This is a genomic window from Armatimonadota bacterium (assembly GCA_023511795.1).
In the GTDB taxonomy this organism is placed as follows: Bacteria; Armatimonadota; UBA5829; order DTJY01; family DTJY01; genus JAIMAU01.
This window is the reverse complement of the sequence record JAIMAU010000014.1, coordinates 1-55,404: the sequence shown is the minus strand read 5'-3', so window position 1 is coordinate 55,404 and position 55,404 is coordinate 1. Positions and strand designations below refer to the sequence as shown.

The 55,404-nt window shown below is 45.8% G+C and carries 48 protein-coding genes, 1 tRNA gene, 1 pseudogene and 1 riboswitch; of the genes and pseudogenes, 22 read left to right on the top strand and 28 right to left on the bottom strand.

Annotation, left to right across the window (positions count from 1 at the left end):
• Positions 1–85 precede the first annotated feature (85 nt).
• Positions 86–361: an HU family DNA-binding protein gene (locus tag K6T99_10705; protein ID MCL6520291.1), complete on the top strand. Its 276-nt coding sequence runs from the start codon at positions 86–88 to the stop codon at positions 359–361.
• A gap of 72 nt (positions 362–433) precedes the next feature.
• On the opposite strand, the gene K6T99_10700 is transcribed toward K6T99_10705, so the two are convergent.
• On the bottom strand, positions 434–619 hold the full coding sequence (locus tag K6T99_10700) for a hypothetical protein (GenBank protein MCL6520290.1): 186 nt from the start codon (positions 617–619) through the stop codon (positions 434–436).
• Positions 620–1,068: 449 nt separating this feature from the next.
• On the opposite strand from K6T99_10700, the gene K6T99_10695 reads away from it, so the two are divergent.
• The 4 genes from K6T99_10695 to K6T99_10680 all read left to right on the top strand — a co-directional run bounded on the left by K6T99_10695 (position 1,069) and on the right by K6T99_10680 (position 4,421).
• Positions 1,069–2,013, top strand: a complete 945-nt coding sequence (locus K6T99_10695; protein MCL6520289.1) for an ABC transporter permease — start codon at positions 1,069–1,071, stop codon at positions 2,011–2,013.
• Positions 2,010–2,984, top strand: a complete 975-nt coding sequence (locus tag K6T99_10690; protein ID MCL6520288.1) for an ABC transporter permease — start codon at positions 2,010–2,012, stop codon at positions 2,982–2,984. Before K6T99_10695 ends, K6T99_10690 begins: the two co-directional genes overlap by 4 nt.
• Positions 2,985–3,014: 30 nt before the next feature.
• Complete coding sequence (locus K6T99_10685) at positions 3,015–4,055, top strand: autoinducer 2 ABC transporter substrate-binding protein (protein MCL6520287.1); 1,041 nt, start codon at positions 3,015–3,017, stop codon at positions 4,053–4,055.
• Positions 4,056–4,124: 69 nt separating this feature from the next.
• Complete coding sequence (locus K6T99_10680) at positions 4,125–4,421, top strand: hypothetical protein (protein MCL6520286.1); 297 nt, start codon at positions 4,125–4,127, stop codon at positions 4,419–4,421.
• Positions 4,422–4,474: 53 nt separating this feature from the next.
• On the opposite strand, the gene K6T99_10675 is transcribed toward K6T99_10680, so the two are convergent.
• Positions 4,475–5,107, bottom strand: a complete 633-nt coding sequence (locus tag K6T99_10675) for a hypothetical protein (GenBank protein MCL6520285.1) — start codon at positions 5,105–5,107, stop codon at positions 4,475–4,477.
• Between the two features lie 178 nt (positions 5,108–5,285).
• A riboswitch (cyclic di-GMP riboswitch) is annotated at positions 5,286–5,439 on the top strand.
• Between the two features lie 129 nt (positions 5,440–5,568).
• On the opposite strand from K6T99_10675, the gene K6T99_10670 reads away from it, so the two are divergent.
• Entirely contained in the window at positions 5,569–5,763 is a 195-nt protein-coding gene (locus K6T99_10670) for a hypothetical protein (protein ID MCL6520284.1), read from the top strand.
• 403 nt (positions 5,764–6,166) lie between these two features.
• Here the strand turns inward: K6T99_10670 and pyrF are convergent, their stop codons facing one another.
• The 16 genes from pyrF to K6T99_10590 form a co-directional block, all read right to left on the bottom strand.
• Positions 6,167–6,889 (bottom strand): orotidine-5'-phosphate decarboxylase, encoded by a 723-nt coding sequence (gene pyrF / locus K6T99_10665; GenBank protein MCL6520283.1) that lies wholly within the window; start codon positions 6,887–6,889, stop codon positions 6,167–6,169.
• A 65-nt stretch (positions 6,890–6,954) separates the two neighbouring features.
• Positions 6,955–7,884: a dihydroorotate dehydrogenase gene (locus K6T99_10660; GenBank protein ID MCL6520282.1), complete on the bottom strand. Its 930-nt coding sequence runs from the start codon at positions 7,882–7,884 to the stop codon at positions 6,955–6,957.
• A gap of 5 nt (positions 7,885–7,889) precedes the next feature.
• Positions 7,890–8,762 (bottom strand): dihydroorotate dehydrogenase electron transfer subunit, encoded by an 873-nt coding sequence (locus K6T99_10655; GenBank protein ID MCL6520281.1) that lies wholly within the window; start codon positions 8,760–8,762, stop codon positions 7,890–7,892.
• Between the two features lie 134 nt (positions 8,763–8,896).
• A complete protein-coding gene (gene carB, locus K6T99_10650) occupies positions 8,897–12,265 on the bottom strand; it encodes a carbamoyl-phosphate synthase large subunit (protein ID MCL6520280.1) in 3,369 nt (1,122 codons plus the stop codon).
• 25 nt (positions 12,266–12,290) lie between these two features.
• Positions 12,291–13,382, bottom strand: a complete 1,092-nt coding sequence (gene carA / locus K6T99_10645; protein MCL6520279.1) for a glutamine-hydrolyzing carbamoyl-phosphate synthase small subunit — start codon at positions 13,380–13,382, stop codon at positions 12,291–12,293.
• Positions 13,383–13,412: 30 nt separating this feature from the next.
• Positions 13,413–14,393, bottom strand: coding sequence for a Gfo/Idh/MocA family oxidoreductase (locus K6T99_10640; protein ID MCL6520278.1), 981 nt, complete (start codon positions 14,391–14,393; stop codon positions 13,413–13,415).
• Positions 14,390–15,685 carry a dihydroorotase gene (locus K6T99_10635; GenBank protein ID MCL6520277.1) on the bottom strand — a complete coding sequence of 432 codons (1,296 nt, stop codon included), beginning with the start codon at positions 15,683–15,685 and terminating at the stop codon, positions 14,390–14,392. Before K6T99_10635 ends, K6T99_10640 begins: the two co-directional genes overlap by 4 nt.
• A complete protein-coding gene (locus K6T99_10630; protein MCL6520276.1) occupies positions 15,669–16,607 on the bottom strand; it encodes an aspartate carbamoyltransferase catalytic subunit in 939 nt (312 codons plus the stop codon). Before K6T99_10630 ends, K6T99_10635 begins: the two co-directional genes overlap by 17 nt.
• Positions 16,608–16,667: 60 nt before the next feature.
• Positions 16,668–17,207, bottom strand: coding sequence for a bifunctional pyr operon transcriptional regulator/uracil phosphoribosyltransferase PyrR (gene pyrR / locus K6T99_10625; protein ID MCL6520275.1), 540 nt, complete (start codon positions 17,205–17,207; stop codon positions 16,668–16,670).
• 376 nt (positions 17,208–17,583) lie between these two features.
• Positions 17,584–17,680: transfer RNA gene (locus K6T99_10620), tRNA-Sec, on the bottom strand.
• 39 nt (positions 17,681–17,719) lie between these two features.
• Positions 17,720–18,403, bottom strand: coding sequence for an HD domain-containing protein (locus K6T99_10615; GenBank protein MCL6520274.1), 684 nt, complete (start codon positions 18,401–18,403; stop codon positions 17,720–17,722).
• 102 nt (positions 18,404–18,505) lie between these two features.
• Positions 18,506–19,909: an L-seryl-tRNA(Sec) selenium transferase gene (gene selA / locus K6T99_10610; protein MCL6520273.1), complete on the bottom strand. Its 1,404-nt coding sequence runs from the start codon at positions 19,907–19,909 to the stop codon at positions 18,506–18,508.
• Positions 19,910–19,951: 42 nt separating this feature from the next.
• On the bottom strand, positions 19,952–21,604 hold the full coding sequence (locus K6T99_10605; GenBank protein ID MCL6520272.1) for an AarF/ABC1/UbiB kinase family protein: 1,653 nt from the start codon (positions 21,602–21,604) through the stop codon (positions 19,952–19,954).
• 33 nt (positions 21,605–21,637) lie between these two features.
• Entirely contained in the window at positions 21,638–21,970 is a 333-nt protein-coding gene (locus K6T99_10600) for a phasin family protein (GenBank protein ID MCL6520271.1), read from the bottom strand.
• Between the two features lie 72 nt (positions 21,971–22,042).
• Entirely contained in the window at positions 22,043–22,552 is a 510-nt protein-coding gene (locus K6T99_10595; protein MCL6520270.1) for an ATPase, read from the bottom strand.
• A gap of 359 nt (positions 22,553–22,911) precedes the next feature.
• A complete protein-coding gene (locus tag K6T99_10590) occupies positions 22,912–23,790 on the bottom strand; it encodes a hypothetical protein (protein MCL6520269.1) in 879 nt (292 codons plus the stop codon).
• Between the two features lie 109 nt (positions 23,791–23,899).
• On the opposite strand from K6T99_10590, the gene K6T99_10585 reads away from it, so the two are divergent.
• Complete coding sequence (locus tag K6T99_10585) at positions 23,900–24,325, top strand: hypothetical protein (GenBank protein ID MCL6520268.1); 426 nt, start codon at positions 23,900–23,902, stop codon at positions 24,323–24,325.
• Positions 24,326–24,350: 25 nt separating this feature from the next.
• On the opposite strand, the gene K6T99_10580 is transcribed toward K6T99_10585, so the two are convergent.
• The 6 genes from K6T99_10580 to miaB all read right to left on the bottom strand — a co-directional run bounded on the left by K6T99_10580 (position 24,351) and on the right by miaB (position 34,728).
• Positions 24,351–25,787, bottom strand: coding sequence for a hypothetical protein (locus K6T99_10580; GenBank protein MCL6520267.1), 1,437 nt, complete (start codon positions 25,785–25,787; stop codon positions 24,351–24,353).
• Positions 25,753–26,973, bottom strand: coding sequence for a family 10 glycosylhydrolase (locus K6T99_10575; GenBank protein ID MCL6520266.1), 1,221 nt, complete (start codon positions 26,971–26,973; stop codon positions 25,753–25,755). Before K6T99_10575 ends, K6T99_10580 begins: the two co-directional genes overlap by 35 nt.
• A 63-nt stretch (positions 26,974–27,036) precedes the next feature.
• Positions 27,037–28,899 carry a pilus assembly protein N-terminal domain-containing protein gene (locus tag K6T99_10570; GenBank protein ID MCL6520265.1) on the bottom strand — a complete coding sequence of 621 codons (1,863 nt, stop codon included), beginning with the start codon at positions 28,897–28,899 and terminating at the stop codon, positions 27,037–27,039.
• A gap of 8 nt (positions 28,900–28,907) precedes the next feature.
• On the bottom strand, positions 28,908–30,713 hold the full coding sequence (gene mutL, locus K6T99_10565) for a DNA mismatch repair endonuclease MutL (GenBank protein ID MCL6520264.1): 1,806 nt from the start codon (positions 30,711–30,713) through the stop codon (positions 28,908–28,910).
• 5 nt (positions 30,714–30,718) lie between these two features.
• On the bottom strand, positions 30,719–33,316 hold the full coding sequence (gene mutS, locus K6T99_10560) for a DNA mismatch repair protein MutS (GenBank protein ID MCL6520263.1): 2,598 nt from the start codon (positions 33,314–33,316) through the stop codon (positions 30,719–30,721).
• A gap of 29 nt (positions 33,317–33,345) precedes the next feature.
• Positions 33,346–34,728: a tRNA (N6-isopentenyl adenosine(37)-C2)-methylthiotransferase MiaB gene (miaB, locus tag K6T99_10555; GenBank protein MCL6520262.1), complete on the bottom strand. Its 1,383-nt coding sequence runs from the start codon at positions 34,726–34,728 to the stop codon at positions 33,346–33,348.
• Positions 34,729–35,101: 373 nt separating this feature from the next.
• Here miaB and K6T99_10550 point away from each other — a divergent pair, with 373 nt between their 5' ends.
• The 15 genes from K6T99_10550 (at position 35,102) to K6T99_10480 (ending at position 52,508) form a co-directional block, all read left to right on the top strand.
• A complete protein-coding gene (locus tag K6T99_10550; GenBank protein MCL6520261.1) occupies positions 35,102–35,554 on the top strand; it encodes a hydrogenase iron-sulfur subunit in 453 nt (150 codons plus the stop codon).
• 56 nt (positions 35,555–35,610) lie between these two features.
• A complete protein-coding gene (locus K6T99_10545; protein ID MCL6520260.1) occupies positions 35,611–36,498 on the top strand; it encodes a methylenetetrahydrofolate reductase in 888 nt (295 codons plus the stop codon).
• Between the two features lie 6 nt (positions 36,499–36,504).
• Entirely contained in the window at positions 36,505–37,872 is a 1,368-nt protein-coding gene (locus K6T99_10540; protein ID MCL6520259.1) for a hypothetical protein, read from the top strand.
• A gap of 88 nt (positions 37,873–37,960) precedes the next feature.
• Positions 37,961–39,445: an alpha-hydroxy-acid oxidizing protein gene (locus K6T99_10535; GenBank protein ID MCL6520258.1), complete on the top strand. Its 1,485-nt coding sequence runs from the start codon at positions 37,961–37,963 to the stop codon at positions 39,443–39,445.
• 32 nt (positions 39,446–39,477) lie between these two features.
• Positions 39,478–42,099: a glutamate synthase gene (locus K6T99_10530; protein ID MCL6520257.1), complete on the top strand. Its 2,622-nt coding sequence runs from the start codon at positions 39,478–39,480 to the stop codon at positions 42,097–42,099.
• The gene (locus K6T99_10525) at positions 42,092–42,652 is read left to right on the top strand and encodes a 4Fe-4S dicluster domain-containing protein (protein MCL6520256.1); all 561 of its coding nucleotides are present in this window, start codon (positions 42,092–42,094) and stop codon (positions 42,650–42,652) included. Before K6T99_10530 ends, K6T99_10525 begins: the two co-directional genes overlap by 8 nt.
• Positions 42,649–43,497, top strand: coding sequence for a CoB--CoM heterodisulfide reductase iron-sulfur subunit B family protein (locus tag K6T99_10520; GenBank protein ID MCL6520255.1), 849 nt, complete (start codon positions 42,649–42,651; stop codon positions 43,495–43,497). Before K6T99_10525 ends, K6T99_10520 begins: the two co-directional genes overlap by 4 nt.
• A gap of 40 nt (positions 43,498–43,537) precedes the next feature.
• A complete protein-coding gene (locus K6T99_10515) occupies positions 43,538–47,962 on the top strand; it encodes an FAD-dependent oxidoreductase (protein ID MCL6520254.1) in 4,425 nt (1,474 codons plus the stop codon).
• Positions 47,962–48,387 carry a hydrogenase iron-sulfur subunit gene (locus K6T99_10510; protein ID MCL6520253.1) on the top strand — a complete coding sequence of 142 codons (426 nt, stop codon included), beginning with the start codon at positions 47,962–47,964 and terminating at the stop codon, positions 48,385–48,387. The genes K6T99_10515 and K6T99_10510 overlap by 1 nt, the downstream gene beginning before the upstream one ends.
• 39 nt (positions 48,388–48,426) lie before the next feature.
• Positions 48,427–49,116, top strand: coding sequence for a methylenetetrahydrofolate reductase C-terminal domain-containing protein (locus tag K6T99_10505; protein ID MCL6520252.1), 690 nt, complete (start codon positions 48,427–48,429; stop codon positions 49,114–49,116).
• A complete protein-coding gene (locus K6T99_10500) occupies positions 49,059–49,445 on the top strand; it encodes a hypothetical protein (GenBank protein MCL6520251.1) in 387 nt (128 codons plus the stop codon). The genes K6T99_10505 and K6T99_10500 overlap by 58 nt, the downstream gene beginning before the upstream one ends.
• Before the next feature lie 2 nt (positions 49,446–49,447).
• Positions 49,448–49,636 (top strand): hypothetical protein, encoded by a 189-nt coding sequence (locus K6T99_10495; GenBank protein MCL6520250.1) that lies wholly within the window; start codon positions 49,448–49,450, stop codon positions 49,634–49,636.
• Between the two features lie 198 nt (positions 49,637–49,834).
• Positions 49,835–50,479, top strand: coding sequence for a GNAT family N-acetyltransferase (locus K6T99_10490; protein ID MCL6520249.1), 645 nt, complete (start codon positions 49,835–49,837; stop codon positions 50,477–50,479).
• Positions 50,430–51,932 carry a PIG-L family deacetylase gene (locus tag K6T99_10485; protein ID MCL6520248.1) on the top strand — a complete coding sequence of 501 codons (1,503 nt, stop codon included), beginning with the start codon at positions 50,430–50,432 and terminating at the stop codon, positions 51,930–51,932. The genes K6T99_10490 and K6T99_10485 overlap by 50 nt, the downstream gene beginning before the upstream one ends.
• Positions 51,933–52,130: 198 nt before the next feature.
• On the top strand, positions 52,131–52,508 hold the full coding sequence (locus K6T99_10480; GenBank protein ID MCL6520247.1) for a hypothetical protein: 378 nt from the start codon (positions 52,131–52,133) through the stop codon (positions 52,506–52,508).
• Positions 52,509–52,623: 115 nt separating this feature from the next.
• On the opposite strand, the gene K6T99_10475 is transcribed toward K6T99_10480, so the two are convergent.
• The 4 genes and pseudogenes from K6T99_10475 to K6T99_10460 form a co-directional block, all read right to left on the bottom strand.
• The gene (locus K6T99_10475; GenBank protein MCL6520246.1) at positions 52,624–53,376 is read right to left on the bottom strand and encodes a phage Gp37/Gp68 family protein; all 753 of its coding nucleotides are present in this window, start codon (positions 53,374–53,376) and stop codon (positions 52,624–52,626) included.
• A gap of 2 nt (positions 53,377–53,378) precedes the next feature.
• A pseudogene (locus K6T99_10470) lies at positions 53,379–54,519 on the bottom strand (three-Cys-motif partner protein TcmP).
• Positions 54,520–54,649: 130 nt separating this feature from the next.
• A complete protein-coding gene (locus K6T99_10465) occupies positions 54,650–54,796 on the bottom strand; it encodes a hypothetical protein (protein ID MCL6520245.1) in 147 nt (48 codons plus the stop codon).
• Between the two features lie 90 nt (positions 54,797–54,886).
• Positions 54,887–55,404: hypothetical protein (locus K6T99_10460; GenBank protein ID MCL6520244.1), on the bottom strand; the 518-nt coding region annotated here is incomplete at its 5' end.

The window sequence follows — 55,404 nt, the reverse complement described above, 5'->3', positions numbered from 1 at the left end:
AACCTATCGTTTCTGCAGGCAAACCAAATCTCACAAGGCGGCTTTCGATTCAAGGCAACTCTTGGTATGAAAGGGGGTGACTTACTTGAATAAACCTGATTTAATAAACGCGGTTGCTGAAAAAACCGGCATGAAGAAAGTTGATGTTGAAAAGGTAGTGAATGCTACCCTCGACGCCATCACCGAAGCGTTGAGTAAAAAGGAAGAGGTTTCGCTTGTTGGGTTCGGCACATTTGATGTGCGTACGCGTGGAGAAAGGATTGGGCGCAATCCAAGAACAGGCGAACAAATTAAAATCCCACCTAGCTCTAGCCCTGTTTTCAGACCAGGAAAAAAGCTTCGGGACGCCGTGTCACCTTAATATTTAGCAGGCTTGCACGGCATGTGGCAAAGGCAATATTTGGGAGGCAGAACAGCCTCCCTTTTCTGTTGCCTATTCTCGGAAGATTATTCCATGCTTGCTGCAGATTAGGGCTGTACCTGTTTTAAGGCTTGGCTGAGATATTTCAAGTTGCTTATCACAGTTTTCGTGAGGACATGGTATGATTTTTTGGCCCTGATGAAACGCCTCGACGACTTTCCATACCTCCCTTGCGTAAGCATCTCTGGTCATTCTCATTTAGGTATACCCCTCCTCTAATGCTTTTACCGAAGGCAACGTAATCGAAGATTAACTAGAATCCTTGGCAATTTTCAGGGCCAAGGCGATTTTTATATTTTATGCTATAAATTGACTATTGGATGTGCAAGTTATAGTAGACTTTGGGTAATTACTAAGTTTATTTACCCAAAAGAGGCACCAGGTAATAGTAAAATTTGAATTTGAAAAGCAATGCGTTCGCAAGTTGCAAAATTAGTGCAATAAGCCGTCACTTGGTGCAAAACACCTAATCAAAGTAGTACTGAATTTGAATTCCCTTTGTACGTTAGCTACCCACTAGTACTCGCTGGATAAGACAAGAGGTTTGTATAACAGTGCCATGAAGTTCTTGCGCTTTGGCAGTGAACCTGATAAGATTTTTCTTGTCTTACCTAAATATAAGCCTGATTTTAAAACGTTTATCTTTTATGAAAAAGCCATTCCGTTGCAATCTTGGGCGAATAATGCAGATTAGGGAGCTACCTGCCCTAGTTTTCTTGTTCTTGGCGGTTGTATTCCTTTGGAACAAGGCTCCGAACTTTGGTGAGCATGCGAATCTACTCAGTATCGCTAGGGAAACAAGCATAGTAGGGATTATGGCAGTTGGAATGACGGCAGTCATTCTCACGGGCGGAATTGATTTGTCGGTTGCTTCAGTGCTAGCGCTCTCAGCTTCTGTAATTGCAACCCTTGCGGTTAATGGGTCTAATCTACTGATAGCAATATTGGCTGGGTTAGGGATAGGAACCGCGTGCGGTGCGTTGAATGGCTTACTCATTACTTTTCTGCGAATACCACCAATCATAACGACCCTTGGTACTATGGCAATATACCGAGCTGCTGTAACTTTATTCACCCAGGCAAAATGGATTGGCCCGCTGCCAGCTGGAATGGCTTTTATAGGTAGCAAGATAATGCCTGCTTTTATTCTATTCTTAATTGCTGCTATTACGTCACTTTTTTTGTGGAAATGTAGGTTAGGCAGGTATATCCAAGCCATCGGCGGCAATGAGAGTGCTGTGCATCTGTCGGGAATAAGCGTGCGTAAAGTAAAGCTACTGGTTTATATGTTGAACGGCTTTCTTGCGACGGTTGCAGGTTTAGTAATGGCGTCTTCAGTAAATTCATCTCAAGCGAATATGGCATTGGGATATGAGTTAAATGTAATTGCTGCCGTAGTTATTGGTGGAACAAGCATATCGGGCGGCCAAGGTTCAGTCATCGGCTCGGTCCTTGGTGCTGCCATCATGTCTGTTTTATACAGTGCGCTTATCTTGTTAGACGCCTCAATCTATTGGCATAAGTTAATCCTGGGCGGAGTAATTTTGGCAGCTGTGTTGCTCGATAAATTACGATACCTGACAAAACAATGAGTTCAATCCTTAGGTCGAAGGAATTAGCAGTTTTTATCCTTTTTGTGGTTGTATTTGCATTTTTCACAATGCAAACCGAACGTTTTGCAGCTCCGGACAACCTTTTCAACGTTGCACGCCAATATTCAGAGTTGGCAGTGGTATCCGTCGGGTTAACGATGGTCATAATAACCGGCGGAATTGATATATCTGTTGGTTCAGTAGTTGGATTGTCTTCTGTGCTGGTTGGTGTTCTTAGTTCAATTTTAGGCTTGAACATTTGGGTTTCATGTGTTATAGCCGTTTTTGCTGGGTTGGGATGCGGATTAATCAACGGCCTTTTCATTACGAAAGCAAAATTACAGCCAATTGTTGTCACACTTGCGATGATGAGCGCGGCGCGAGGGCTTGCATATGTTCTGACTAGGGGAAGTTCAATTTCGGGGTTTCCGGATGCTTTTGCTGCGCTAGGACAGAAGACGATTGGTCCAATTCCATGGATAGGATATATTCCACTGCCCGTGTTTATTGCTCTTGTATTAGTAATTCTTGGCGTACTCTTGCTAAGAAGAACAGCTTTAGGAAGAGGAATATATGCAGTTGGTGCAAGCGAGGAGGCGTCGAGACTTTCTGGAATAAATGTTTTTAGAATAAAATTATTCGCCTACTCATTTACCGGTTTGCTGTGTGGATTGGGAGGCGTAATGATGGCTGCAAGGCTGGTATCCTCGGTGCCTGACGCTGGCGCCAATTTTGAATTTGAAGCAATCACTGCAGTTGTAATGGGAGGAAGTAGCCTCAGGGGCGGCGAAGGAAACATAACAGGTACAATAATAGGTGTTGGGGTAATGGCAATCTTAAGAAATGGCTTGAATCTTATAGGGGTTCCAGATATTTGGCAGGGATTATTTCTTGGTGTAGTTCTAATACTAGCGGTTCTTGCTGATAATCTAAGAAATGCATTGCGTGAAAAGCTAAAGCTGCAATTTTGAGAGGAGGAACAACCAACGTTGGACATGAAAATGAAAAATCGACTTTTTTGCTGGGTCGCATCGATACTGCTAACAGCAACAATAATTTTGTACGCAACAAGTTGTTCACAAAAATCCACTGCACCTATAAAACCGAAGAAACCGCAAGCGGCTAAACAAGAGACACGCAAGCGTAAGATTGTGTTCGTAATGAAGCTCGTTGGTATACCTTATACAAATGCCTGTGAGCGGGGAATGAAAAAAGCTGCGGAAGAACTTGGCATAGAGGCAAGTTTTCTTGGGCCCCCGGGAGCTGCTGACATAATAAAGCAAATTAATATCATTGAAGACCAAATCTCAGCTGGCGTAGATGCAATTGTCGTTTCACCTAATGATGACAAAGCGATAATTCCTGTTATTGAAAAAGCTACGAAAATGGGAATCAAGATGTTTACTTGGGATTCAGATGCGCCCGCGAGCAAGCGCATTTTTTATGTTGCAGCAGCCGACGATGTTGGCATCGGGCGCGATATTATAGATCGAATTGCAAAAGACATTGACGGGAAGGGTAAAGTTGCTATAATGTCTGGCGGTCCCAATGCGCTCAACCTAAATTTGCATATCAAAGGTGTTGAAGAAGGTGCAAAAAAGTACCCGGGTATTAAAATTGTTACACCCTACTTATACAACAATGACGACCAACAGCAAGCTATTACGGCGGCGGTAACCATGCTCCAACGGCATCCAGATCTTGCGGCATTTGCATGTGTGAATTCCCCTGGTGTGCCCGGTGTGGCACGTGCGCTTATCCAAACTGGAAAAGAAGGTAAGGTCAAAGTATGGGGGCTTTCTTTGCCAAGCGAGAATCGCGATTACATTAAGAAGGGCATTGTTAATGGTTTGATACTTTGGGACCCTGCAAAGCTTACATATCTCACTACTAAGCTTGTCAACGACTATCTAGACGGGAAGAAACCAGTTGATGGGATGACTGTACCGGGCATCGGCAAGCTAAAAGTAAGCAAAGACGGCGTTATTATAATGCCCGGTGTTGTCATTACTAAAGAGAATGTGGACCAATTTGATTTCTAAGTTTACATACTTTGATAGTTTGGAAAATCATACTAGCTTATTTCTGTTTTGCGCGAAAGGAACAAACTTGTGGAACGACACGTTCTTGAATGGGACCCATCGTGGGATGACGATTGGCAGGCGGCTCAACCTGATTTGGAAAGGTTGATAGAAGAAGGGCATCCGCCTGAACCTACAAAGGCGGTTGAGTACTACAAATATGGGTTCATGATGCGCAAGAAACACCCTGTTCATCCATGGCCTGAGATTGAAAGAGAGATTTATCAGGATTATATGACAGGCCAATTTGAATTTAGCGAAGAAGATTGGGAAGAAGCCCGAAGGTATATTCATGCAGGTTGGTTGGGTGCAGAAAGGCACAAGTAATCATAAATATACCAATATACCTTCGGGCATTATCACTAGAAGCAATTTGATTGTTAGGCCATTTTTTCAATCTCTTCCTCCCGCATAGAAGCTCCGAGTATTCCACCGCCCGCTGCCGCGGCCCATGCTAAAATTGAGCTAATGACAAAATAAATGGCCCCATTTCTGGCGGTACTGAGCGCAGTTCTAGCTTCGGCGACATTTAGTTGCGAAAGAGCTGTTAACATATTCTGGGTTGCTCCCAGCAGCCAGCTAATACCAAATGCACTAAGTACTGTTCCGCCCATAAGCGCCAGCGCCCAGACCATGGTTCCCTGCGTGAGGCCGTTTTTCATGCCTGCCACCGCTGCCATTCGTCCGGCAATATATCCGCCAACAAATAGCACAACCAACATACTGATACCCGACCATATCCCTATGAAATTACTGACGCGGGCTGTGAAATCCGGAACAGCGGGGTTGTATAGACTAAGGGCAACAGCAAGACCGCATGCGCCAAGAACAACCTGGGCTCCAAGCGCTACGAGAAATCCCGCCCAAACTGGGCCCCAGCGCACTCGGTCACGAGTCCATGCGATTGCTTCAGCGCGTGTTCCTATTGTAGGAACGCCAGCTGCCATGGCAGCTGCTCCCCCTTTTCTTCCTGCTTCTTCGCTAGGCAGGTTTTCCTGCTTTTGTTCTTCCATGGCAAGTACCTCCTTTATGATGAAGCAAATAGCTCGGTTTCCTTCATCTGTTGTTTTTTGCCCACATTTGCTTTGGTTTAAAACATTACCATCTCGAATAAAACTAGCAATCCTTACAGCACGAGTTTTTGAGTGGCATGGCATAATCTCAGTGTAAGCAAAAAGTGAATAGCGTCGCGGACGACAAAGGCAAATCACTCGAAAGGGTGAGACGCAAAGCCATGGATCTAACCCAGTAGGCAGCGGTAGATAGCCGAAGGTCTCCCGAAAGAAGTTGATAGCGGGGGTGCGGCAGGGAAGCTGAATGCTGGTATGACAGCCAGGCTGCCGAAACGACAGTCGCATTATAGGCGCGCTGAGCCACTACCAAAAAAAGTGTATTCGAATATAGCAGTGCGCGCGACTGAGGTTTCAGCAGCCTGGTTTTCTTTTTAGCTGGTTGCAAGGAGGAGGGACCGAAAATGACGATACCTGAAGCCAAACAATACATCGGAAAGAACTGTTGGATAAGCTGGACCGACCGTCTAGGCCAAGAACATAGCAAAGTCTTGCAGGTTGAGGACCTGCAGTTCATTCCGCTCTATGGAGCGTATATAATCGGCGACACTGAGGAAGTTCGACTGGACAGAGTTACTCAGATCCGTGCTTTGGACTGAATAGTTGACTGGCAAATTTACTAATGCGTCTAGCATTTCCGGGCAAGCAGCATCGTGAGGTATTGAAAGGAGGTTGTGTTAAGCGTTACCAAAGTGCAGGTCTGAGGCCATCCCCTCCTGTCCCTAAGCAACCGTCGGTCTCAGATCTGTGTAGTAGGGATGGGTAGCCGTGCCCCCTACCCATCCCTTTCCCTTTTTAATATTTTTATTCGGCTGAGAATAGCATACAAAAAGGGCGTGAGTCTCGCGTTTCCCCGAACCCATCAAAACTGAGCTACGAGAACTCCCGCCCTGCTTTTTAGACGAAGACTTTTCTATGTTTGTTCGCTCTAAATGATTGGGGAGAAAAAAGCCAAAGGGTTAATAATACTAGTGTTTGCTAGTTGATATCGTTGAGCAAGGCTTATTGTTGCGAAATCTCACTGAGTATAAGTTCCGCTGCTTTTTGTCTATCTTTTGCCGCGGTAATTGCTCGGCCGATGACAAGATAGTCAGCCCCGTTTTTTAAAGCTTCCCCAGGGGTCATTATTCGAACTTGATCATTAGCTGCCGTCCATTTTGGTCTTACGCCAGGCGTCACGACGATGAATTCGGGCCCACATGCAGCTTTTACGGGTATGATTTCGTGAGGTGATGCAACAACCCCTGCCAAGCCCGAGCTTTGGGCCAAAACTGCTAGATGCGTAACATGGTTTTCAAGAAGCATTGGAATGGATAATTCTTCATGGAGGACTTGAGCGCTGATGCTTGTAAGTACTGTTACGCCAATAATCAGTGGAGCTTCGATTCCAAGGCGATGTGCTTCGTCTTTTGCTGCTTCGACTGCTGCACGCATCATTGCCGATCCACCGGAAGCATGGACGTTGAGCATCCAAATGCCCATTCGAACTGCAGCTCTTGTTGCGCTCGCGACTGTATTTGGGATGTCGTGAAACTTGCAATCGTAAAATATTTTCTCTGCTCCGGCCTTCCTAAGTGAGTCAAAAATCTGCGGTCCCGTTGAGTTGAAAAGTTCGAGGCCAACTTTAAATGCGCCAATATAATCGTTTAATTCTCGAACAAGGTTTACGGCCTCGCTCTCGCTGCTTACATCCAGCGCAAGAATTATTTTGTTTTTCACGGACATATGATTTCTACCAGCCTTTTGATTATCTTTTATTCGCGTTGGTTTGACTTGATTGGACAGTCACATTAGCATTGTGGCGATTGCACAATCCCTACAATTTCAGAAATGTGCCCAAAACCATGGCGACTGAGATATGCCTCGAGACCTTCGATAATCTCAATCATTGCATTTGGATATACAAAGTTGGCTGTTCCTACTTGTATTGCGCTTGCACCAGCAAGCATGAATTCCACAGCATCCTCGGCAGTCATTATGCCTCCGACTCCGATTACAGGAACATCAACAGCCTTTGCTACTTCCCAAACCATTCTTAATGCAATTGGCTTTATTGCAGGACCCGAGAGCCCGCCAGTAATGTTTGCTAATCGAAACGTACGCGTTTCTGCATTTATTGATGTACCTATTAAGGTATTTATGAGTGAAATTGCATCTGCTCCTGCATCAACTGCCGCATGTGCAATGGCAACAATGTCGGCTACGTTTGGGGAAAGTTTTGGAATTATTGGGAGATGAGTTGCTTTTCGGACAGCATTCACTACTTCAAACGTCATGCGAGGCTCAACACCGAATGCTATGCATCCGTGTTTTACGTTAGGACACGAGATGTTAATTTCCAAGCCAGCAACACTGTCGGTTTCACTCAGTCGTTGTGCAACCTTAGCGTATTCCTCTATCGTATGTCCAACGATGTTAACGATAACAGGAACATCGAATTGGCTGAGCCAAGGCAGCTTCTCGTTTATTAAATTTTCAATTCCATCATTTTGGAGACCAATAGAATTGAGCATTCCTGCAGCTGTTTCAGCGATTCGTTCTGGAGGGTTTCCTACCCAAGGTTCGAGTGATGTGCCTTTTGTGATTATCGCACCAATTTTGTTAAGGTCAACCAAGCTGCTGTATTCTTTCCCAAATCCGAAGGTACCGGAAGCAGCTATAACTGGATTTTTCATATGGATTCCAGCAATAGTTATCGCTAGTGAACTTGCTGTAGACATGGGAGCTACTCCCATTTTATTTTATTTGAGTCGAAGACTGGGCCTTCTACGCATGCCCGAGCATATCTGTATTCTAAATTGGTGTCATGAACTTTTATCACACAGCTCATGCAAGCGCCAACGCCGCATGCCATTTTTGTCTCGACGGAAATTTGACAGTTAAGGTTGTGATGGTGGCAAATTTTTGCAACTTCTTTGAGCATCTGCATTGGGCCACATGCGTATACTAGACAACCAAGCTTATTATCAAGAGTTTCAACGCGTTCTTTCAGAAGGTCGGTAACCATGCCTTGGTAGCCATACGAGCCATCTTCTGTTGAGACGAGATATTCTGAACAGCATTTTTCAAATTGATCTCGATATAGGATCATATTTGATGTTTTTACACCTAGAAGGAATTTAATTTTTTCTTTGCCAAATCGCTTTTCCAATGTCCTGAGGAGAAAATAAAGTGGTGCTATTCCCATACCGCCGCCGACTAAGAGAAAACTTCCGCTCCAAGAATCTGGTATTGCAAACCCATGTCCAAGGGGGCCGATTAAATCAATCATATCCCCTATTGTTTTATCTGCAAGCATTTTGGTGCCTCGTCCGCGAATGTCAAAAAGTATTGAAACGTGGCCAGCTTCGGGGTCGGCAAAGTGTATGCTAAATGGACGGCGTAGAAGTGGATCATAAAATTGTCGGAATTTGTTGCATAGGACGTGCACAAACTGCCCAGGAATGCATTTCTGCGCTAGTTCCTGGGCATCTAAGATAAGTCTTCGTATATGTGGCAAAACCATTTCTTGGTCAATTATACGGCATTCGAATAGTTTGCCCTTTGGAATATCGGCCTCTTGTTTATTTGGCAAATGGTGTACAAATTGTTCTGCCATCAAGATTCTTCTCAATGAAAGTTTATAAAAGCGTTGACTGATTTAGATGTTTATCCAGCTCATCCATTTTTCTTGCTTTGTTTCTAAAATTCCCCTCTTGGTTGCTTTTTATGCACGATTTTCCAACCAAAGTGTTAATTGAGTATTTCGACTTCTTTATGGTACTCTTGAAGTGATTTGACTGCGTTTGTTCGTTCTCTTGCTGCTTGAATTCCTTCAGCTGCTGCCACTGCCGCTGCAGCTGTGGTAACATAAGGTACTTTAAGCTTGATAGCTGCTTTTCGGATATAGCTATCGTCATGAAAGCTTTCCTTGCCTGCAGGCGTGTTTATTAATAGGCGTATTTGACCATTATGCATAACGTCGACGATATTAGGCCGTCCTTCATGAAGTTTCTTTATTTCCGTTACGTTAATACCATTTTGTGAGAGGAATTTTGCTGTCCCGCTAGTTGCTATTATGGAAAATCCCATTTCAAAAAGCTTCTTAACAGCTGGTAAAACTGCTTGCTTGTCGCGATTGGCGACAGTAACTAATACAGTGCCTTCTTTTGGAAGCTCATAGCCGGCCGCTGCCTGGGCTTTGTAAAAGGCAAGGCCAAAACAATCTGCCATGCCTAATACTTCACCTGTTGACCGCATCTCGGGGCCAAGAAGCGGATCAACTTCGGGGAACATATTAAATGGAAAGACTGATTCTTTTACTCCATAGTGAGGATACCGTCTCGGTTTCATATCTAGTTCGCTCAGTTTAGCACCTAGAATTACTTGAGTGGCTAATCGTGCCATAGAAACGCCGGTTACTTTGGAGACTAGCGGCACCGTTCTCGATGCACGAGGGTTTGCTTCTAGAACGTAAACCCTGTCGTTTGCTATGGCATATTGAATATTCATTAAACCAACAACATTTAGCTCAATAGCTATTCGTTTTGTGTATTCTATGATGGTGTCAATATGGTGTTGTGGGATTGTTAGCGGAGGTAGGACGCAGGCACTGTCGCCTGAGTGAATGCCTGCAAGTTCTATATGTTCCATAATTGACGGCACAAACGCATCTTTGCCGTCTGAAATAGCATCAGCTTCGGCCTCAATAGCGTCTTCTAGAAATTTATCTAGAAGAATTGGGCGTTCTGGAGACACCTCTACGGCTGCTTTAACGTATTTCACGAGAGTTTCTTCCTCGTATACAATTTCCATTCCTCTGCCTCCGAGAACGTAAGAGGGGCGCACCATTAGCGGATAGCCAATTCTTTTAGCAATTGCTAAAGCCTCATCTAACGAGCTTGCCATGCCATGCTCTGGCATTGGAATTGATAGTTTTTGCATTATTTCTGCAAATCGCTCTCGGTCCTCTGCTAAATCTATGCTTTCGTGCGAGGTACCTAGGATTTTTACTCCTGCTTCGGCCAAATCCGATGCTATGTTTAGAGGAGTCTGACCCCCAAATTGAGCAATAATTCCTTCAGGTTTCTCTATGTCTATTACATTTAAAACATCCTCGACTGTGAGTGGTTCGAAGTAAAGTTTGTCTGATGTGTCAAAATCAGTTGAGACTGTTTCTGGATTGTTGTTGATAATAATGGATTCATATCCAGCATCTCTTAGTGCCCATACGGAGTGGACGCTACAATAGTCAAATTCAATCCCCTGCCCAATTCTGATTGGGCCACTGCCAAGAACGATAACCTTTTTCTTATTTGATTGATTTGAGATTTGAGAAGAAAGCGACGAATCTTCTTCCAGTGTTAACTTGTTTTCACAGCACTCCTGAGATTCTTTATCTTTTGTTTTGGGCTTTGGTACAAAGCTTTCAGTCTCGTCTTCTGCGTCGTAGGATGAATAGAAATATGGGGTCTGGGCTTCGAACTCAGCTGCACAAGTATCTACCATTTTGTAAACTGGCTTTATTCCAAGTGACTTTCGGAGTTCACGCACAGCCGTTTCTTTCATTCCAACAATTGTACCTATTTCTTTGTCGGAAAAACCCATTTGTTTGGCTTTTCGCAGAAGTTGAGTTGCTTGCAAACCTTCACACGAGTTTATTGCAGCTTTGGATGCTAAATTATGGAAGGCTGAACTTGCCTTTTGTATTTGACTTTCCATCTCGACCAGCCGGTTAATACCTTCAAGGAACCAGATGTCAATTGCTGAAAGTTCTGCTATCTTTTCAGTCGACATGCCTCTTCGAAGCGCTTCTGCAATGGCGAATAATCGTTCGTCGTTTGGCGTCTTTATTTTTGCTTCAAGTTCTTTGTCGGACCATTGACTTGCTTTCTTGTGTCTAAGGCCATGTACTCCGACCTCCATTGAGCGAATTGCTTTCATCAATGCTGCTTCGAACGAGCGATCTATTGCCATAACTTCGCCGGTTGCTTTCATTTGCGTGCCGATAGTTCGATTTTCAATTTTGAATTTGTCAAAAGGCCATCTTGGAATCTTAACCACGCAATAGTCAAGCGCTGGTTCAAAGCACGCGGTTGTTTTTTGAGTTACAGCATTGGTGATTTCATCAAGTCTCAAGCCGATGGCAATTTTGGCTGACACGCGAGCAATGGGGTAACCTGTTGCTTTCGATGCTAGAGCTGATGAACGGCTAACTCTCGGATTGACTTCAATCACATAGTAGTTGAAGCTTTTTGGGTCGAGAGCAAATTGTACGTTGCAGCCGCCTTCTATGCCTAACGCCCTGATAATCTTTAGAGAAGCATTTCGAAGGAGCTGGTACTCTTTATCAGAAAGAGTTTGGCTGGGGGCTATAACAATTGAGTCGCCGGTGTGGATGCCCATTGGGTCCAGGTTTTCTATGTTGCATATTGTGATGCAATTGTCCCCACCATCGCGCATTACCTCGTACTCGATTTCTTTCCATCCTAAAAGGCATCGCTCAACTAGGATTTGGTGCCGCAGAGAAAGGCTCATGCCGCGCTCGCCAATCTCCATTAGTTCGCTTCGATTGTAAGCTACTCCGCCACCTGTGCCACCAAGCGTATAAGCTGGACGAATAATCAAGGGATAGGAAGCGGTAGCGGCGATCTCTTCTAACTCTTCTTTAGTTTCGATAATCCAGCTTTCTGGAACTGGCTCACCAATGCTTCGCATTAATTCCCGAAAACATTCGCGGTCTTCTGCTTTTTTGATAGCGTCAAGTGGTGTTCCAAGGAGTTCTACGCCATATTTATCTAGGATACCGCTTGAGGAAAGTTGTGTAGCAAGGTTTAGACCTGTCTGGCCTCCGAGTGTTGGAAGTAAGCCATCAGGCCGCTCCTGGGCAATTACACGCGCAGCAAACTCAACATTCAGAGGTTCGACATAAACTTTATCTGCGATTGTGGTATCGGTCATAATCGTGGCTGGATTAGAATTCATTAGCACAACTTCGCATCCTTCTTCGCGAAGGGCTTTACATGCTTGCGTGCCTGCGTAGTCGAACTCTGCTGCTTGCCCAATGGTGATTGGTCCGCTGCCAATCACCATAACCTTTTTGATATTGCTTTTTCGTGGCATTCTGTTTCCTTCTACTCCCTTGCATTCATTTATTATTTCTTAGCATTTCCACAAAACGCTGGAATAGGTATTTGCTGTCCATTGGCCCCGGAGAAGCCTCCGGATGGTATTGAATCGAAAATATTGGAAGTTCTTTGTGGCATAAACCTTCAACTGTTCCGTCGTTTATGTTAATGTGCGAGACTTCCATTCCAGAGTTTTTTAAGCCATCTGGGTCTACCGCATAGCCGTGGTTTTGTGAGGTGATGAATACTTTGCCAGTAGCAAGTTCTTTTACAGGATGGTTTCCGCCTCGATGACCAAATTTAAGCTTGTAAGTAGTGCTTCCGAAGGCCCAACCAAGAAGCTGGTTGCCAAGACAGACGCCCATTATCGGCTTCTTTCCAATAAGTTTCTTTACATTCTCAATCGCTTCGGAAAGAAGCGCTGGGTCGCCAGGACCTGGCGACAGAATGATGCCATCGGGATTGGCATCTAGTATTTGTTCAGCGGGAGTATTACACGGATACACTGTAACACGGCAATTGAGTGCACATAAGCTTCTTAATATGTTTCGTTTTACGCCGAAGTCCAGAAGCGCAACATCAAACTCAGGCTTGGCAGAATTGACAGAGTTTTTCCAAACATAAGGTGATTTGGTTGTAACACGCTTAGTAAAGTCTATTCCGCCGTAGTCAGGGGCATTTGCAATTTTATTTAGCATTTCTTCCCGAGTATAGTCGGTTGTTATTCCGCCAAGCATAACTCCTTGAATCCTGAGATGCCTAGTTAGGGCACGAGTATCAACTCCTTGAATGCCTACTACATTTTGTTCTTTAAGGAAGTCATTGAGGGTGCTGATGGCGCGCCAATTGCTGGGAACTTCGCATAAATGTTTAACAACAAAACCTTCAACTTGAATAGTTGAAGATTCGAAATCATCGTGATTTACGCCATAGTTGCCTATAAGAGGATAAGTGAGTGTAAGTATTTGACCAGCGTATGATGGGTCGGTAAGCATTTCCTGATACCCAGTCATGCACGTGCTGAATACTACCTCGCCTATCGTTGTTCCTTTGGCGCCGATTGATTCTCCTTCGTATGTGGTACCATCCTCAAGAACTAGAATTGCTTTCATTTGATTTTCCTCACAGTGAATATGAAATGTCTAGAGTTTGACCATCTTCCCAGTGCGTGCTGATTCTAGCGCCGCCTGCATGACGGCAACGGCAGCACGTGCTTCCGGGCCGCCTGTCTCTGGTTTTCTTCCAGTTTGAATGCACTCGCCGAACTCTTTAAACTCGTCAGCAATTAGGTTTATTCGCTCAATCATCATCGTTTCCGGTTTGCCATCTATGTCGTAATACGTAAGCTTATAGGGCCAGAAATCAAACTCGAACCAACCCTTTGTGCCATAGACGGCGGTAAGGGTTTTAGGAGGCGTGACGTAAGTGTCTCCAATCTGACCAAGAATGCCGCTTCTAAAGCGAAGAATAACTTGTGTGAGCTCTTCAGTTTCGCATTCAAGAAACTTTTTAGCTGTCATTGCCATAACTTCTGAAATTGGCCCAGCCAAGTAATGGAAAATATCTATTTGGTGTATGCCAAGGAGGTTCAGAGGGCCTCCTGGGCATTTGTCTACATACCATCGCCATGCGCCGGGGACTAAAGACCATCCGCCTCGATGCGATTGGTGGGCTTCAATCATTGCTAGGTCGCCAATTTTTCCATCTTCGATGGCGCTCTTTATTATGCGGATGCCTGGTGCTCTGCGAAGACTGTGCCCAACTTGGAGGACTACGCCAGCATCTTCGCATGCTTTAATCATGGCGTCGGCTTCTTCTACTGTATTTGCGATTGGTTTTTCAACCCAGACATGTTTTCCATGTCTTGCCGCTTGAATGGCAAGCGTTGGGTGGACATGATTTGGCACTATAAGGATTATCCCTTCGACTTCAGGGTTGTCTAGAATTTCTTCAAACGACCGAGCAGGAGGAACTGGAATATCATTAGTGTACTTTGCTATTACTTCGGGGTTTGCGTCAAACCAGGTAACTAGTTCGAGATTGCCAGCTTCACTAATGGCAGGCAGGCTTTGAGTCCCACCCCAACTGCCTACTCCAACTAACGCAACCTTTACTTTTCTCATGCTATCACCTCTTGGTTTCTGGCAATTATTTTACCATCCACGATTGTTAGAACTGGTAAACCTACAAGTTTCTTGCCCTTGAGCGGGGTGTTTTTAGATCTTGAGTGGAATTTCGAAGGATCAACAATCCATTCTGCCTCAGGGTCTATGACTGTTATATTTGCCGGTTTTCCGATTTCTAGCGTTCCCGCGTCTAATCCCAGTATTCTTGCGGGTGCAGCAGTCATTTTCATAAACGCATTGGCAAGCGAAAGTTCCCCGGGTTTGACTAGTTCGGTTATTACTAAGCCAACTGCTGTTTCGAGTCCGACCATCCCGCTTGGTGCGATTGCAAATTCGGTTTCCTTCTCCTCAATTGCATGTGGAGCGTGGTCAGTGGCAATGACATCGATTGTGCCATCGGCGAGTCCTTCTTTAATGGCAGCAACATCATCTGCTGTTCTAAGTGGCGGATTGATTTTTGCATTGGTGTCATATCTTCGAACTGCTTCTTCGGTCAAACTAAAGTATTGCGGGCACGTCTCGCAAGTTATGTTTATGCCAGTCTCTTTTGCATGACGAATTAGCTCGACGGATCCTCTGGTGCTTACGTGGGCTATATGAAGTTTGCAGTTAGTTAGACGAGCGAGCATAATGTTTCGAGCAACCATTATTTCTTCCGCTTCTCTGGGAATACCCTTGAGACCTAGTATTGTTGACGTAATTCCTTCGTTCATTAGACCTTCGTCGCTCAAGGAGAGATCTTCACAGTGAGTAATCACTGGAGTGTTAAGCATTGCACAGTAGTCCATCACTCGTCTCATGAGGCCAGAGTTTTGCAGCGGGAAAGCGTCGTCGGAAAAGGCGACAGCACCGCCCTCGAGCATATCGCCGATCTCTGCCATTTCTTCGCCTTTCATTTCTTTGGTTAGTGCGCCGATGGGATAAACTTTTACTAAACCAACCTCATCAGCTCTACACAGTATAAACTCAATTACCGAGCGAGTATCTGCGACGGGATTAGTATTTGGCATGCAAGCAACTGCTGTAAAACCGCCTGCTGCTGCTGCGTAAGAGCCGGTGGTAATATCTTCTTTGTATTCAAAGCCTGGCTCGCGAAAGTGGACATGCATGTCAATTAGCCCTGGAACAACAACCTTGCTTGTTACATCCTCTACTTGCTCAGGCTTGAGGTCACCTGACTCAACTTGACCTATTCCTGCGATTTTTCCATTTTTAATTAAAAGATTTCCAATTGTATCTAAATTTTGCGAAGGATCGACAATCCTTCCGCCCTTAAGAAGCAAGCGCATCGCCTGTGCCTCCTAAAAGTAAGTAGAGCAGAGCCATTCTAACTGCTACCCCATTGGTTACTTGCGTTGTAACCATTGAGATTTCGCAATCTGCCACATCTGGCATGATTTCGACGCCACGATTCATGGGGCCTGGGTGAAGTACAATAACATCGTCCTTCGCTAGCTTGAGTCTCTTTTTCGTAATTCCGAAAAAGTGGGTATATTCGCGAAGGCTTGGGAATAGGCCTTTCTTCATGCGCTCAAGTTGGATGCGCAGGACATTAATCACGTCAACATCTTTAAGACCTTCTTCAATGTTGGTGTAGACTTCTACTGGCAGGCGGTTTGCTTCGGGTGGGATAAGCGTTTTAGGCCCTACGAAACGAACTTTTGCTCCCATTTTGGTAAGACCCCACATGTTCGACCTAGCAACCCTGCTATGGAGAATATCGCCTACTATTGCCACAGTTAGCCCTTCAAGCTTTCCTTTTTTCTCAAGTATTGTCATCATATCGAGGAGTCCCTGAGTTGGATGCTCATGCATGCCGTCGCCGGCGTTAATTACTGATTCTGGAATCAGGCTTGCGACGAAGTGGGGCGCTCCCGATGCTTGGTGCCTGATGACAAATACGTCGGGTCTCATTGCTCGAAGTGTAAGAATTGTATCCTTAAGTGATTCACCTTTTACGACGCTACTTGTGGATGGAGCGATGCTTGAGGTGTCCGCGCTCATAATTTTTGCTGCAATTTCGAACGAAGTCCGAGTACGCGTGCTTGGTTCATAGAAAAGAGTTACGATTGACCTTCCGCGCAGAGCGGGTACTTTTTTAATCGGTCGGCTTAAAATTTCTTTCATTGAGAGCGCCGTTTGAAGAATTAGTTCTATCTCCTCACGGGTGATTTCTTCTAAACCAAGGATGTCTTTTCTCTTTAGAGCCATTCCAGCACCTCTTGATGCTAGTTTTTGTGCATTGATACTCGCACAATCATAAACTAGCGTTTATTCATCAAGTTTGCGAATGTAGACTTTATCTTCACCTTCAATTTCTTTTAGCTGGACGTCTACTAGTTCTTTACGCGACGTAGGTATGTTTTTTCCGACGTAATCAGGGCGAATTGGCAACTCTCGGTGGCCCCGGTCGATTAGCACTGCCAATTGAATTGCTGCTGGGCGGCCAATATCCATCAAGGCATCCAATGCACATCTAACTGTCCGGCCGGTGTAAATAACTTCATCCACCAGGATAATAGTACGGTCGTTGACGTCAAACGGTATATCAGTTTGCCCCACCGTTGGCTGGTGTGTGAGAATATCATCCCGGTAAAGGCCGATATCGAGTATGCCAACCGGTACTCTGACGTGCTCAATTTCGTTCAAGAGTTTGGCTAATCGTTTTGCAAGCGGTACGCCTTTGCGTCTGATTCCAATTATTCCAAGCTTTTCTGCTCCTTTATTTCTCTCGATTATTTCGTGAGCAATACGAGTTAGAGCGCGTCTGATTTCTTCTGCATCCATTACTTGAGGCGTTTGGGTTGCCATTTGAATACTCCATAAATCAATGGTGATTTAGTATTTAAAGCGCAAAATTGCACATTTTCCAGGCACAAAAAACGCCCCCCTGCTGAGGTTAGCAAGGAGGCGTGATCTTGCTATTACAAGCTTTGTGCATACACGCACACCCTTGTTGGCCTCACAGGACCAACTTAAAGGCGTTCAATCAAGTTTTGCTAAGTGTACCAGATGGAAACCTACCTGTCAACAGGTTTTTTGTTTTTTTGATTTACTTTGCTGAATATAGAAAAAGCGGAGTATTAGAAATGTCATTTCTTTGCATATTTAAACCAATTTAGGCTTGCTGAAAGGGCTAAAATTATTCCCCTGTGCTTGTTTACTGGAAGTTTTGTAATAAATAGCCTGGCGGGGATGTGTGCGAATCGAACGCACCCGAGACCTTCTTCAGGCCTCACACAGGTTTTGAAGACCAGGAGGGCCACCAGGCCCCATCCACCCCCATATTGGTAGAATAAGTATAAATTTGCGGGGGTGGCATGTCAAGAATCGAGAATTCGCTCAGGTGAGGGTTGGATCATTTGCTCTTTAAGCTCATCACTTAGAGGGACTTCACCGCTTGCAAGGGCTTCAAGGAAAGCTTCTACAACCATGGGGTCAAACTGTGTTCCTGAACAATTTTTAAGCTCTTCTATTGCTACTTGTAAGGGCAAGGCATCTCGCCAAGGGACATCTGAAACTAAAATATCAAAGCTTTCCGCAACGGCAATTATTCGTGCACCAAGAGGTATGTCATGGCCCGATAGCCCATCTGGATATCCTTTGCCATCAAATCTTTCGTGGTGGTGTTTTATCATCGGGATAGAATCATGGAGTTCTGGCACACGCTCTAGCATTCGTATTGCAATTGTGGAGTGTAGCCTCATTATTTCAAATTCACGTTCGCTAAGGCGGCCTAATTTCTCAACAATCTGGGGAGAAATTCCAACTTTTCCAACGTCATGTAGGATTGCTGCGTTTTTGAGGTCCGTCATCACTTTGCGGGGAAGGTCCAATCGCCTGCCAATCGCCAGCGCATAAGCTGCTACACGGTCACTGTGGCCATCAGGCGCGCCTAGACTTGAGGAGCGAACGTTCAACATACCAAGGAGAGCTTCTGACTCGGATTTAAGATTAGGTTCTTTTATTTTTTCAGGTTGCTCGTTTGGTATTTCCTTAGATAACATGCTATCAGGCCCCCAACTCCAAATTGCGAGAATTCGGTCTTTATTATTATCGGCCTGAAAAGAGATTAACAGCAGGTTTGTTTTGTCTTAATTTAGAATTCGTCAGTGGGAAAGTATTTGGGAAGCAACTTGGGCAATGGCCTCAATTTCGGAATCTTCAACCGTTCTAATATCGAGAAGGAATTTATCGTCGCCTACCCTGCCAAAAATCGGTGGATTTGCTTCTCTGAATTTTTGGGCAAGGTCAATTGGGGAGATGTCTGCACTATAAATGGCAACCAGTTTTGTAGGAAGTTGCTGTCCTGGGAGTGAGCCGCCCCCAACTTCCGAAAAACCATCGATAATTTCAATTTTCGCATTATCGCTAATAGAAGTTATTAGTTTTGCTTTTAGCTGATTTGCAGCATGAGTGATTTCTGACAGCGGTCTGCTTATATAACGAAGCGTCGGGATGTTCCGACTGACAGTATCAGAATCTACATAGAGTTTAAGAGTTGCTTCCAGGGCGGCTATTGTTAGTTTATCTATACGAAATGTTCGCGATAGCGGATTTCGTGCCATCGCTTCCACAAATTCCTTTCGCCCAACTATTATCCCTGATTGTGGTCCTCCCAAGAGTTTATCACCGCTAAATGTAACGATATCAGCACCAGCACGAATGCTTTCCTGCACCGTAGGTTCGGACTTAAGTCCAAAGCGGGACATGTCCATAAGTGCTCCACTTCCTATGTCTTCCATTACGGGGATGCCTTTCTTCTTGCCTAGCTCGGCAAGTTCGCTGAGCGCTGGTGATTTTGCAAAACCGACGATGCAAAAATTGCTTGTATGTACTTTTAGTATTAGTCCAGTTTCCTCAGATATTGCATTTTCATAGTCAGAAACATAGGTGCGGTTTGTTGTTCCTACTTCTATTAGTTTGACGCCCGCACTAGCCATTATATCGGGCATCCGGAAAGAGCCGCCAATTTCGACCAGCTCTCCTCGTGAAACTATGACCTCCTTACTACACGCTAGAGTGTTGAGCGCAAGAAATACTGCAGCGGCGTTATTGTTCACAACGAGAGCCGATTCCACTCCCGTTAAATTTTTGAGCAACTCTTGGTAGTGTTCCGACCGCTTTCCTCTGCCACCCGTCTTAAGATCTATTTCGAGATTACAATGTCCAGAAACGACATCAATGAGGGCTTTCTGCGCAGCTACCGGGAGCACTGAGCGACCTAAACCTGTGTGAAGCACAATGCCTGTAGCATTTATAGCTCGTCTGATGGAGGTATTTGCAAGGGCTTCGGCGCGAAGGCGAATGTATTGGGTAAGTCTTTCGAACGAGATGTCTTCCTCTTTTATGGCAAAACCTTCACGAATACGGCTACGTATTTCGTCAAGGGTCTTCCTTGCTGCTTCAACTACGTATGGCCTTGGAATTTCACCAATGAGTTCTTTTAACGAAGGTTCACCGAGCAATCTGTCAATTGACGGCAGTGATCGTAAAAGATTTTTGTTTGTCATGGAAAAGCTCTCAAAATAGACTTTGGCTTATTATATATTATTTTAAAGCTTACCTGCACGAAGTATTGCAATCATCAGCCAAAAGCCAAAAATTATAGAAATGCCAAATCCGATGAGTGCAATGATTGGATATCCGTGCCATAAAGGGCCTATTTTCGCGGCAACAATGAGAGCGGAGGCGACAATTGTAGCACTCGCTACTAGTGCAAATGAAAGGCGGTTGGCTGCTCTTTCGAGGGAACGCATAAGACCTTCCAATCCTTCGTGCTTAAAATTGATGCGGAACGAACCTTCAACCATTCGTCCTAGGAGATCTTGTGCTATGTCAGGAAGCGAGAAAAGGAAATTCTTAAATAAGACTAAGCTTTTATACGCTTGATTTGCTAGAATGTGGATGGAAAACTCTTCGCGCATAGCGCGTCTGACATAAGGGCGGGCTTCACCTGCAAAATCAAAATCAGGGTATAGTTGACGTGCTATTCCATCGATGTTTACTAGCACCTTGACCAATAAGAACATATTTGACGGCAATCGCACGTGGTTCTTTGCGCTGATTTGGAAGGCCCTCCGTAGAAGCTCTCCCATCCTGATTTCTTTTAGAGGAGCACCGTAGAATTGTCTAAGTGCCCTATCAATTTCAAGCTCGAAGGCTCTGCGATTTAGGTCTTGGGGATAGCTGCCTATTCGTAAAATTTCTTCTGCGAAGCCTGCAGAGTTTTCTTGAATGTATTCTGCTAACAAAATTGTGACAGCAGTTTTTAGGCGGTGATCTAGTCTACCCGCAATGCCGAAATCAAGAAGGCCAATTGCACAATCGTCAAGCACAACTAAATTGCCTGGGTGGGGGTCACCATGGAAAAACCCGTGTATAAAGATCATTTCCATAAAAGCCTTAGCTAGGTTCTTAGCCACATTTTTTCTATCAAGACCGCGCTCATCAAGTTCGCTGATGTCGGTGATTTTTATACCTGTGATTTGTTCAATTGTGAGCACTTTGGGGGTTGTATATTCCCAATACACCGTCGGAACGCGAACAAATTTCAACTCTTTCAAATTTTCCTTGATTCGGTCGGTGTTCCGTCCTTCATGAGTATAATCGAGTTCTTGGCGAATTGTGATGGCAAACTCTTCAACTAAGTCAGATATGCCTAATGTGCGCATGCGTTCAGAGTGTTGTTCCACAAAATGAGCAAGCCCCTGAAGTATTTCGAGGTCTGTTTCAATTATGCGGTGTATATCAGGACGCTGGACTTTTACTACAACTTTAGTGCCGTTTTTCAGTGTTGCAAGATGGGTTTGTCCAAGAGATGCAGCAGCAAGTGGGGTTTCATCGAAATGTTCAAAAATAGAATCTGGCGCCATGCCGAATTCCTCTTCGATGACCTTAAGAATCTTGTTAATTGGTACAGTCGGAGCGGTATCTTGAAGCTTCTCAAGTTCAGCGACGTATTGTGAGGGAATGATATCTGGGCGTGTGCTCAAAAGTTGTCCAAGTTTGATGAAAGTCGGCCCTAGTTCCTCTAGAGATTCCCTGACATCAGTTGGGTCGGGGAGAATTCCTTTGCCATGTGGTCGCAAATGAAAAAGTTCTGAGAGACCCAATTGGGCAAGAAGATGTTCCCATTGATGGCGTGCTAATACGCGCCCCATTTCTATGAATCGTGCTAGGTGTCGTCTTCTTTTTTCGAATACCACTGTACTTATCCGCTGCTCTATTGTGAGGGCTGACTATTCTGAGCCCTCCGACTTTTGCAGTTTTGAAGCAAGTTCTTCTAAGCGTTTTTCCAATTCGTCTATCTTTTTCTCTAGTGTTCCAATCTGTCGTCGGTCGGCTATATCTAGCTCTCTGAGCATTTGTCTAATCTGGTTGCGGATTTTTTCATTAAGATTTTTGCCTTGTTCTTCCGCTTTAGATATCCATTCCTCGAAGAGCTTCTTGCCTTCTTCGCTTGTTAGTTCGCCGCGTTCAACGAACTCATCAATCAGTTGCTTGGTTTTTTCTTTTGATAGAGCGGCTACTCCTAGCCCTATAAACATGAATCTGCGAAGGGTTTCAAACATGTGTACCGCACCTCCTCACTTAAGTAATTATAGTTTTTACCTTTAAGCTGCTAGAAGGGCTTTGGAGGTCCGCTAATCTCGGCGCCAGTATACCCTTGCTAGCTTTGTATCTTCTGACCAGTGGTACTCTACTTCGCCACGGTATGCTTTGTAAAGCTGCCGACCAATTCTTTGGGCAAGTTTTTCGTTGGTTGTCCAGACAACCAGTCCATCGTTGGAATGCTCAATATCTATGATGCGTTCAATTGGATTTATGGTCATTGCGCGTTCGTTTTCGTTGTTTAACAAGTTTACTATATCTTGTTCATGATTTTTTGCAAAATTGCCACTAATGTTAACTATTCCGCCGGGCATTCTATCGTGTATTTTTTGGCAGGCGGGACATAAAGTGTAAATAATCTTCTTCGCGTTTTTTAATAGTTTTGCCGCTTGGCTCTCCAACTGCCAGCGGTCTCCGGCGTATACACACTTGCATTCGCGGCAAACGGATATTTCTTCTGGCTTTTCGCGGTTCAGATATGGATCACCATAATCCTGGACATTCCTTCTGATGTGGACAACTTTTTGCTCAGATGACGCCATAATTGGTTCCTCCTGCAGATGAGTAATTAGAAAGCGTAAGTGCAAGGTCTTTTAGGTGAATTGGTGGAGTTGTTTGGTAGATGTATGCCATGTGGTTAGTTTTGCCTCGTTTCATAATCTTTAGAGGTCAATTATTGTTTACCCAGGTTTTTTTAATATAAAACAAGCTGAGCAAAATGCTACTTGGGCAGAGAAATTATAGCAAGGTTTTTTATCGGTGATTATCAAAAGTCTAAACAATGCATCGCCAGACAATTGTTTTTGTAGAAAGTCTTGGTAGACCTTTGGTTAGTATCTTACTTTTTGCAAAAATTGTGAAAATCTTTAGAAGCATAAATTGCTTCTATTTGAAATCCAATTTACTGTGCCTTATTTTGCTCTGGTAGTAGCTCAATAGTGTATTTGCTTGTCACGTCTACTATTTGGATAGAACGGCTGTGTGTAGAGCCCGGAACAGGAGGAACAGAAATTGGCGTCTCGATTTTCGTATGAATACTTCCATTGGCTGATATAAGTCTTCCGTTGCTTATATCGAAAGTTAACGTACTCTCGCCAGCTTGGCTTCCTCTGGTTCCTTCTTCTTGGCTTTGATTGGTTTCATTTATAGGTGTAGTCAACTTTTGTTTTATAATTGCCACTTGCCCATCTGATGAAGTTTTAATTTCTTCAAGCTGAAAATCAAGTTTTAGCTTTGATTTTGTATCAATCGGTAGCGGCATCTCGGCGGACCAAACATCTCCTGGGGCAATAGGCTTATCGGGTAGAATAGCCAATAGCAAAATCGATTCCACAGCTCCAAAATCAAGTGCATGGCGTCGCTTTGATTCTTTCTGATTTGAAATTGAAGAGCCAGAAATACTTCCATTGGGGTTCAATTGGATAGTTCTTACATCTTTTGATGGTTTGTATCCATAAATTGCCTTCCCAGAAATCTTCATGTACTCATCTTCGGTATCTATTGCAATCTCAACCTTGCCGTTCTCAAGAGTTTTTATGCAGCGCATTCGGATTATAGAAGTAAGTTGCATATCCAAGTCGCTTGTGGCCGAACCCGTTATTGTTCGCGTGCCTGTCATTTTTTGCACGATTTTATACCGATTAATCTTGCCAGGGGAAAAGGAGTACGCCAGCTTAATTCCTTGTTGTGGTGTGTTTGTTTGCTCTTCGGCTTTTATTGTTTCTGCCGCCAATGCTCCAAGTATGTACGCAGCAATTGTTAAGAACCATAAATGCTTCATGGCAACCCTATTATATTTTTCCTTGCCCATTCCGTCAATTGCGCAATTACAAAGTTTTATTAAGCCAATTTGCGCGGTATATAAATATTGAAATTGGTTGGTGATTGCAATGGGGGCTTGGAGAATTCCGCTTGCTATTTTAATGATTGCCTTTTTAGCAGGATTCTTTACCCAACGTGCTGTGATGGATACACAGGTGCGGACAATAGCGGATGTGAAGGCTGGAAACACCTGGGGTGGAACGGCTGTAATAAAGGGCAAGATAATTTATGCTTCTGATAATCATTTTATCTTGCAAGATTCCACTGGAAAAGCCGAGCTTGCCACTTGCCCTACATGGTACAAGCAAATTCCTCTTATAAAAGGAGAGGAAGCAATTGTTGTTGGCGAGGTTCTGAAGAATCCTTCGCTCCTTGGAAATTGTGAAATAATCCTAAGCGTTTATAAGATATTTACAGACCATGGAACAATTGTTGTGCGAGGTAGACCAGGCAAGCCTCCCTGGATGATGGCGTCTAGGCCTGCCTCCGATTAGCCTTAATTATTGATTGAGCTTTGCCTTACGGCTCGCCACAGAAAAACCTCTTTGTTACAGTCTTAAGAGGCTTTCCTGAGTTGTCTAAAGCTTTGATTTCTACGATATGCTCGCCATAATCAAGCTTTGAAGTGTCAATTTCAAAAGTAAAAGGCGGAACACTGCTTATTGCTTTACATTGACCATCGACCCACAAAGCGACAAATTGGAGTCCTGGAAGCCCCGAAGCATCGAGAGATAAGGTTATTTTCCCCGTTAACGTTGGCACAATTCTTTCCGTCATCTTTTTATATGCAAGGAAAGATTGGTGAAGCTGCTGTTTAATCCACTCTTTGTCGTAGCGCGGTAGCTTTATTCTAATGTGTGTAACTGGGAGGCCCAAACCGGGAAGATTGTCTAAAGCATGGTCTTGCTTTCCGATTAGCGGGGGCAGAGAGCGCCATATTTCATCACCACATTGAATATCCACCGAAAATGAGTTTTCTTTTGATTGGGGGTCATAGGCTAAACCTAAATAACCTGAGAAGAGCGGCGGTGTTCCTTCGAGCCATTGGCTGTCTTTTGAAACTGGTCCAACAACGCAAACTTGTGGTGAGTCACCTGATTCTATTGCGTGCTTAGAAGGTTGAATCATGAAACCGCCTCGCGTTTCAAAGTTAGAACCGTCTTTTTGCCCATTAGCAATAGGTGCTGTTGAGATTGTAATTACGCCAGTATGGTTAGTGTTGATTTGTCCTACGCCGGTGTACCCAGTGGCGTCGAAGCGCCCCACCCCATGAACTGGTCGCTTAACGACTGCTATTGTTTCTGTGCCATCTTCATAGATGGCGTCAACTTTTCCGCCTGTTTTATTTTCAAAAATAATCTCTTTTGCATAGCGTTTTGGAAGATGCACGAGGATTACAAGCACATCTCCAACGCAAGGTGAATACCCGGATGGCAGCGGAGCCAGCACACCTCTTTGCTCAAGAAAGACTTGATTGCCGACAAAAGGAGCGAGGTTTCGGAATATCGCGGTACCGGTTGGAATGTTGGTTACAATACCTGAGCTACCGGCGATGTGACCTCCAAAACCTCTTGGGGCTTGGGCAAATTCTCGAGGCAGAATGCTTATAATTAACGGTGTATCCCCTTGTTTTTCCGGAATGGCACCAACTTTAATGCGAATACCATGCACTGCAATTGCGGCAACTTTTCCCTCTTGTGCGTATTTGCTAGCCGAATAACCGCGTGATACTTTGGTTGCAGGTCTAGTCACTCGGCCAACAATTGTATACGAAGTTCCTTTATTAAGGCTGACTTCGACAGCGCCATCAGTACGATTGGCAATTCGTATTCTGTAAAGTTCTTGGCAGTCCTGTGAAAAGGCAAAGTTGTTATTAAGCAGTGCTCCACAAAGGGCGATGAGTAACGCTACCGTTACGTTATTAATCATTTGCATCATGTGGTGCAATCGCATCATTTGTAAATACTTCTTCCAAAATCTGCCACCATCCATAGTCTTCAAGATACACTAGATCAAAGAACATTATTCCTTGTGTATTGCGAAGGACCATATCAACCGCACTGCGGAACTTATCCGGTCTTTGCTTGTAGTCGAGCAAGTATAGACTGCCGTACACATTGCTGGCACCGCTAATTGCCTTCATTGAAAGTTGACATGCTGCCTCAACGCTGAGGTTTTCATTGCCTTTGGCTGAGCGTGCTTCTTCTTGTGTTACATCGGGGTAGTAGCAACCTGTGCAAATGTAATCGAAGAGCTCTGCAAAGCCTGTTTTATTGTAATCTGCCGTCATCCATTCATAGCCTGGGTGGAAATTCTCACTTCCCCAATTGACTCCGACATCAAAATAGGTATCGTACCAGGAGCCAACATAAACTCCGATTTTAATTTTGGGATTAATGGAACGCACAAGATGCACAGCATCCCCTGCGAAGTTTTTGATTTGCCAAGCCCGCCACTCGAGCCATTCTTTGTAATAGCGTCCGCGGATAATTTTTTCATCATTGCTTAAAATGAGTATGTCATCTGGCCAGCGAAGGTTTGAAATGCCAATCCATTTTTCAAAAGCCATCTTGCTTATGGGGCTAAAATCAGCATAAAGATTTGGATAGCGCATCCTATCGAATACTATGCCATCAATGTTGTAGCGATGGGCGATTTCCCTGATAATTCTAAGCTCATATTCTCTTGCTGGGCCGATAGGGTTAACAAACACGCCGAATGTTTCATGCCGTGAGTCTTGCATGAGCGAGAACTTAGGAGGATTTCCGCCTTCATATGTTATTGCTTGCCACTCGGGTTGAGAATATGCAGGACCTCGATTCCATTTGCGGTGGCCTTCAGAAAAAACATTAATGCAGGCGTGTACTGGAATCCCTGATGAGTGTCCTTCCTCAACCATTGTTTGCAGAAGGTCGAACGACTGAGGATAAAAATGTCCCTTGACCTCTTTGAGTCTTGGGGCAATTTCACTAAGATAAAGTACTTCACCGCTGAGAGGTTTGACATCCACTATAATTGTGTTAATTCCTGCCCGGGAGGCTTTTCTTACTACTTCAGCGACGCCCTTTCGGGTTGATAGCTGTATGCTGTTTGCCTCGGCATCACACCACAGTAACCTTGCTTGCTGCTTTAAGTTGCTCATTGTATTTTTTAGCCTCCGTTCGCAAAAACTTTAAGTTATCAAAGGATTAGACTATTGACGTCTTTAGTTGGACTTTGCTGCCGATGCGGAAGCAGTTGTACCTGCAGGCCGAATTATCAAAGTGGCAGGGTATGCCGAACCCGAGAGGGGCATCGTTCGAATCGAGACTGTTCTAGTTTTTCCTGCTGGAATAGTAATCTTATCGAGACAAATTTCTTGAGGAGGTTGAAGTGATTTTATGCGCACCGGCCGCCCATCTACGAAAAATACCCCGCTCGCAATACCGGCTGTCGCTTCGAAAGCGATTTCTACAGTGTGGGATGTCATCAAAGGATTTTCAAGCGTAGCTTTTATATCATAAATAACTCCGTAGTTTCCAAAAAGCCATCTATCCTTTTCGGAATTCTTCAGGGCGTCTTTGCCAATCCTAAAGAAAACCCATGGCTTTCCTGCTAAATAAGTTAGCTCCAATTTTTGCATAGGGTTTGGATATATATGGTCGGATATTTGAAATTTAGCAAGGTCTATTCCGTCTAAAGACAATGGGATGTTACGCTTATCCTCAATTTGGCGCTGATCTTCGGGTTTGGCAATAACACGAACAATAAGTGGATCACCAGATAGTTGCCTAAACTCGATAATTCCGCTGGCGGTATATGGATGATCAAGAGGTTGGCTTACAATCACGCGCCTTGATTCTTTTCGCAGTTCGATAATTCGGCCTACCATTGTCCGGTGGTTTTCAAGAAATTCATTGCCCGCTTTATACCCAACAAGCACCGTATCTAGCATGGGAGGCGAGACTCCCTCAATTAGGTGGAGGCTCGCTGAATTTGTTGAAGGATTCAATATATCTACTACAAAACCAATGCGTCTGCCCATCATATTCTGGTGGTGGTATAACAGGCGAGTTGCTTCTTGGTTTTGGAGTATTTTGCCAGTATAAAGCACTTGGTACTTCCAAATTCGCTCTGGGTCATTGCTATACATTATTGAGGATGCGTTTACATAGGACAAGGGTCTGTTTTCGATGTGCACCTGCGTTGTACCTTTAATGGGGATGTGATTGCCTCCTCTTGCTTCTATTTCAACGGGAATTTGAATTCTCTGTCCTGGCAAAGGACTTGAGGAGATTTTAGGCATGCTTAGCGAACTGACAAACGCACCAGGTTCCAAAATCACTGCTGAGCGAGCAGCATCTTCTGCAGCTTGTTTGGTCAAAGAAATTGGAACATTTGAGCCGGTAACAACTGTTGTTGCACTGCTCATTATTTGGGCGGCATATTTCTTTACATACGCCTTAATTATTACGCTAAACTCAGCACATCTTAGGGTAATTTCAGTTTCACCAAGTTGAAGCCCTTTAATCACCAATGAGCCTGGTTTTAAGGCATCTACAGATACAATTGCTCCATTGGATACTTGAGCCGTAACGGGTTCGGGAAGAAGAGATTCCACGTTTACAATGCGCGTTTCGCCTATCGGTATTAGAAGCTCAGTAGGCGATGCGCTTAGAGGCGGCAGACTCAATGCTTCGCGAATATTACGCACCCAGGCGCTAGCAAGTTTGGCTGGCGTTGTACCTTGTGCTTTTGCTTCGCTAGGGGTGGCAATAGCAATCATAATGTCACCGGCCATAAGCCTGGCGGATTGCCCGGTTAACTTGTAGGAAAGAGCCATTGGGTTTAGTCCCTTTTGAACTAGTCCGGCAAGTCTTTCAGTGGCTAGCGAAGCTCTTTGGACTGGTGAAAGATTGCCGTTAGAGGTTCTCAGTCGAATGACAATTCGCTTATTAACTATTATGCAGGCTCCATTTGGTTCTGGCTGAAATGTTACACGGGGAGTGAAGCCGGCGAATACAGTTATACATGGAGTATTTAAAGCCAGGACACATATGGCAATCCAGGTGCGTTTAGCAAAAATCATTTACTCTGTTACCTCCCAAACATTTTGTCTAAATCATGATTGGAGAGACAAACTACAATAGGGCGTCCATGTGGACATAGGTATGGATTACTTGTGTGTTTTAAATCGCTTATTAACCTAGCCATTTCCTCATGTGAAAGTTTGTCCCCTGCCTTTATTGCCATTTTGCACGCCGATGTTGTTATTAAGGCTTCTCGGCGCACTAAAAGACGGCGGGTAATTGTTAGCTCGGTTAGCTCCTCAATCATGTCTTTTAATACCCGCTCATAATTTTTATCCACAATTATCACAGGTATTGACCGTACAATAAATGAATCTTTTCCAAAAGATTCGATCTCGAAGCCAAGAGCACGAAAATCATCAAGCTTGTGTTCTATTACAAGTGCTTCTCTATGGCCCAAGTTAAGTGTCAATGGAACAATTAGGCGCTGAGCATGGACCTTGCTATACATATTTGAAAGCTGGTCATAAAGGATGCGTTCGTGAGCAACATGTTGGTCTATTAATAATATTCCGGCTGGGGATTGTGCAATAATGTATAAGTTTCTTGCTTGAGCTAATACTTCAGCGCTTTCCAAAGGGTCTATTTTCGCTGCTGTTTCTTTCTCTTCTGTAAACCCTTCCTGCGTGATTTGTGGGACAAACAATTCTTTTTTCTGCTGCTCAAGCTTGCTTGCAAGAGACATTCGGAACTCTTCTAGTTCATCCGTGGTTGATCGTGAAAGCTTCTTTTGATACGTTGGCGTGAATGTCGGTCTCCGAATGTTTAAAGCTGAGGGGAGAAGATCCTCTGCATTTGGAATAATATTGCTTGAAGAAAGTGCGTCGCGAATGCATGAAATTACGATATTATGAACTTCCCATTCTCGAGCGAATTTAACTTCAATTTTTGTTGGATGAACATTTACATCCACAAATTCAGGCGGGACGTCAATGAAGCAAATTAAAAGTGGGAATCGCCCTTGCGGGAGGATGCCTCGATATGCTTCGTCAAGTGCATGGATAAGATTTCGATTTCGCACAAAGCGCCGATTAACGAAAAACAGCTGTCCGGACCGGTTTGCCTTTGAGTATGATGGCTTTGAAATAACCCCGTAAATCTTGTAAGGTCCTGCTTGGCTGTTAATTTCAACCACTGCCTCTGCTGCGTCTCTTCCAAAAACCGTAAGGACTGCGTCAGTTAGGAGATTCGAGCTTGGCGAGCGAAAAATAACTCGGTCATTATGCGAGAGAGTTATATCTACTTCACCGTGAGAAATGGCGAACCGGTTTACAAGCTCGGTTATATGTCCTAGTTCTGTTTGGGCTGTTTTGAGAAATTTCTGACGCGCTGGAAGATTGAAAAACAAATCTTTGACAAGCACAGATGTACCGGGTGGAGCGCCAATATCGGTGACCTCCTCAATCTTGCCAGCAACGCATGTGATTTTTGTGCCTAAATCTTCTTCTGATTTTCTCGTAACGATTTCTGTGTGTGAAACTGAGGCAATGCTTGGGAGGGCTTCACCGCGGAATCCAAGAGTACGAATTGAAAAAAGGTCGTCAGCTGATTTGATTTTCGATGTTGCATGCCTTTTAAGGCTTAGCACAGAATCTTCTCGTGACATGCCGATACCATTGTCGGTTACTCGAATCAGTCGCTTGCCTCCGTCTATCAGGTCAATTCTAATCTCGGTAGCGCCTGCATCCAAGGAGTTTTCTATAAGCTCTTTAACAACAGAGGCTGGTCGCTCTATTACCTCGCCTGCTGCGATCTTATTTGCAGTGTTGTCATCGAGAATGTTTATTATGCTACGCTGTGCTCTTGTCTCCATGCGGCTTACTTCTTTAGTCGTTGTTGCATTTCGTAAAGTTTTGTGAGTGCTTCGATGGGCGACATCGTGCTAATGTCAAGCTCCTTAATTTCTTGAATGACCGGATGGTCCTCAACTTCGAAGAGTGTCAGCTGTAGTTTCTCGGTTCGAGTTGGAATCTTCAAGTTTTTGTCCAATATTCCTTTGGTCGTGCCGTTATTTTCCAGACTCCAAAGTACCTCTTTTGCCTTTTCAATTACTGACTGGGGAAGCCCGGCGAGACGTGCAACTTGAATGCCATAGCTTCGATCTGTACCCCCAGGCATGATTTTTCTAAGCCACACAATCCTATCGCCCTCCTCTTTTACAGCTATACGGTAATTTTTGATACCTGAATATGCATTCGCGAGGTCGTTCAGATGGTGGTAGTGTGTGGCAAAAAGCGTCTTTGCGCCTATGCTTATTATGTATTCGGCAACTGCCCATGCTATCGAGAGTCCATCAAAAGTGCTTGTCCCCCGCCCTATTTCATCGAGAATGATTAAGCTTCGGTCAGTTGCGTTGTTAAGTATGTTGGCGGTTTCGGTCATCTCGACCATAAATGTGCTTTGGCCCGAGTAAAGTTCGTCGTGTGCTCCGACCCTTGTGAATATTCGATCAACAATGCCGATGTGTGCAGATTCAGCGGGGACAAAGCTTCCCATTTGCGCCATCAATACAATTAAAGCCGTTTGCCGGAGATATGTGGACTTTCCTGCCATATTGGGACCTGTTATTATTAAGAGTTGGTTTTCTTTGCAGTCCAGGTGGCAGTCGTTTGGTACGAAAAGCTCATCTGTTTGCATCCGTTCAACTACGGGATGTCTTCCATTCTTAATGTGAATTTCTGTGCCATAGTCGACCTTTGGCTTGCAGTACCGGTTCTCAGCTGCAACCTCAGCTAGTGAGCATAAGACGTCGATTTGGGCAATTGCTCGTGCAGTTTTGAAGAGACTTTCAGAATTCTTTGCAATTTGGTCCCTAATGGTGCAGAAGAGGTCGTATTCAAGTTGAACGGCTTTTTCTTCTGCTCCTAGCACCATCGCTTCATATTCTTTTAGCTCTGGAGTTATAAACCTCTCTGCACCCACCATTGTTTGCTTTCGGATGTAATTTTGGGGCACGAATTTGAGGTTTGCCTTGCTAACTTCGATGTAATAGCCGAATACCGAGTTGTATCCAACTTTGAGTGATTTAATCCCTGTCCGTTCGCGTTCCTTTGCTTCTAGTCCAGCAATCCATGCTTTTCCATCTTTGCTAGCAGCCCTCAAAGTGTCTAATTCTTGATTAAACCCTGGTTTGATGATATTGCCGTCTCTCAGAGTAGCCGGCGGTTCTTCCACAATCGAAGATGATATTAAATCTGTGATATGTTCGTGTGAACATAAGTTTATTTGCAGGTTGTTTAAAGTAGGGTTTTGAGAGGCCTCAAGAGCCTTTTTAAGCTCTGGAAGGACTTGGAGTGAATTCCTTAGGGCAATTAAATCTCGCGCATTGGCAGCTCCGGTAACAATACGTGATGCGAGGCGTTCGAGATCAAATATTTTCTGCAACAGCTCTCGAACCTGAGTGCGCATCATTAAGTTGCCGTAAAATTCTCCCACTGCGTCGAGTCTTTTTTGAATTTCATCTACATCCAACAACGGTTGGTCGAGCCATTTCTTTATGAGTCGCCCACCCATTGCAGTAATTGTGCGGTCTAAAATTTGCAAAAGGCTTTTGCTCCGAGTACCGTCGGACAGTGAATGAGTTAGTTCAAGATTACGTCGGGTTGCTGGGTCAAGGACCATATATTTCTCGGTTGAATAGGTTGAAAGCGAGCCGATATGATTTAGAGATGCAGGCTGGGTGCTCTCCAGATACTTCACGACCATTGCCGCAGCGTCAAGTCCAGCTGTATAATCCTCGCACCCAAAGCCGCGAAGCGACGTTGTGCCAAGTTGTTTAAGAAGGATATCCCGGGGGGACATAAACCCATCGAGATTGAACTCAGTTAACCTTGCACGACAGACTGCCTCTATTTTACTAGTAAAATCTTTTGCCTCCTCGGGAATGAGTATTTCTGCTGGTGAGAGCCGATTTACTTCATCGAGAGTTCTGGCTTCGGCGTTCGGGCCACTAAGCTCGGTTATCAGAAATTCACCAGTGGAGATATCGCTAACCGCTAATCCAAAGACTCCATTCCGAAATGCGACTGAAACTAGGTAGTTGTTGCTTTTCGATTCTAGCATAGAATCTTCGATGACGGTGCCAGGGGTAACAACGCGGGTAACTTCACGTTTGACAAGACCTTTTGCGAGTTTCGGGTCCTCGACCTGGTCGCAAATAGCAACCCGATAATCTTTGCTTATAAGTCGGGCGATATAGCGTTCAACAGAGTGGTATGGTACGCCGCACATAGGGATTCGCCCAGCTTTTCCTGCGTCACGTGATGTGAGCGTTATCTCTAGCTCTTTAGCGGCAATTTCGGCATCTTGGCCAAACATTTCGTAAAAGTCACCAAGCCGGAACATAAGGATTACATCAGGATATTCCTTCTTGATTGCCATATATTGTTTGAGCATGGGAGTCAATTTGGAGTTCATTTTAGTTTCCCGAGCAAGGTATTTTGAATCTATCTTGCGTCTACAATTTCTCCGGTAAATCCCCATGGGTGGGCTTTGGTTGCCCGTATTGAGACCAATCTGCCTGAAAGTTCAGGACTCCCAGGAAAAACAACGGCTTTGTTTGTTCTTGTGTATCCTGTTAATTTTGATTCGTCCTTCCAGCTGGGACCTTCGACGAGAACCTCGAATTCTTGCCCAACTTCCTTTTCGTTTCGTTCCAAGGTAATTTGATTTTGGAGGTTGATTAGTTCAAGCAGTCGTCTTTGCTTAGTTTTATTGTCTATTTGGTTTGGCAGTTCAGCAGCTTTTGTGCCAGGTCTGGGGTTGAATGCAAACATGAATGCGCCATCAAATTGGATTCTTCTAACGGCATTTAGCGTATTTTGGAATTGTTCCTCGGTTTCCCCAGGGAAGCCGACCATTATGTCGGTTGTTATTGCAACTCCAGGAATTGCTTTTCGAAGCTTTTCTACCAGGCTTACGTAGTGTTCTATCGTATAATGCCGGTTCATTGCATGTAAAATTCTATTATCGCCGGCTTGAATTGGTAAATGTAGATGTTCGCAAACTTTGGGAAGTTGCGCCATAGCGTCTATCAATCGGTCGCTAAGGTCCTTCGGATGTGAAGTAGTGAATCTTATGCGCCAAAGGCCTTCTATTTCGTTCAGACGACCAAGAAGCGTTGGAAAATCGCATAAGGAATCGTTGTTATTTTGCAGTTGATGTAGGCTGTTGGTAATTTCAGTTTTTTGTTGAGGTTTGCCGTAGCTATTCACGTTTTGCCCGACCAGAGTGACCTCGCGGCATCCATGCGAAGCAAGCTCTTGTACTTCAGCAACTATATCTTCAATTGGCCGACTGCGCTCCGGGCCTCGTGTGAATGGAACAACACAGTAAGCACAGTAGTTGTTGCAGCCATACATAATGGGAACAAAGTGCTTGAGGCCAATATCGCCAATCACACGCTTGGGTTTGGCGAAAACGATGTTGCCATTTCGCTTGGGTAAATCAAGGGCAAACACAGGCCGTTCGCCTGCGCGGACCCTGCTTATGAGTTGAGGCAGTTCAAATATTTGATCGGTTCCTATAATTATATCCACGTAAGGAGCGCGTTTTACAATTTCATTCCCAGCACGCTGAGCCATGCAGCCGCAGACGCCGATGATAAGGTTATTTTTGATTTTCTTCAACGATTTGAACTCGCCCAGCTTACTCATAACCTTACGCTCGGGCTTCTCACGAACCGAACATGTATTCAATAATATAATATCCGCTTCCTCGGCAAGCATGGCTTGGCGATATCCCATCTGTCGCAGAAGATTCGCCATCTGCTGCGAGTCGTCTTCATTTATTTGGCAACCCCAGGTTATGATCATAAAAGCTTGTTGCATAGTGTACAGCCAGAACTTTTCTTGTTTGAGAATTGTGATTATATTATGAAATTGTAGCTTAAAATTACCCAAAACATCAAGAGAAAATCCCTAACACATTTATTGCTTGACTTGCTAGCAATGCTTTACTTGAATTTATCTGTCAAGATTCCTTTGGGGTTGACAAAACTTTCCAAGTAAGTTAGACTTAGAGCGAAGAATTAGGCTGTAGCAACGCAAGACAATCCTTGTCCCGCGCGTTCCGATGATTTTTCGTGAGGGGCAGACGAGCAAATAATTTCTAAGCAAGGAATGCTTAGATATTCTTTATGGCGGATGCCAAGCGTTTTCTCCGCCATAATTCTCTTTATTTAGAGGAATCGACGAGGGCGTCATGTTGCGCGTGTACTCACGAGCATCGGCGCCCTTATTGTGTGTTTTTAAGGAGAATATGAACGAGTCTAGAAAAAATTGCGATATCAGGGTTTTTTACTGCCGAAATCTTGCCGAGGATTTTGGCATATTGCCTATGTTGTCGCCCGTGGAGCGCCAAACCAATGTCGTTTTGGAACCTGTTCCTTGTAGCGGGAAGATTGATTCCCGGTATTTATTAAAGGCATTTGAAGCCGGTTCGCGCTTGGTTTGTATCTTAAGTTGTCCCAAAGGTGAGTGCAAGCTAATTGAGGGAAATCTGCGCGCTGCTCGGAGAGTTCAAGCTGTAAAGGAACTGCTTGCAGAAGCAGGTTTCAATCCTGAATCGCTTAGATTAATCATTCCTGAAAGCCAAGATGATAAGCATATTGAAGCGGCAGTTGATTTAATTCTTGGTTGTTTAAATAAAAAATAGCTATTATGAATTTAATGCCATTTAAGATGCAGGTTTTCCCAAAGAAAGGTGAAGGTATGTCAGAAGGCAATCTAAGCAAGGCAATTAAAAATGGCCAGTTCGTGATTACAGCGGAATGCCTTCCACCGCGAGGAGCCGATGCCGCGAAGATTAAAGCGTGTGCTCAAGTTCTAGGTGGGATGGTACATGCTGTAGGAGCAGTTGAAAGTGAAGATGGTGTTCGGTTATGCAGTCTAGCCGCATGCAATCACTTAGCACATGCTGGGGCTGAGCCTGTTCTTCATTTACTTACGCGAGATTTAAATCGAATAGCATTGCAAGCTACTATCCTTGGGGCTGTTTCGTTGGGCATAACGAATATCTTCTGTACCACTGGTAGGCACCAAGTGCTAACCGCAGAATCATGTGCAAAGGGTGTTAATGACGTTGACCCAATCCAACTTCTTAAAGTTGCCGATGGAATGCGCAAAGATGGTTTGCTTGCTAATGGACAAGAGCTAGATGGGAAGATTGAGTTTATACTTGGCACAGATACAAATCCCTTTGGTGAACCAATGGAGCTTCAGGTGATTGCTCTTGAGCAGGCTATTAGATCAGGAGCAGATTTTATAATCACCCATCCGGTTTACAATCTTGAAGCCTTCAATCAATGGGTGAAAGCTATTGGTCAGCGAAATATTCCTTCTCAAACATGCATAATCGTGGCCGTAAAGCCTTTTACTTCTAAGGATGAGGCATTGGCCCTGAGAGAAAAGTTTAGGCATTTGGATATACCCGACAGCTTATTATCGAAATTGGATGCAACCACCGGTATAGATTTAGCAGTTGAAATTGTGGTTGCTCTAAAAAATATCGAAGGAATCCGGGGCGTTTATCTAATGACCGGTGATAATTTTCAACTTGCCGCAGACATTTTGAAGGCGAGTGGGCTTTCGAGGGGCTAGAAAGTAATGCCAGCGAAATATCACATACATACCCAACCAATGCCGCCAAGGCACAAACCAATAGGCAAGTATGGCATCGTTGATTGGCGAGAAGATTGCTCGGCTTGCCACAACTGTGTCAAGCGGGAATGTGCATATGATGTGTACGACAAGGAACGCGACCGACTGGTAAATGCTCTTCAATATGTAGATTATTTATACGAATGCAAAGGATGCCTCTGTTGCGTTCAAAGTTGCACGAAAGGTCTTTTAACTTGGGAGACAAATCCTGAATATCTTAAACTCGGCGATGAGGTATGGACGCCTGATATAATTTCTAGTACGTGGTTCCAAGCCGAAACCGGTCGCATTCCAGTTTCTGGTGCCGGATATCCTGGACCGTTCTGCGGGCCTGGGTTTGACTCGATACTTACCGATATGTCAGAAATTGTCCGCCCTACCCGCGATGGTATTCATGGGCGAGAGTATATTAATACTCAGGTGGATATTGGCAGAAAACTGACGGCATTGGCATTTAATCCCGAAGGAAAACTTGCATTAAAGAGTCCGCCCATTGTAGATATACCAATCCCAGCAATTTTTGGTCTTCTGCCTTGGCACAAGACGAGCCCACAACTTCTAACAGCTATTCTCGATGCGGCAGGAAAGCTAGGCACTTATGCTTTCGTTGATGATTCTTCTTTATTTGTGCATGATGCGGCAATTCCTTACGTTTCTGGTGAGTTTGTGCCACTTGAAGCTAGGCTCGCGGTTTGGCCTGATTCGCCCGATGTCGTCAGAAGAATTGAGAAAGCTAAGTCCACAAATCCTGAGATGATTGCTATAGTGTCGCTTTGCCTTAACCAAAATGCGGTATCTCGATCTCTTGAGCTAGCGAAGGCTGGCATTGATGTTATTCATCTTTTAGCAGATTGGCATGGAATGACAGTTAATTCGGATAAACCCAAGCACATAACCCATGCAGTGCGTGAAGTTCACTTGGCGTTTGTTGAACAAGGAAACAGGGATGAAATAACGATTATCGCAGGCGGCGGAATTGCATTAGCGGAGCACATGGCTAAGACAATAATTTGTGGCGCAGATCTCGTGAGCGTGGATGTGCCGCTTATGGTCGCGTTGGAATGCCGGATTTGTAAGAATTGTCAGCAAGGGCTTCCCTGCCCCATCGAAATAGAAGACGTCGAGCATGATTATGCAGTTCAGCGCGTTGTCAACCTGGTGGGCGCATGGCACAATCAGCTTTTGGAGATGATGGGCGCAATGGGTATTCGCGAGGTCAGGCGGCTTCGTGGCGAGGTTGGCAGAGCAATGTTCTTCGACGACCTAGAGCGCGAGTGCTTCGAACCCATTTTTGGCAAACGGAAGGAATTGTAAGAGGAAAATTATCGGGGGTATTTTCGTGGCTATAGTTGTAAATAAAAACGCTATTCAAGCTAGCGATGCCGACGATTTGGGGATTAAGATGCCTCCAAGTCGTGAAGTTAAGCCTGCGCCGGACCGCTTCAGGAATACGATTGGCAAGTATCGTGTGTGGCGAAGCGAGGCATGCATCAAATGCTGGAAGTGTGTCGAAGTTTGCCCAAGGGGTGTTCATGTAAAACCTGTTGGCTATGCTGATTTCATCAAACCCCTGGATTATAAATGCACAGCTGAAATATGCAAATCAAAGGGCAGCTATTGTGTTGACCTTTGCCCAAAACGTGCCTTGCGCATCGAATTAAGCCCCATGTATAAGGCGCTAGGTGATTATCGTTGGACAGCTGATTTGATTCTGAGCACATGGTATATGGCGGAAACCGGCAGAACACCAGATGGCGAACTTAACTACGAATGTGGAAACTCGGGTGGCGGCTTCGATAAGATTAGATTTAAGTTTCCTAAGAATGAGCAAAGAATAGACACAACAGAAATCTCAACCGCTATTCCTTTAAACCGTCGGAATGATGGGCGGCCTTCCATTGTAATTGATATCCCTGTCTATGGCGGTGGTATGTCATTTGGCTCCGTCAGCCCCCATGTGATGGTGGCTAAGGCTCGAGCAGCAATGGCGTGGAATACGTTCAGCTGTACGGGCGAAGGCGGCTATCCAGATAGAATCTTTCCATATCGAGATCACATGATTACCCAGGTGGCGACTGGTTTGTTTGGTGTTCGTGAGGAAACAATCCGATGGGCGCCCATTGTTGAGTTCAAGTATGCCCAGGGCGCGAAACCAGGGCTTGGCGGGCACCTTTTGGGCGATAAGAATACCCCTGCAGTAGCCGCAATGCGGGAGGCGGTTCCTGGAACTTCTCTCTTCTCGCCGTTTCCTTTCCACAGTGTTTATTCGGTGGAAGACCATAAGAAGCATGTTGATTGGATTAAGCACGTCAATCCACGGGCGCTCGTGTCAGTGAAGGTCTCAACGCCAGTTGATGTTGATATGGTAGCCGTTGGATCATACCATGCTGGAGCGCATATCATCCACCTTGATGGAAGCTATGGCGGAACAGGGGCAGCTCCGGATATTGCAAAGAAGAACATTGCGATGCCGATTGAGTACGCCATCCCTAAGGTTCACCGTTTTCTCTTGGAAGAGGGTATTCGCGACGAAGTTACATTAATTGCAAGTGGTGGAATTAGGACGGCTTATGATATGGCAAAAGCAATAGCTCTTGGAGCTGACGGCGTTGTTATAGGCACGTCTGAAATGGTGGCAATGGGTTGCATTCGTTGTGGGAAATGCGAGAGCGGCAAAGGGTGTGCCCGCGGAATTGCTACTACAGACCCCGAGATGGTTTCAAAAATGACAATTGATTGGGCAACACAACGTATTGTGAACATGCTTAACGCTTGGCGTGAGCAGTTAGTAGACATACTCAGCCGTTTTGGCATGCGTGATGTTAAAGAACTTCGAGGTCGATGGGACCTGCTAAAGCATGAAGATTACATAACAAGCGATGAGTAACTGAAAGTTTGGACGTTTATTTTGGATGATTGATGGAAATGAGTGACCTTGCACAAAAGATAATCGAAAGCCGAAGTTGGATGATGAAAGACTGGAAGCCTGGTACATTGGTGCGAGCCGAAGAAGAAGGCGGGTGCGGCGTTACCGGTTTTGCATGTAGTATTCCAGTTAGCGGCAGGCATATCTATGCTCCGTCTGTCCAAATGCATAACCGCGGAAATGGCAAGGGCGGCGGTATTGCGGCTGTGGGGCTTGATTCAAATCAAATGGGAGTGCCGCCAGAGATTCTGAAAAACGATTATTGTCTCCATATTGCTCTCCTAGAGCCGTCAGCCCTTGCAAATGTGGAGGCTGACTTTATCACCAGTGTATTCGACGTTCATCATGCTGAGACTCTTGACCATATTGATGACTATCGCGATATCGAAGGGTTGGAAATCCGCCCGCCGGAAGTGAGAAGATATTTCGTGCGTCCCAAGAAAGACGTTCTCAAGAAATTCGCCGATGCCCGTGGGCTTGCTGGCGTACCTGAGCGAGAGTTGGAGGACGAATTTGTTTACCAAAACACTTTCCAGCTGAACTCAAAGTATTACGCGTCCCTAGGAGATAAGCAAGCTTTCGTGCTTTCACACGGGCGCGATATGCTCATTCTTAAGATTGTCGGATATGCCGAGCAAATTGTGGAGTACTATAAGCTTCACGACCTGCGTGCGCATGTTTGGATTGCTCACCAACGTTATCCAACTAGAGGGCGCGTGTGGCATCCAGGTGGGGCTCACCCGTTCTGCGGAATGCACGAGGCGCTTGTGCACAATGGCGATTTTGCAAATTATTACTCGGTTACCGAATACCTTGCCCAGCGAAATATACGGCCGCTATTCCTGACCGACACCGAAGTTTCCATTCAGGTCTTCGACCTCTGGAGTAGAGTTTACAAGTATCCTCTGGAATACGTTATAGAAGGACTTGCGCCAACTGTTGAGCGGGACTTCGATATGCTCCCAAAGGAGAAACAAGAAGTCTATCGTGCCATCCAAGCAAGCCACATTCATGGCTCCCCCGATGGACCGTGGTTTTTCATCATCGCACGAAATGACGTTCAAAACGATGCATATCAGCTTCTTGGCATAACCGACACTGCAATGCTTCGGCCCCAGGTATTCGCACTGCAGGACGGTGAGGTGCAAATCGGCTTAATATGCTCAGAAAAGCAAGCAATTGACGCTACTCTTCGTAGTCTTGCATCGGAGGACAGCCGCTTTTGCTCCTTTGCCGACGATTATTGGAATGCGCGCGGCGGGAGCTATACCGATGGCGGTGCATTCATTTTCACGGTTAAAAGAAATGGCAATGGCGGCCGTTCCCTGACATGCACGGACAAATTCGGCAGGCCGAGGACTGTTAAGCCGGGTATTAGGCCAAATTGCAAGTTGCACGTTTCAAATTGCAAGCCTGCTAAAGAATTGCCGGAGTTGTTGGCAGAAAAATCAGGAACAGCGCTTTACAAAATAGGAATGGCTGCAGCTCCAGAAGTTGGGCTTGAGACCCTTAAGAGTATGTGCTTTGGAATTTTATCTAGGACGCTCACGGATGCCGAGCGCGAAGCGGCAATAAACGGCATCACCCTCCTTATCGATCGTCGCTACCCTACCGGCAACAACAAGCGCTCAACAATCCTCGAACTTTTGCATGAAACGCTAACTAGTGTGCTCGAAGGCGTTCCTTCGATAACAGAAAATGAAACTTCAAGGTATGCAAAGATAGGTTGGGAATCTCGATTCGCTTTGAGGGCGCCAATTGGACCCGAAGAAATTCTTGTCTTAAATGCCAAAGGTTTTCCACCAGAGGGCAACGGATGCGATGCCAGGCTGGTTGTGCAAGCGTACGAGCTGGGTTGGAAAAGATTCATATGCCATGGCTATACCGGCCAAAGATTCCTGGGTTGCGGGCTTGGCCCCAACTCCCATGATGTAGTGATAGATGCATACGGAAGTACTGGCGACTATCTCGCCTCAGGACTCGACGGCGCCACTGTAATCGTTCATGGAAACGCCCAAGACCAAGTTGCCCAAATACTAAAAGAAGGAAAGCTGGTCATACACGGAGACGTTGGCCAAACGTTCATGTATGGTGCTAAAGGTGGAAAGGTCTTTGTAAAGGGAAATGCCGCAGGACGCCCTTTAATTAACGCGGTTGGCCGTCCGAAAGCGGTAATCAACGGGACATGCCTTGACTTTCTTGCAGAATCATTTATGGCCGGCGATCCGCTGAAGGATGGCGGCTTTGTAATACTAAACGGAGTGCGGTTTGACGACGAAGGGCAAATTGTCGACCTCGATACGCCCTACCCCGGTTCGAATCTTTTCTCGCTGGCATCTGGCGGTGCTATTTATGTCCGAGACCCATATAGGCTTTTGGATGAAGAGCAGCTCAACGGCGGCGAGTTTCAAGACCTCACGGGGGCAGATTGGAAGCTTATTTTGCCGTATCTCGAAGAGAACGAACTACTCTTCGATATCCCAATCACACGCTTGCTAACAGTTGATGGAGAGTTGCGAGAGCCGGAAGAGGTTTATCGGAAGGTTGCTCCTATAAAACAGAAGGCGGCTGGTGAATCAGCCAAAGAAGAGTTGTATGAGGACTTAGGTGAGTAGCAGAATCATAGGGAACAAGGTTGATATAGAATATTTGCAAAAGTTGGACCCAAATGGGGAGTTTCGCCTAACAGCATGCCTTCAGTGCGCTCGATGCTCATCGGGATGCACCATGCGTGAAGAGACCGATTTCCTCCCGCATCAATTAAATCGCATGGCAATTCTCGGTCTTGAAAAAGAATTGATGAGCTCCAAGGCAATTTGGGTGTGCGTTTCCTGCCAAACTTGTTTTTCTCGGTGCCCTATGCAAGTCAATACCCCAGCAATGGTTGACAGACTTAGGGAAATGGCACTGGATGCACCTGGCGAACTCAGGCGAGTAAAGATATTCAATGAAGCAATGCTTTCGTCAATCAAGCGCTTTGGGCGAACCTATGATTTTATGCTCATGGCAATATATAAGTTGCGTTCGGGCGACCTGTTTACCGATTTGACGAAACTACCTGCAATGCTGAGAAAAGGAAAGTTTAATCTATTTCCTCCACGCACCGCAGGGCGCAAGTCAGTAAGAACAATATTTAACCGAGTTTTTGGAAGGAGGGAGCAGAGGTGAAATATTCCTTCTTTCCCGGATGTTCTCTAGAATCAACAGCTCGCGATTTTGGCATGTCCGTGCATGCTGTGGCAAAGGCCCTCGCAATCGAGTTGGAGGAAATTCCTGATTGGACTTGCTGTGGCTCCACTCCAGCACACTCCACCGATGCTATTCTTGCGGCGGCACTGCCAGCTCGAAACCTATTAGCAGCAGAGAAAGCAGGTCGTGATGTGGTTGTGTGCTGTGCTTCGTGCTATGGACGTCTGGCTTCGGCTAATTATGCACTTGCAAAAGATGAGAAACTGCGTTCGGAAGTCGCTTCGATTATCGGCCAGGAATACTCCGGCGGGGTCAAGGTGCGCCATCTGTTGGAGGTTTTGATAAAAGATGTTGGCGCTGATGAAATTCGCGATTTAGTTGTCCGACCTTTGAAGGGATTGAAGGTAGCTTGCTATTACGGATGCCTTCTTACTCGACCACCAGAGTTGAGCATTGCCGACGAACCTGAAGATCCTCATTTAATGGAGGAGCTTCTAGAGGCAGTGGGCGCCGAAACCATCGAATGGCCATATAAGACCGAATGCTGCGGGGCAAGCTTCTCAATCACAAGAGTGGAAACAGTCAAACGATTGTGTAGCGAAATTCTCAAAATGGCGAGTGAAAGCGGCGCGAATTGCATCGCGGTTGCTTGCCCCCTTTGCCAAACAAATCTCGACCTCAGGCAGCTGGATATTGAGGAAAAGTTCAACCTCCCAGTTTTTTACTTTACCCAGCTACTTGGGTTGGCGTTGGGGCTTTCAAATGAGGAATTGGGCATCGGGAAGCTGATGACGGACCCAACAAAAGTTTTGCAGTTTTGCTGACGGAGAGATTTTATTTATTCAGTTGTTACTAGGTACAGCGATGAGTAAAGATAGAAATGACGAAATGATAGGGGCAGTTATGGTCTGCGGCGCAGGAATCGCTGGGATTCAAGCCGCACTTGACCTTGCCAATTCGGGGTTCAAAGTATATTTGATTGAGAATTCGCCCTCGATTGGCGGCAAAATGGCACAGCTTGACAAAACGTTCCCTACGGGAGACTGCGCAACCTGTATACTATCGCCGAAGCTAGTTGAGTGCATGCGGAACTTAAATATCGAGATAATAACCCAGGCTCAAGTCGAAGAATTGCAAGGTGAGCCTGGAAGGTTCCGCGCAAAGATACGGCAGAAGGCGAGATATGTGGATGTAAGCAAATGTAATGCCTGCGGCGATTGCGAGAAAGTATGTCCTGTTAGGGTACCGGATGATTTTAACTGCGGCCTTTCAACAACAACTGCCATTCATAAGGTTTCCCCACAGGCTGTTCCAAATGCCTACGTAATTGAGAAACGTCGAAAAGCGCCGTGCGTTTCAGCTTGTCCCATTGGGCAAAACGCTCAAGCATATGTTGCACTCATTGTACAGGGCAAGTTTGCAGAGGCAGCTGAAATCATAAGAAGAGACAACCCTCTTCCATTAATATGTGGATATGTTTGCCACCGCCCATGCGAGAGCGCTTGCCAGCAAGGCCGTTATGGCGAGTCGTTGTCAATCCGTGCTCTGAAACGCTTTGCTTTGGAGCAAAGTCCTGCCAAAGGAAATGGAAACGCAAAGCAACTAGGCGAATCTAAGGCAGAAGCTGATGGCAAGATAGCCATCGTTGGTTCGGGTCCGGCAGGATTGGCGGCGGCGGATTGGCTGGTTCGGAAAGGCTACAAAGTTACTATATTCGAAGCGCTTCCCGTGCCTGGCGGTATGATGCGTGTAGGCATACCCGATTTCCGACTTCCAAGGAACGTCCTTGAGGCTGAAATAAACCAGATTCTCGACCTTGGAGTTGAGCTCAAGTGCAACGTTGAAGTAGGAAGAGATATCTCGATTAATGATTTGTTTAGCGACGGCTATAAGTGCGTATTTGTAGCAGTTGGAGCTCAAAAGAGCGCCGGACTTGGCATTGATGGGGAAAATCTCACGGGTGTGCGCCCGGGAATTGAGTTTATTCGAAAGGTAAACCTTGGTGAGACCGTGCAAATCGGCGAGCGCGTCATGGTTATAGGTGCTGGAAATGCCGCTATGGATATTGCACGCACCGCAATTCGCCTGGGCGCAAAAGAAGTTACTATTCTCTACCGCAGGACGAAAAAGGAGATGCCAGCTGACCCTGTTGAGGTCGATGAGGCAATCTCAGAAGGCGTCAAGTTCATTTTCCTTACAAATCCAAAGCGATTCATTGGCAAAGATGGCAAGCTAATCGGAATAGAATGTCTTAAGATGAAGCTTTCGGAGGAGAAGGACGCCTCTGGGCGAGGGAGACCCGAGCCGATAGAAGGCTCTGAACATATTATCGAATGTGATGAAGCAATTCTCGCTACCGGACAGGTTCCCGACCTAGGATTTTGTGAGGATTTGGCTCTTCAAACGAACAAATGGGGACTGCTGAGTGTTGACCCGATAACATTGGCCACCAATGTCCCTGGCGTATTCGCGGGTGGCGATGTTGTTGCCGGCGCTGGAACTCTAAGTGAGGCGGTTGCGGCTGGACAACGCGCAGCCGAATCAATACATCGCTACATCCAAGGCCAAGACCTAGCGGATGGACGAGAGCCAGAAAGCCGCAGTTGGACCGAAGAAGAGTATTTCGAACTCGAGGAGCTCCACCGCCGCCAGGGTCGAAAGCAAAAAAGTACTAGAATCATGCCTGAGCATAATAAAACCTATACCCCAGAGCAGGCAATGGCGGAGGCTAAGCGATGTCTTGCCTGTGCTGTCTGCTGTGAATGCATGGAATGCGTGAAGGCTTGTCAGCCGAAAGCAATTGACCATGAAATGCAGGATAGTGTCAGGGAGATAAACGTTGGTGCAGTAATTCTTGCGCCAGGTTATGAGGAGTTTGACGCACGATTGCGCGGCGAATTCGGTTTCGGCCGCTATCCAAATGTTGTCAACAATATTCAGTTTGAGCGAATATTATCTGCCAGCGGCCCATTCAGAGGCCACATAATCAGGCCATATGATGGTCACGAGGTAAAAAAGCTTGCATTCATCCAGTGCGTTGGCTCAAGGGATGTGGTGAAGGGTAATCCCTACTGTTCCTCGGTCTGCTGTATGGCAGCAATCAAAGAGGCCGTTGGCGCAAAGGCTCATACTCCGGACATAGAAGTGTCAATCTTCTACACCGACATGCGAGCTTTCGGCAAGGATTTTGATCGCTACTACGAACGAGCCAAAGCCCTAGGAGTGCGCTTTATTCGCAGCCAAGTTTCAAGATTGGTTGATATACCCCAGACACACGACTTGCGGCTAAATTATATTGAAAATGGAAAGCCGGTAGATGAAGTATTCGACATGGTGGTTCTTTCTACGGGCATTCGCCCAAGCCAGGCCGCCTTGGATTTAGCAAAGTCTGCCGGCGTTGAACTTAGCGAATGTGGATTCTGTGCAACTGATGACTATGCCCCTATTCTAACCTCTAGACCGGGAGTTCTGGTAGCTGGAGCTTTTCAAGAACCAAAGGATATTCCAGAGACTGTAGTCCAAGGCAGTGCGGCGGCAGCAGCGGCAATGGAAATACTAGCTTCTTCCCGGGGCTCAATGATTGTTGAAAAGAAGTACCCGAGGGAGCGCGATGTAAGCGATGAACCACCGAGGATTGGGGTTTTTGTTTGCAATTGCGGCATCAATATCGCCTCCGTTGTGGATGTAGAGAAAGTCGTTGAGACTGCGAAAAATATGCCAGGCGTGGAATATGCCGAAGCTCAAATGTACGCCTGCGCTGATAATACTCAAGAGAGAATAAAGGAAATCATTGCCAAACATCGCTTGAATAGACTGGTAGTGGCGTCTTGTACGCCGAGAACCCACGAGGCGCTTTTCCGCGAAACCGTCCGAGAATGTGGGCTGAATCCGTTCCTTGTTGATATGGCGAACATCCGAGACCAATGCTCATGGGTGCATTCAAATAATCCAACCGCGGCAACAGAAAAAGCGATTGACCTGCTTCGCATGGCGGTCGGCCGCGCCTCCAGACTTCGCCCACTCCTTACCGAAGAACTGCCGGTTGTCCAATCTGCCCTCGTTCTCGGCGGCGGCCCTAGCGGAATGACCACTGCGCTTTCACTTGCAAAGCAAGGCTTCCAAGTGCACCTTGTTGAAAAATGCGCGGAGCTGGGCGGAAGACTTAAATCTTCTAACAATCGTGAACTCCTTGAAAAGCTAGTTTCGGCGGCAACAAGCCATCCGCTTATCTCAGTTTACACAGAAAGTCGCCTGGCAAAGCTGGAGGGGCATATTGGAAACTTCAAGAGTGAGCTAAATACCCCATCTGGCGTGAAGATGGTTAGCCATGGTGTGCTCATAATCGCTACAGGTGGAATCGAGTATGTGCCAAAGGAGTACTGCTATGGTGAAGATTCGCGCATAATAACACAGCGTGAACTTCAGATGGCACTTCATAAAGATGCGCTCAACCTGCCGGAGAATCCATCCATCGCGATGATTCAGTGCGTCGGTTCTCGCACCGAGGAGAGACCTTTCTGCAGTCGTTTCTGCTGTACGGAAGCCGTTAAGAATGCAATTCTTCTTAAGGAAAAATATCCAAGTGCTTCAATAGTTGTTTTGTATCGAGATATGCGAACATATGGCACTAACGAGCTCCTTTACCAAAAAGCACGGGAACTCGGCGTTGTTTTTGTAAAGTATGAACCTGAGAACGCACCCCAGGTCTCAGTTTCAAGCGGAAAACCAGTGGTCCTAAGTTTTATCGAACCAGAACTTGGAATCAAAGTAAGCCAAGAAGTTGATCTTCTGGTGCTTTCTGTGGGAATTTCTCCTGCGACCGACAACAAGGAAATCTCGAAGATGGCAAAGGTTCCGTTAAATGAGGACGGCTTTTTCCACGAAGCCCATGTGAAGCTGAGGCCCGTAGACTTTGCTTCTGAAGGCATCTTCTTAGCAGGTAGCGCTCATTCTCCAAAGACCACTGCGGAGAACATCCAGCAAGCACTCGCGGCCGCTGGAAGAGCGGCAACGATTCTAAGCAAGCCAACTATGGTAGTTGGCGGACAGGTTAGCGTTGTAGATGTTAGAAAGTGTGTTTCGTGCCTTACTTGCGTGAGAATATGTCCATACGGCGCGCCTGCTGTGAGCCCAAACAACGGCAAGAATCGCGTAGAGATTCAAGCGGCGATGTGCATGGGGTGTGGAAGTTGCGCGGCTGAGTGTCCGGCAAGGGCAATCCAGCTTCAACATTTCACGGACACCCAAATCCTAGCGGCAGTAAAAGCGCTCCTGGAGGTAGTCAATTGATGGATAGCGGCGAGCCGAGAATTTTGGCACTTTGTTGCCACTATTGTGCATATGCAGCCGCGGACCTTGCAGGTTCGTTGAGACTTCAATATCCGCCAAACGTACGCATAATACGACTGCCTTGTACAGGCAAGGTCGATATTGCATACATTATGCATGCTTTCGAACAAGGCATTGACGGCGTTATAGTCGCAGGTTGTCTTGAGGGCGGCTGTCATTTCCAAGAGGGGAATCTTCGGGCGAAGAAACGAGTTGGGCTGGCAAAGGAGGTTCTTGCCGAAGCAGGCATTGAACCAGAAAGGCTTGAAATGTTCAACCTCTCTTCGGCGCAAGCCAATACCTTTGCAGAAATAATCGAAGAGATGACCGAGCGGCTCAAGAAGTTGGGTCCGAATCCCCTTCGCCTGGCTCTAAGCAACAAATAAGGTTTTTGAACCTCAAAACAAAAACTAACGGAGATTGTTATGATAGTTGGACATCGCAAACATATTCAGGAAATTAAGCAGATGCTGGCGCCGCACAAGCGCATACTTGTATTAGGATGCGGCACATGCGTTACCGTCTGCCTTGCAGGCGGTGAGCGGGAAGTCGGCATGATTGCTTCTGCCCTTCGCATCGCGTATCGCCTCGACAATGACGAACGCGAGATTATCGAGGCAACTATCGAGCGCCAATGCGAGAATCAGTTCATCGAAGATGCTATAGACGAGATTCAAAACTGTGATGCAGTGCTTTCGCTAGCATGTGGTGCAGGAGTTCAAGCCATAGCCGAGAGATTCCCAACCAAGCCAGTTTACCCCGGCTTGGATACCAAGTTTATCGGCATACTCCAAGAGCAAGGCATTTGGACTGAAAAGTGCATTGCATGCGGGAAATGCATCGTCGGCTTGTATGGCGCAGTATGTCCGCTGACACGATGCTCCAAGGGACTTCTCAGCGGCCCTTGTGGGTATTCTCGCGATGGTAAATGCGAGGTTTCGGCAGATATCGAGTGCGGATGGCATCTCATTTACAATAGATTAAAAGAAATTGGCCAGCTTGACCGCCTCCTCGAGTCGGCACCCCTCACCGATTGGTCAAAAAGCCACGAAGGCGGATGCAGAAAGCTAATCCGAGAGGACCAGCGAATAACCTTGGATGTCGAAGCCTCTTGATTACTTTAGACAACCTGCAGAAGGGCGCTGATCTCGTGTATCACTTAGATACGCCGTGGACTCCGTACCTCTTGGCACAGAGGGATGGCAGAGTTCGAAGATTGAAGCAACCTTCGCCGCATGTGCTTTCGATCCGGCCGGTCATGGCTCACTCGGTTGAGGAGTACAAGCACAAGCAGTTGGCAAAGAAGCAGGAGTTCATCGAGACGGTGGTCTTCGGAAAGCCGCCCTCTTCGCCGGAAAAGGACGCTGAGGTTGTGACGCTGAAGGAGATTGCCGCGGGGCTCGGCTACTCTATTGATGAAGCAAAAGAGCAAACGGAGGTTTAGGCATGAGACGCTCAAAGCCAGCAGGTGGAATGTTTACAGTTCGCGATCTTAAACTGAGAATAAAGCACTACAGCGATCCGCGCAATCGGATGCTTGCGCATCAGTGCGGCATATGGTCGGACTTAAAGCGAGACATGAGAGATGCGTGTCGTGCGCACAAAATACAAGTTCCGTGGTGGGCTGAGAAATGAGACACATCTTGTTAGTGAAGGGGTTTGTGCGCGGGCACAAGCGCAGGACTCCCAAAACAAAGCAGATCATATTCGTCAAGCCGTACTGGACTAAGAGAGAGTCCTCGCCAACAAGCCAAGTTGATCCCAAGAGGATCCGGCAGATACCTGGTATACTTCATAATGCAAATGCAGTGAAAGTATTGCCAAGGTTACTCAATGAATGAACAGCTTACCTATCGCAATGCGGTTCCTTCCGACATCCAGCAAGTGGCGGAAATATTTCTTGGCGCCTTTCCCGAAAGCGTTCGCCATTATGTCGGATTCATCCCAAAAGCGGATATACTGCGCGATATTTTTGGTATCTGCCTTGAGATAGAACCCGATTCGTTTTTCGTGGCGCTGATAGGCGGCCGCATAGTCGGCTATATACTTGCGCCAGCGGACTTCCCTCGCATGATTCGGCTCTTCGTTTGGAAGGGTTACCTCCTAAAAATGGGTTGGCGCTGGATTACAGGTCAGTATGGCATAGGATTAAGACCTTTGCTAATCTCAGCCAGAAATTGGATAGCAATATGGCGCGAGACCCGCAAGCAAGAGCTTAATGCTAAGGCGAGAATACTTTCGATTGCAGTCCATCTTGATTTCCAAAGCCGCGGAATAGGAACCGAACTGCTCCGAATTGCTTTGGAACATCTCCGAAGCGTTGGAGCCGATAAAGTGCGCTTGGAAGTTCGCCCCGACAACCTTGCCGCAATCCATGTTTATAATAAGCTTGGATTTGAAATCAAAGGAAAAACAAGAGAAACCCAAGGTGACTGGCTCATCATGCTCAAAAATCTACAATCCACCGCTGAAAACTAGGAAAAGGTGGATTTGGCTTTTAATTGCTGTTTTGCTGTTGGCGGCTGTAATAGAGATAGGTCGTCGCCTCATCTTGGCTCATTCAATTTATAGATTGAACCTCCGCACCCAAGCGCCTCTAAAGCAGATGCCGCCGCTCAAACAAGGCCAAAAAATCGTCATACTCGCTCCACATCCCGATGACGAAACACTCGGCTGTGGCGGACTCATACAGCAGGCCATTCAAGCTGGTGCACATGTTAAAGTTGTGGTTGCCACAAACGGTGAGTATCCAGAAATAGACGTGATAATTTTTGAAAAAACTATCAAATTGACACCCCAAAAGTTTATCCGCCTGGGATATATGCGGCAGCGCGAAACGCTAACAGCGCTCAGCTTTCTTGGTTTGCCGCCGGAGAATATCATATTCTTAGGATATCCGAATGGCAATACGTATCGCATGTGGCTTCCCGGCAATTGGCTTCCCTCAAGTCCTGTGCGCTCGCCCCGAACAAAGCAAACTCGTTCGCCATACGTTAATTCCTTTACACCAAAGGCCATTTACTGTGGCCAATCGATTTTGGAAGACATCGAAGCAATTTTGATGCGCGAAAAGCCAGATGTAGTTATAGCTCCCCATCCAAACGACATTCACTCGGGGCATTGGTCGGTATACGCATTCACTAGGTATGCACTAGATGAGCTGGCGTCGCAAGGGCATTTATTTGCACAGAAGTGCGTTGTCTACACGTATCTAATCCACCGCAGTTTCTGGCCCGCCCCGCGCGGCTTTAGGCCGTGGGTAATGCTTGAGCCCCCTGCCCCGCTTGTCGCGCTGAACCAAACGGAGTGGTTCGCACTGCCGCTTACAGTAGCGCAAATGATTGACAAGCGGAAGGCGATAGGCATGTATCGAACGCAATTCGGTGCGATTGACCGACTGCTTCAATCATTCGCAAGGGGCAACGAGCTGTTCGGGGTAGTCAAGCTTACAACATGGCCAATCCACCAAAAAGTTCCTGCGGCATTAGTCATCAAAGATCCGGTGGGCGATTTGTTTACAAACGGATTAAAGTCAAGGGGCGACATCGCAGGAGTCTGGCTTTTGCGGAATAATGACAGGTTTTCCGTTAAAATTAGGACCAGAAGGCCGCCAACTTCCAAGATAAACTTCCATTTTTCCATAAACAGCGGCGGGCTTGAAAGCAGAGATAGGGTGATTGCATACTATAGTTGGCAGAAAGGGCAAGCATCAGCCTTAGTATTGAAAGATGGGCGGCTTCGAAGGTATGGGTCGAGGAGTGTTGCCGTTGATGTGGTGGGTAGCACCGTAATTTTTCATGCAGATTGGCCGCTCAGCGACACAAGGCAGACGTTTTTAATAATACGCGCATGGACGACCTCGGGCGGACGCATTATAGATGGCACTGCAGTAACTAGATTGTGGATTGGGAAGCTTCCGCCGGGATATTAGGCTGGCAGGCGAGGAAGAGCCGCAGACGCGGAGTGAGGCTCCTTAGTGATTGGGAGGGGGCATCTTTTATAATTGGCGCCTGCATCCGCATAGGCGGCTGTTGCAGATTTTGCATAGCGAGGCTGGTGCACACAAATAATTCCCACGCCTGCGCCTCTAGCTGTTGGCTCCCATCGCATGGTGCATGTCTACCATCGAATGGTTGAAGTCTACCATCGGATGGTAGACGTCTACCGTCGGATGGTTGAAGTCTACCGTCGAATGGTTGAAGTCTACCATCGAATGGTTGAAGTCTACCATCGAATGGTTGAAGTCTACCGTCGGATGGTTGGAGTGTACCATCGGATGGTACTTAGGAACCATCGGATTGTACTAATGCACCTTTGGACTGCACCCCACCCTCTTCACCTGGTTCCTAGGTTTCTCAGCGTCAGCGAGGAATACAAAACAATGGTTTCTCAGCTCTTAAAGGCAATTCACAGCTCTATCTATCTTGCAAGGGAGTGGCACAAGTGGCTGTCGAGCGAGGATTGCTTGCTTCCAGCGGATCGTTCATTCAAGCTGGGGACTTTTTGAGGCGATTCAACCAAGCCGCGGGGCATAATCAACCTTGCCCTGCGGCTCATAAACACCCCCACTGCATTTGGTGGAAACGTTGGTTTATTTCTCCTATACTAGGTGCGCATACTTGTCATTCTCCTCCGAGGTTGAAACTTTGCAGTAATACGGACGGAGTTTCTACCGGCATCTCGTCCCAAGTCCTGCCGTCGAGAACTCGTCCAGCCGCTTTTTTATTTGATCCGCCCCACTGCTTGAAAAAGAACGGCACACCGGCCGACAAGCAGTAGTCGCGTATTTGCCTAACCCATTCAATGTTCATCGGACGTGCTTTCGGTCCAGATTCGCCGCCCACAATAACCCAGTCAATTCCTTCTATGCTTAGCTCCCCAATTGAACCAAGCAATGGCTCAAATGAAATAAACTTAACTCTAGCAGGCGTCTGCCGCAAGTGGTCGATGCGAAAGAGATAATCAGAAGTTTCTACGCTTACACCCAACCACACATTAGCCGACCAAGTCAACCGCGGTGCTAATTCAAGCAGTCGATCAGAGCGCTTTGTTAGAACTTGGAATGTGTGCTGAGATGCTTTGCGCATTACTTCGAAAACTTTTACTATAAACTCAAGAGGAACAGCTTCGTGGAATAAATCGCTCATTGAGTTTACGAATACAGCTCGAGGTTTTTTCCACTTGAGCGGAATCGTCAGCAATTCTTCATGAAGCGTGAGATTAAATCCGTTCGCATAATTTGCCTGCCCCATTGCCATCAGCCGCTTGGAAAGCCGCTCAGCATAGCAGTTTCTGCATCCGGGGCTCACTTTCGTGCATCCCGTAATCGGATTCCACGTTGATTCAGTCCATTCGATTTCTGAGTAGCTTGCCATTTTCAATTCTTGGTTGGAGGGAACGTCACTTGTATATTATCTCCAAACGTTACATTCCCCTTCGATTTTCGCCGTTTGTTTGCCGGAGGATAGACATCAATCTTCCCCTGATGCTCTAATTCGACAAATGCCTTCTTATAGTTCTTCTTTATGTAAGGCTTCCCAACATGATGTTTCTCATATATCTGTTTCATCGTCAGAGTTTTTCCTGCAAAATCGTTGAGTAACATGTCAGTCAATTCATCTAAAGGACGTGTAAACTCGAAGAGGCGTGGAAAGCGTTCGTCAGCAGGATTGTATTCGAAGCTTGGGACACCTTGTTCCTTCCTCGAGCTATACTTTGCCATTATTTCTTTCATTATTTTGTAGCCTGTATCGTTTTTGCTTACAAAATATAAGATGATGACTGGTGCGCTCTCCGTGTTCATTTACAAAACGGAAAGGCAGTACGTATTTTCCACCAATTTCTTCGAGGGCCGACATCAGCTCGTTCACAATAGTCATTTCTCGTTCGAAAGGTTCCATATCTTTTAAACGGGTGCGAAGGTCATCCGCTCGTTCTTGCCCAAATAAAGCATTCATATTGTCAATGACAAGCTCATTAGATAAGCCCATGTTGATGCGATTGTAATTGAAGAAGAAGATACAATCGCAACCCCAGTCTTTGATCACAGATTTAAAGAGACGTAAAGAGAGGCCTTTGTATCCCCATGGGTCGACAAAACAAAGAGTGGGGCCGGGCTTCATCTGTTCTACTTTTTGAATAATGTCATCTCCCACTTCTTCGTTGAGAATTTGCGGACTATACTTAAGTTGCCCTAGATTGGGAATGCGTTCTATTTCTTCTTTAAGAGAACATACATTGTTTTTGTCCTTATCGTTGAAAATCGCGACAAGGCGTTCTCGTATATCGGAATCATTAATTGCTGTTTCCAACACAAGAACAGGTGTAGACTTAGTTCCGTCCTTATATTTCCCAGGCCCCGCAAAAAAATCAACATAGGCGATCCTATTGGAAAGCCCTTGATATCTTTTCATGACACTGATTATCACCTTAGCCCAGGCCCAGAAATACTCGGTGACAATATTGCTCTTAATTCTGGACTGCTCTCGGATTTCTTCAAAGAACTTGTTGTCAGCCATATTTTTCTATTTTTCACTCCCATATCGGTTTTCATGAAAATCACCTTTTGAGGTTTATGTCTCTTGCCATCAATTTACTCTAGGATGCGGTGCGCGTTGGCAGAACCGATGGAGATATCGATTGATGCTTCTACTTCTCATGACTTAGGCAAATCTTCTCCTTGAGGGTGTAAAGACCTTGCACCATAACCTTGTAACCAAGAAATGTTATCAAGATATTCTTTTCGGCTACAATTGGACGAATCGGGCCATTCCGTGCCATTAAGAATAATACCATTCTTATATGTATCGCCTCAAATAAGAATGCGAATGATGCCACCGGGCTTGAGCGTGCTGTTGACAAACAATTGGAATAGGTGGTTGTGGCTCATATAGATAGGTCTCCATTCGGTATCACCGTTCTGACTTGCGCCGTGAAGCTAAATGGCAGTAGATGGAAGTCCTTGAGATCAGACCAACGGACCATGCCGCTGCGCATTGACTGCATTGGCACGTGTCCCCAGCCTCTTGTATCAGACAAGGCTGTTTGACGTATCTGGCGGATGAGACGTAGAAGACAGCACAGAGTTCCGGATAATAGTTCAGTTCCAGAGGCTTCTTCTTGATGGTGAGCGCAGTCCGGAGCAGCTCCCGAAGGCGCTTTTTGTGGGACGGGGTGAGGCTTGAAATGAAGCGGATTGCTAAAGGACATACCAGGATCAGCCTTCTCCCCCAAAGGATTGCGATAAATGAAGCTCCGCTTTACACCTCCGCCCGTTAGGGCAACTTCTTGGCAAGCTCCCTGATGTGGTGGTCTTGGTGAGCGAGAAGCTTCTTTTTGTCGTAAGTGATAAAGTCGGGGTGAGTAGAGATGCGGTAGTTCTTTGACCCATCGCTCTGGATAAA

Bases quoted from the DNA above. Each gene is read 5' to 3' on its own strand.
- K6T99_10500 (MCL6520251.1), top strand. From the start codon at position 49,059: ATGCAGAAAGCTAATCCGAGAGGACCAGCGAATAACCTTGGATGTCGA.
- K6T99_10695 (MCL6520289.1), top strand. From the start codon at position 1,069: ATGAAAAAGCCATTCCGTTGCAATCTTGGGCGAATAATGCAGATTAGG.
- K6T99_10640 (MCL6520278.1), bottom strand. From the start codon at position 14,393: ATGAGAAAAGTAAAGGTTGCGTTAGTTGGAGTAGGCAGTTGGGGTGGG.
- carA (MCL6520279.1), bottom strand. From the start codon at position 13,382: ATGAAAGCAATTCTAGTTCTTGAGGATGGTACCACATACGAAGGAGAA.
- K6T99_10550 (MCL6520261.1), top strand. From the start codon at position 35,102: ATGTTGCGCGTGTACTCACGAGCATCGGCGCCCTTATTGTGTGTTTTT.
- K6T99_10535 (MCL6520258.1), top strand. From the start codon at position 37,961: ATGCCTCCAAGTCGTGAAGTTAAGCCTGCGCCGGACCGCTTCAGGAAT.
- K6T99_10700 (MCL6520290.1), bottom strand. From the start codon at position 619: ATGAGAATGACCAGAGATGCTTACGCAAGGGAGGTATGGAAAGTCGTC.
- K6T99_10630 (MCL6520276.1), bottom strand. From the start codon at position 16,607: ATGGCTCTAAAGAGAAAAGACATCCTTGGTTTAGAAGAAATCACCCGT.
- K6T99_10595 (MCL6520270.1), bottom strand. From the start codon at position 22,552: ATGGCGTCATCTGAGCAAAAAGTTGTCCACATCAGAAGGAATGTCCAG.
- K6T99_10600 (MCL6520271.1), bottom strand. From the start codon at position 21,970: ATGTTTGAAACCCTTCGCAGATTCATGTTTATAGGGCTAGGAGTAGCC.
- K6T99_10490 (MCL6520249.1), top strand. From the start codon at position 49,835: ATGAATGAACAGCTTACCTATCGCAATGCGGTTCCTTCCGACATCCAG.
- K6T99_10480 (MCL6520247.1), top strand. From the start codon at position 52,131: ATGGTTGAAGTCTACCATCGGATGGTAGACGTCTACCGTCGGATGGTT.
- K6T99_10495 (MCL6520250.1), top strand. From the start codon at position 49,448: ATGAGACGCTCAAAGCCAGCAGGTGGAATGTTTACAGTTCGCGATCTT.
- K6T99_10690 (MCL6520288.1), top strand. From the start codon at position 2,010: ATGAGTTCAATCCTTAGGTCGAAGGAATTAGCAGTTTTTATCCTTTTT.
- pyrR (MCL6520275.1), bottom strand. From the start codon at position 17,207: ATGGCAACCCAAACGCCTCAAGTAATGGATGCAGAAGAAATCAGACGC.
- K6T99_10655 (MCL6520281.1), bottom strand. From the start codon at position 8,762: ATGGCAGAACAATTTGTACACCATTTGCCAAATAAACAAGAGGCCGAT.
- K6T99_10660 (MCL6520282.1), bottom strand. From the start codon at position 7,884: ATGTCTACAGCAAGTTCACTAGCGATAACTATTGCTGGAATCCATATG.
- K6T99_10635 (MCL6520277.1), bottom strand. From the start codon at position 15,685: ATGCGCTTGCTTCTTAAGGGCGGAAGGATTGTCGATCCTTCGCAAAAT.
- K6T99_10670 (MCL6520284.1), top strand. From the start codon at position 5,569: ATGACGATACCTGAAGCCAAACAATACATCGGAAAGAACTGTTGGATA.
- selA (MCL6520273.1), bottom strand. From the start codon at position 19,909: ATGACAAACAAAAATCTTTTACGATCACTGCCGTCAATTGACAGATTG.
- mutL (MCL6520264.1), bottom strand. From the start codon at position 30,713: ATGGAGACAAGAGCACAGCGTAGCATAATAAACATTCTCGATGACAAC.
- K6T99_10510 (MCL6520253.1), top strand. From the start codon at position 47,962: ATGGATAGCGGCGAGCCGAGAATTTTGGCACTTTGTTGCCACTATTGT.
- K6T99_10475 (MCL6520246.1), bottom strand. From the start codon at position 53,376: ATGGCAAGCTACTCAGAAATCGAATGGACTGAATCAACGTGGAATCCG.
- K6T99_10515 (MCL6520254.1), top strand. From the start codon at position 43,538: ATGAGTAAAGATAGAAATGACGAAATGATAGGGGCAGTTATGGTCTGC.
- K6T99_10580 (MCL6520267.1), bottom strand. From the start codon at position 25,787: ATGATGCGATTGCACCACATGATGCAAATGATTAATAACGTAACGGTA.
- K6T99_10465 (MCL6520245.1), bottom strand. From the start codon at position 54,796: ATGGTATTATTCTTAATGGCACGGAATGGCCCGATTCGTCCAATTGTA.
- K6T99_10615 (MCL6520274.1), bottom strand. From the start codon at position 18,403: ATGTTATCTAAGGAAATACCAAACGAGCAACCTGAAAAAATAAAAGAA.
- K6T99_10675 (MCL6520285.1), bottom strand. From the start codon at position 5,107: ATGGAAGAACAAAAGCAGGAAAACCTGCCTAGCGAAGAAGCAGGAAGA.
- mutS (MCL6520263.1), bottom strand. From the start codon at position 33,316: ATGAACTCCAAATTGACTCCCATGCTCAAACAATATATGGCAATCAAG.
- K6T99_10570 (MCL6520265.1), bottom strand. From the start codon at position 28,899: ATGATTTTTGCTAAACGCACCTGGATTGCCATATGTGTCCTGGCTTTA.
- K6T99_10585 (MCL6520268.1), top strand. From the start codon at position 23,900: ATGGGGGCTTGGAGAATTCCGCTTGCTATTTTAATGATTGCCTTTTTA.
- K6T99_10685 (MCL6520287.1), top strand. From the start codon at position 3,015: ATGAAAAATCGACTTTTTTGCTGGGTCGCATCGATACTGCTAACAGCA.
- K6T99_10530 (MCL6520257.1), top strand. From the start codon at position 39,478: ATGGAAATGAGTGACCTTGCACAAAAGATAATCGAAAGCCGAAGTTGG.
- K6T99_10590 (MCL6520269.1), bottom strand. From the start codon at position 23,790: ATGAAGCATTTATGGTTCTTAACAATTGCTGCGTACATACTTGGAGCA.
- carB (MCL6520280.1), bottom strand. From the start codon at position 12,265: ATGCCACGAAAAAGCAATATCAAAAAGGTTATGGTGATTGGCAGCGGA.
- K6T99_10575 (MCL6520266.1), bottom strand. From the start codon at position 26,973: ATGAGCAACTTAAAGCAGCAAGCAAGGTTACTGTGGTGTGATGCCGAG.
- K6T99_10505 (MCL6520252.1), top strand. From the start codon at position 48,427: ATGATAGTTGGACATCGCAAACATATTCAGGAAATTAAGCAGATGCTG.
- K6T99_10545 (MCL6520260.1), top strand. From the start codon at position 35,611: ATGTCAGAAGGCAATCTAAGCAAGGCAATTAAAAATGGCCAGTTCGTG.
- miaB (MCL6520262.1), bottom strand. From the start codon at position 34,728: ATGCAACAAGCTTTTATGATCATAACCTGGGGTTGCCAAATAAATGAA.
- pyrF (MCL6520283.1), bottom strand. From the start codon at position 6,889: ATGTCCGTGAAAAACAAAATAATTCTTGCGCTGGATGTAAGCAGCGAG.
- K6T99_10540 (MCL6520259.1), top strand. From the start codon at position 36,505: ATGCCAGCGAAATATCACATACATACCCAACCAATGCCGCCAAGGCAC.